This window comes from Rhizobium sp. Root1334, assembly GCF_001426665.1.
Lineage (GTDB): Bacteria > Pseudomonadota > Alphaproteobacteria > Rhizobiales > Rhizobiaceae > Pararhizobium.
In genome coordinates, this window is sequence record NZ_LMEY01000001.1 from 1 (window position 1) to 57,671 (window position 57,671).

Below are 57,671 nucleotides of genomic sequence, written 5' to 3' on the forward strand. Positions count from 1 at the left end.
AGAGGCTGCCTCAAAAAGAGGTGGGTGATTTCAGTAGGTTATGATTCCTTCGGATTTGCAAAGATTCGATGGAGTTCACGATGGCCTGGACCAAAATCACCCGTCGGCAATATGCCCGGCGAACGGCACGCTACGCAAGCGATATGACGGAGCGAGAATGGGAGTTGGTCAGACCTTTTCTGCCGATACCCCGCCGCCTGGGTCGTCCCCGGACTACAGATTTGCGCGAGGTCGTAAACGCTCTGCTCTACATCGCCACGACCGGTTGCCAGTGGCGAATGCTGCCGAAGGATTTCCCACCCTGTTCAACCGTCCAGCRCTATTTCTACGAATGGAGGGCGCTGGGGCTTTGGACACGCATCAACCATTACCTGGTAATGGAAGCACGCGAACTTGAAGGCAAAGAGGCGAGCCCTACTGCAGGTGTCATCGATAGCCAGAGCGTCAAAACCACGGAAAGCGGCGGTATCCGGGGCTATGACGCGGGCAAGAAGACCAAAGGCCGCAAGCGCCATATCATCGTCGACACACTCGGGTTGATGGTCGGTCTCATGGTGCACAGCGCCGACATACAGGATCGCGATGGCGCTCCTGATCTCCTGAAATCCATCCGCCACAGGTGGCCATGGTTGCTGCACGTCTTTGCCGATGGTGGCTATGCGGGCGAAAAGCTGAGGCGGCGGCTGGATAAGATCGGACGCTGGACGGTCGAGATCATCAAGCGCAGCGACAAGGCGAAAGGCTTCGAAATTCTGCCACGTCGATGGGTGGTCGAGCGGACCTTCGCGTGGCTGGGTAGATGCCGGAGATTGGCAAAAGACGTTGAAAGGTCCATCGCCTCAGCCGAGGCATGGATCATGATTGCACACATTCGCCTTATGACCCGCCGCATTGCAAGGTATTGCGATTACTGCCTCAGCCGAGGCATGGATCATGATTGCACACATTCGCCTTATGACCCGCCGCATTGCAAGGTATTGCGATTACTGAGACCTTTTCGAATCCGACTCTTATAGATTGCAGAAGATCGTACTCTTGGCTGCCGCCCGCCCCCAGAAGTTCAGTGTTTTCGGTGGTCATGTTTCACATTCCCTTCTTTGTGTTGGCAGCGCTTACCTTTTGTTCCCGCCTGCTAGAGTGTGCTTAGCGAGCTTCAGAAATCCTCCAATACGAATTGTGAGCCTCTTTCGATTTTTCTCGGTATGGCTGAAATGGCGTCTGCGACATTGTAATGGCCCGCTTCGCAGGCATGCCCGGCTTTTGCCGGTCAGCTTCCCGCCTCCAGATAGGAACTTATGCGTTGATGGATTGCTGGGCTACCCCGCGTGGCGCAGGAAGTGTCTGGACGTGAGCGCGAATTACACGATAAGATTGCAGCTTCGCATTCCGGTAGCTGTTCAATTAGGCAATTTAATCCCTATTGACGACTGCATCGTTCAAGGTTTGGGTGCGCACGTCCAGGGGCTGAAGTGGCAAAATTTAAGAAGAAGACTTACCAGGGCCAGGAATACGATATGGCCCACTTGGATGACTTTACCATTCAAATCACTGAGGGTCCGAACACCTACAAAGCCCTCGTTACATTCAGTTGCCATTGCTTCACAGAAGAATTTAAGCAGCACCACACACCCGGTCATATATACTATTACGACAAGGAAACTCGGGCATTCTGCCCAATCCGACACGCGCTATCGGCGGCTTTGCCCGGCTACATGTCCAGCCTTGCTGGGAAATCAGTCTATCTGACCAATAAAAGCAATTTCTTCATCTTGCGCGTAAATGGGGGCAATTACCTCGTTGTCTTCAACATCAATCGTAGGACCAAAAAGAATTATGACGTTGAGATCGAAGTGGTGACCGCGCACCCACGCCCTGAGTTCGCCCAATACGCTGAGCCTGTGACCTTCACAAAGCTAGTTGAAGCCAAGGCGACTGGCGCAGCGGTGCAAAGCGGTCCTAAGGTCAGGATAGACAGGAGCTAAAAACGAAAATAGGCCCCGCAGGACCTATTTCTGAGACTTTCGCCTCGAATGGAGAACCAACTTGCGCCCTCACAGAGGGACCAAACTTGCGTTTGGTCTGGCGTCCCTATTGCGCCTTACGACGCTCACCACTTTCGGGACTGTGCAGACGGTAATATACGGTACGCATACTACAGTCAACCACTTGTTGATTGTATCTGCACCGGGTTAACGTCTCGCGAAGCCTACGGTTCCCAGATGCAGGGCGCTTATACAGGCAGCCTATATCAGTAGATTGCCACACAGAGTCACTGAGAGTCATCTCGGCTGGCATGATGCATTGCTCATATCGCACCACAGAACGCGCTGTATAGCAACGCTGAGTCAAGGCACCCCTATTGAGGCCGTTAGCTCGATCAAACGGGCAAACCGACACCCTGAAAATCCCAGAATGAAATCTATTCAAAAACTTATATGAAAACCTTTCATTATGCAGACGTGTGCCTTTTGGACAACCGCCGGTATGCAAGAAGCGTGCCAGTCTAAACCTTTGACCGCCCGCCCCCCTTTAGATGAGGCTAATGTAACCTTTTCTTGCGTGATGGCGCAACATTCGTTCGCATTCTTTCGCGCACAAAAAAAGGCCGCACCTTTCGATGCAGCCCTTAGCATTTCAGAAGCATCAGCCTCGCGGGATCGGAAAGGACTGCATCCTCACTTTCTCCTGTGCCGCTAATTGTGCATAGAGCTTAGCCCTCTCAGCAGCCACTGCCTGCCTCTGTCTGCTTTGCTCTAAGTGCTCAGCCATCTTGAGGTCAGCCGCCTTCTTACGTGCCGCTGCTGCATTGTCGGCGCGTAGCTGTGCGATGCGTGCACGCCTCCGTGAATCTGTTGCTTTCGTTTCGATCTCAGCCAGCCTCGCCCTGCGTCTGGCCCATTCATCGCCTGTTGACTTTGAGCTGCTAACATCTTTTGCGACCGGGGCAGCGGTAAGATCGGCGTCAACGAGTTTCGTGACTGTGACAATAATAAAGAACGCCTCCGACTCAATATTACCAAGGTCTTTCGGGATGGGGCAGGCCACCAATATTTCGGAATTGGTTGGCGTAATGCCAGCGTTCCTTTTGCTTTTGTAGAAGTCTATGACCGCCGCTGTATAATCGTCTGCGAATGCTTCAATCTTCTCTTTGTTCATCATATCTATGTCTCCTTTTACTGTTCAAATCCCGTTGCCAGTGCTGCATTCATTATTCGCGTCAAGGCAGGCCCTTTAGCTGAGCCGTGCAGGATTTATTGATGTTGCTGAATTCTATGGGACGATGATGCCATGGCCGTTCCGGCCAGCTTTCCGCCCTACCCATCTTTAGGATGTCACACCCGGCCCAGAGCATGGCCCAAACTGGTTACGCTGCCTTGCGCTCAACTTGCCGAATACAAAAGGCTTTCCACTTGCCATCATCGAGCCGGTAGAGCGTGTCCCTCTTGCCCTCAGAATAGGTCATGATGCCGCGAACCTGCGGATCGATAGCCTTGAACAGGGCAATAGCTCCAGTCATGCTGGTGCAGCCCATAACGTACAGGTGACCGATCTTTTCCTTGCGGTTGTACTCGTGCATATCGAGCCAGCAACCGCAGCTTGCATTCCAAGGCAGCGTTTTCTTGGGGTATCTCCAATGCGTGATGGCTGCGGTTCCGCAAAGGGAACGATCCGCAGGCCCGCGCAGTGCATAAAATTTCTTATCTATCTGAGTGTTCATTTATGTTCTCCTTCTGTTTCATTTTTACATTTCCAAGGCCCTCCCTGAGTATGGCCCATCGCCTTGCCCATCGCAGGGCGGAAAGCACGTTTAGATTGCGGATGGCGGGCAGCAGCACACGCTAGTGTGCCGCATCATTGTTCATGCGCTTGGTGCGGCTAAAGGCGCATCAGTTCCAGCCCACGAGCCGTGCGTGCCTCTTCAATCGCTGTATCGAAAACCTCCGTCCAATAGGCATGCTGTACCGGTTTGCCGTAGAGGGCTGACCAGACGTAAGCAGTGTGTGGGAGAGGTTTGAGATTATCCAGTACGACATGAGCAAATTTGACAGCCCGTTCGAACTCACCAAGATTATAGATATCAGTTGTAGGCCACTCCCGAATGGTGTCCGCATGTTCCTTCATTGTTTTGTTGGTGTCCGTCATGTTCATTCTCCTTTTCGTTTCCATGCCAAGCAGCTGCGGATGCCATCGAGCATCTGCAAGCTTGCGCAAGCATGCATGGGGATTGTAAGGGGTAGTCTGCCAGCCTAGTTGCAGGGTAGTTGCAGCCTAGTTGCAGGGTAGTTTGACAGGCTTCATGCAACTATGTTGGAACCTAGCTTGCAGATGCTTGCACGTATTATTCAGTCACTTTCGACGCATCCACTATGCCCTTAATCGGACGCCCGGTTGTGCCGTGGTTGATTTCCTTGATTTGACCAGAACGGAGCAAGCTGCTCATCGCCCTCTCAAACTGCCTAACGTTGACGCCATCCGCTTCAGGCATCGCCGCAAACACCTTCGGCGCGTAATAGGCTGGCGAGGTCTTTGCTAATGTGACGCGATCCAAACTCAGATCGACGGCATGCAAGCATTCCATAAAGACCCGCTCCGCTTTCGCTTCAGCCATCAGCTTCGATTGAGAGCCCGCACTCGTCACGAAAGCGCCGCGCTCCCATCGGATTTTTGTCTCTCCGCCAATCTTGCCATAGTTGCTTTTCATGGTTTTGAGCAGCCGTGCATCAGTATCGTCATCATCCTTTCCGTCAGGCCGCGTCAGATAGAGCCGGGATCGGGCCGAATTGCTCCAGCCAGTCGAGCCCGACGTGCCGGTGCCGGACATCATGCCTGATACCGATGGGTGAGCCAGCAGGATCACTGCGCACTGCAATTCGATAGCCAGACGCCGCAACATGCCGACGAACTGCCGGACCTGGGAACGATCAATCTCGGAGCCCCCGAACAAATCCGCCGCCGTGTCGAGGATGATGCAACGAGGCCGCAAAACCCGCGTGAATGCCTCGACCTTTCGAAAAACCTCCGTCGCCACAATGCGTTTTGAAGCGTCGGGCAAAGCCATTACGGCATCCTCTCCAGCCAGCGGCCAGAGGTGGAACTGATTGACCTCGTTCAAATAGACGCCCAACGTCCGGCAGATATCGACTTGACGACGCTTGAACTCGTCCTCTTCATCTTCCGCGCCGAGGAGGAATACGGGGCCCTTTGCCGGTGACATGCCAAGCGTTTCAATTCCGGCCGCGCCAGCCATGCCCCACTGTAGGGCCAGAAGCGATTTACCAACGCCGCCGTCACCGTACAGGAGCGTGACCTGACCAACGGGCACCAAGCCCTCTATCCACCACTCGCGTTCTGGAACGTACTCATTCTCATAGTCCGCAGGGCAGACAATGCCGTATTCAGCCGCCAAGTCTGCAATCGTCATGCCGTCAGTCTGGATTGCCGCAGCTTCCCGCCTTTGTTCGTCGGGCTGCTCGTCATCAATATAGGACGGGCCATTCTCATAAAACTGGCGTTCAGCCTCAGCCTCTAGCCGGTCATACTCCTCTTGTGTGTATGCGAGGTCTGACATGATCACGCTGCTTCAAGAGCAGAAATCCAAGTCTCAAGTTTAGACCGGCGCACTGCAAGCTTTCCGCCAAGCTTAAATACCGGGCCAAGGTGTCCAGCAGTGAAGGCCGAATATACCTGCGTTGCAGACATGCCGATTTCATTGCCAATATTAGCCGCACCTGTGATTAGGCCGATGGTGTTACCAGTTACGGTTTTGTTCGTATTCTCCTTCATTTGTATTATCCTTTTTAAAAGTTTTAGAAATATTCGACGTTCCCAATGTAATACCCGCCAAATAGCGAACCAATCACTCCCATCAAATTTTCTCGAGTTTTTTCGCAAGTGCGCTGGAAGGCAGACGCACGAAAGCGCTCCTTGGGGGGCCAAATGTAGACGGAATGCACCGCCTTTCCTTTGCTGTTGGGATTGTGCCGCTTCAAGCCGCGAGCGCCGGGCGGGCGGCCACGCGCTTGGACGCGATCCATGCATCCAAGTCTGCCGTTGCGTAAATTACGCTTGAGCCGAGCTTTGCGTAAATCGGCCCGCCACCATAGCATCGGAGTTTGTCTAGAAGGGATTTGGAAATGCCGAGGTAAGCGGCAGCTTGTGGTGCTCTAAGATTTTTCATTTTTCGTTCTCCATGTTTGTGTTTGCATGGAGGTATATGCTTGTTCAGGTATCCCAAGAACATAGAGTCATTGTTGGGACAGTTTGTCGGCGGCGGCCTTCATCGCTCTGGCGGCCTTCCGTTTGTATCGTCTCAGCCGCATGAAGTCAGGTGATTGAGACTCGCGAGATAGGGCGTTTTGAGCCGTCTTGACGGCTATAGCGCCGCCAGAATCTTTGTGAATTGTCCGCGCTGCCTCTGCTTGGGATTTCCCTTGGCGCATCTCAGCCTTCATCCGAGATTGCAAAATATGGTTACCCATGCCGACTGGCCGACCGCCGAGTCCACTTGGCCCAGTTCGATCAACAGGCGTCTCAATCTTGAATGCCGGTACGTATTCCAGTGCCAGTTCTAGGGCCAATTGCCGCCAGCCCTCGGCCGTGGGCTCCAGCCCATTGTGATCTTGCAAAAGTGCGTTTAGACGCTCTGCCATCTCGGCGGCTAGTTCGTCCTCCGCTGTATGTTCGGTGACAGCAATTGGGCCGCGATGGAGGGGCTCCATCCATGCGTCACCATCATATTCTTCTTCGACCGCCATCATTTGCCTCCAATCGCTGCGGAAATCTGCCCAGCGATGGCATCCGCAGCCCGGCGCGACGAATCAACATCGACGTGTGCATAGCGTTGTGTGGTCTTTGCATCGCTGTGACCAAGTAGCTTGCCGATGACGGGCAGCCCCAGCCCCGACCATGCGCCGACGCTGGCAAAACTGTGCCTCAGGTCATGAATCCGCAAGCCGGGCAGCGCGGCCCGCTTTGTAATCTGCGCCCAAGGGCGTTTTAAGTCCGCGCGTGGCTTCTCGCCATCAAGCCCGGCGCTTTCGCCCGCAATGACGTAAATCCCGACGCGCGGTAGGTCCTTTAGTATCTCGACGGCTGGCGCGGCGAGGACAACCGTCTTTTTGCCGGTTTTAGAGTCTGGGAGGAACAGAAAGCCGCGATCAAGGTCGGTTTCCGTCCAGCGCAGGTTCAAGACTTCCCGCAGGCGCATGCCCGTCAACATCAGCAGCCGGATAGAGCCAGTCACGCTTGGATGCATTTTGACGCGCTGTCCTTTAGGCGAGTGCTTGGAATCCCCCGCATTCACTTCAAAGCCCACGGTCTCCGCCTCAATCATGGCTTCACCAAGCCGCTGCATCTCGTCTGTGGAAAGAAAGCGCTCGCGGCCTTCCTCCTTATTCAGATCGACGCCACGGGCCGGGTTCATGCCCTCTGGCACATAGCCATTCTTTGCGCCCCAACCGTAAGCAGCCGAAAGCAACTTCATGGCCCGATTAGCTGAAATCTTGGCTACCCTGCTCATCTTCGAGTGAGCACGCTGTACATCGACTCTGGTCAACGTCACAGCCTTGTTGGTGCCGATGCTAGGATCAATGTGCTTCTTGGCTATCGTGCGATAGAATTCGGCCGACGAAGCCTTTTTGTTCACAGCGACGAATTCCTCAATGTAGTTTGACACTAGCGTCTTCACTGTGACGCTCGCGCGCTCGTCGCTGCGATCCTTGGCTAGATCCTTACCAAGGCCAGCATGGGCAATTGCTTTGCGGGCAGCCTCGCGTGCTTCGTTCGGCTTGAGGATGCCGACACGGCCCAGCTTCATGCGTTTTTTAGAGCCACCAGCTACAGGCCGGAATTCTGCAAACCACGTCCCTGTGCCTGTGGTCGTGCGGTAAAGGCCAAAGCCGGTTAAATCCTCATCGAAGTAAAATTTTGTCTTGTTGGGAGGGTCCAAAGCCATGATTTCTTCAACCTTGTCTTTGGTCAGGATCATAGGTTTTTTGGTCAGGATCATAGGCGCGCCTCCAAATTTATAGCCACATTGTAGCCAGCGATTAAATTAGAGACGGGAATAAGTCAAGTGGACATGGGTTGCACACCCTTGCATTATCAGCCTTTGAGCTACGTTTATGCAACGCTAGGAATGGCTATAAAAGCGGTACATTAAGACTGGTGGTCAAGGGGTCGTGGGTTCGAATCCCGCCGCTCCGACCATTTTCTCCTTGAAGCCCCTGTCGACACCGCCTTTCCATTTCTTCAGCTACCGGAAGAACGGAATGATAGGTGGCGGGGCATCCCTTCGGGAACCAAAGCGCCCACACCGATCCCGGACACCCGATATCCCGTCCGGCGCTCTTCCGGGCAATCCGCGCACACTGTGACGCCGCCGGCCGGCGTACCCGCTATACGATGAAGAAATCGGCGTTGGTCATCACCAGGTCATGGCCGACGGTGGCAAACTGAACGGCTGCCGCCACGCCTGTTCCATCCTTGTCATAGCTGAGTGCACCAGTCGCCGCGTTGTAGATGATACGATCTGACGCATCGGCGGCCGCGGTTCCGATATGAAAGGCAGTGGCGGCAAGCGTGCCCGTCACGCTAAGGGCGGTGAATATGGCATTCTCCAGCTGCACGGTGTCGTTTACAACGACGAAATCGCGGATCGTGTCGATGTTGGTCGAGCCAAGCGCGCTATTGAAGAAAAATGTATCGTTGCCCGCGCCGCCAATCAGGACATCCTTTCCAAGACCACCATTGATCAGATCGTTGCCCGCACCACCGGACAGCGTGTTGGCATGATTGCCGCCATAAATCGCGTCATTGAACTTGGTTCCGATAACGTTGGGTATGTTTTTCACCGTGTCGGTGTTTCCGAACCCGTCCTTTGCCGTATCGGCCGACAACCCGCCTTGCGCCCCGGTGCCGAGCAGGTTGACGATGACGCCCCGCGTCCCGCCGCTTGCGGCGTCCCGGCTGTAATCGACCGTATCCGAGCCGGAATTGCCATTCAGGGAATCGTTACCCCGGCCGCCGATCAGCGTATCAGCACCGCCCCCTCCCCACAGAGTATCATTACCGGCGCCTCCATTCAAAACATTGGCAAGGCGATCACCGGTCAATTTGTCGGCGCCCGATCCGCCGGTAACATTCTCGATATTACGGATCTTGTCTTCCGCTACGCCGCCAACGGTGACCTTTACGTTGGTGGCGCCTTTGAGGGTGACGGTAACGGCGGCAGTCTTGTCGGTATAGAGCGCCGTATCGGCGCCTGTCCCGCCATCAAGCACGTCCTTGCCGCCGCCGCCCTTGAGGATATCGTTACCGGCATAGCCGGAAAGAACGTCGGCCAATCGCGTGCCGTTCAATGTGTCCGCGCCGCTCAATGCCAGGCTCAAAAGCCCTTGCGTGTTGTTTTGCGATGCAAAGTCGCGAACCGTCGTCGCGGCGATGCTCAAGCCGGTAATCAGCAGTGCGGTGCTATTGTTGATGACATACTGTACCGATGTCACGGTGCCGCCTGTTGGCGCATTCGTGGTATCGAACGTGAACCCGCTGCCCTTAAACAGCGTGTAGTTAGTCGCATTATCAAAATACTTCGCCGACACCGGCGATACCGTCGAAAAATCGTAGTCAAAGAGTTTATCGACCTGAAGCGTATTGAACTTTATCGCAAATGCGGTTCCACCGCTTACAACAGCCATTTCGCCCTCCAGCGCCAAATGAATATTAGATTTACATCATATACATTTGGCGCTGACCAGTCGACCAAATTAAAGCGGTCGCGCTCCAAGTGTTGCGGTCTGGCCGCTCATCATCGAGCCAGCGCCGCACACAGCATCAGCCAGGTGTTAATGCACCGAAATATCGGTCTCCGGCTCTTCGAGAAAAGACTCGATGCCATCGCGCTCGACGGTCGCCAAAAACTCCTCGAAGGCTTCCTTGTCCGTGGCAAAAGGCTCTTCCCAGACGGTCAGGCCTTCGTCCTGATCGATCACTTCCATCGTCCAGCCGTCCGCGCTGCCCTCCTTGCGGAAGATATCGACAAGCACGGTGATGTCGTCTTCGGTAAACTCGCCGGAAAAATCGGAATGTTCGAGCTTCTGTTTCTTCGCCATGGTCATCATGCCTGTTTCGTGTTGGTGATAGTGGCCGTAAGGCGGCCCCTGGAACGTTCGCGCGTCGCGCCGCCCTCGAGCCGCTTGGCCGCTTGCTTGATTTCGAGCGGTGAAAAAAGAGTGCGGTATTCCGGCCGTGTCATCGCGGCCTCTATCGAGAATTCGGCTTTCCTGGCCTCGATCAGCCGTTCCAAGCCGGTCGTTCCGGGCTTGAACACCAGCTCCCTGGCAGCCTCGACGCCACCTTTCAGGATGACAAGACGGCGAAACAGCACTGGCCGGAAGCCAATCCGCGCACAATGATCGTAGAGCGCCAGCATCTCGCCGTGAAATTTTGCCTGAAGGGTCTCGCTCATCTCGCTCTTTTCTCAATCATATCCCGGACATATGGAGATGCAGGCAACGGACGCCAAGAGGCTTTTTACCGAACCAGTACGACAGACAAAAGACCCGGCAATCGCCAAGGTTTACGCTCCGGTCACTCCTGAACCGCAATCTCTGCTTCGGCAGCAGCGGCCAGAAACGCTTTTCGGGCGTCTTCGGCCGGGCGCTTGCCCTCGATCACCTCGGCGCAGATACCAAGCGCCCGGTCGAGCGCCGGCGCATCTTCCAGCGGCCAGTCCTCGATCATCGCCCACGATGCTTCGGTGGTATTGGATATCGTCACGTATTTGCCTGGTCCCTCCAAGGCGAGCGTCACGCTTTTCGTCCAGGGCTTTTCCATTGTCTCGCCTTGCTCAGAATGTCTGTCGCGGTCCTACCATGAACGGCATGGCGCCACGAGAGTAAAGGCCGGCAAACACAAGACCGACCGCAGTCTCAACGCACCTGATCGAGCAGGCGCTTGCATTCCAAAAGGTCGTAGAGCGCTTCCTGCAGCAGCGCCCTGTCTTCCTTGCCGACGGATGTCTTGCCCACCGAGATTTCAGGAGCCTCGTCATTACCGCCGACGAACGAGAAGAACCGGCGGCTGGCGGGCGCCTTGGCACGGCCGACGATCTGGTCTTCATCTGGATTGCCGAGCTTGGGCTGCGCAGGCTCCTCGATATTGGCGGCTGCGAGCGCCTCGACGGTCGCCAGATCGCCGCTGGCAATCGCCGCGACGAACTTGTTGCCGTTCATCTTCAAGAGCTTCTGCACACCCTTGATCGTATAGCCGTGATCGTAGAGCAGATGACGAATGCCTTTGAGCAGATCGACATCTTCAGGCCGGTAGTAGCGCCGGCCACCGCCGCGCTTCATCGGCTTGATCTGCAGGAACCGTGTTTCCCAAAACCTCAGCACATGCTGCGGCAAATCGAGATCGTCGGCCACTTCACTGATGGTGCGAAACGCATCCGGGCTCTTGTCCATGTCTTCCCCCACTCCGCGTCGAAGATACGCGGTATGCACCACGCGACTCTGGCTGCGAGCCTATATCGCAGCAATTGCTGATGATTACACGAATCATGCGCAATTCAACGGCTTATGGACGTGTTTTCAACCACTTTAATGGTGGACGGTAAGATTTAGGAGGCCGGCGATTGCGGTTTCAACTTGGCCTTGCGCTGGAGATGCGCCTTGAGGACGCGCTGTTTCAGCACGTTGGAAGCCTTGAAGGTCATGACACGGCGCGGAGAAATCGGCACTTCTTCGCCGGTTTTCGGATTGCGGCCGATGCGTTCGTTCTTGTCACGCACCTGAAACGTCGCGAAGGAGGAAAGCTTGACGCTTTCGCCCCGCACGATGGCGTTACAGATTTCGTCGATCACCGTCTCGACCAGTTCAGCCGATTCCGTTCGGGAGAGACCGACCTTGCGAAAAACCGATTCGGCCAGGTCTGCTCGTGTCACCGTTTTTCCGCTCATCTTCCCCCACCGATTTTCTTAGATTATCGATTAGCCCGGAAAGAGTATTGCCCTTGTCCATTCCGGTCAAGCGTCTGCACCATATCACATTTTTTTACCAGCGCAGCAGCACGGACCCCCAGGTGAAACCGCCGCCCATCGCCTCGAGCAGGACGAGATCACCCTTTTTGATGCGTCCATCCGATGCCGCGACACTCAGCGCCAGTGGAATGGAGGCTGCCGAGGTGTTGCCATGGAGATCGACCGTGACCACCACTTTCTCAAGCGGAATGCCAAGTTTCTTGGCCGAACCATCAATGATCCGGCGGTTGGCCTGGTGCGGCACCAGCCAGTCGAGATCGTCGGCCGTCGTACCGGTCGCCTCGAAAGCAGCCTCGATCACGTCGGTAATCATGCCCACGGCATGCTTGAAGACCTCGCGGCCCTCCATGCGCAGATGGCCGACCGTGCCGGTGGTCGAGGGACCACCGTCGACATAGAGTTTTTCCTTGTGGGCACCATCCGAGCGCAGCTGCGCCGTCAGGACGCCACGATCAGCCGTCGTGCCCGCGCCTTCCTGCGCTTCCAGAACAAGCGCGCCAGCACCGTCGCCAAACAGCACGCAGGTGGTACGGTCGTTCCAGTCGAGAATGCGCGAGAATGTCTCGGCACCGATGACCAGCACCCGCTTGGCGAGCCCGCCACGGATATAGGCGTCCGCCGTGGTCACGGCAAAAATGAAGCCGGAACAGACGGCCTGCAGGTCGAAGGCTGCGCCATGGTGCATGCCAAGCCGGTTCTGGATATTGACGGCGGTCGCCGGAAAGGTGTTGTCGGGCGTCGACGTCGCAACAATGATGAGATCGATATCGGCCGGCGTCAGGCCGGCATTGGCGAGAGCCGCGCGTGCAGCCCCCTCGCCCAGCGATGCGGTGGTTTCCCCCTCGCCTGCGATGTAACGTTGGCGAATGCCGGTGCGCTGCACGATCCATTCGTCGGACGTGTCGACCTTGTCTTCGATTTCGCGATTGGTCATCACCCGCTGCGGGAGCGATGCCCCGAAACCGCGAACCACAGAACGGATCATACTTTTCAAACCTCGTCTGCCGTGCCGGTCGCTGCACCTTCGGAAGGGCGCGAGGCATGGTATTTTTGCAAATCGTTTTCGATCTTGGCCTTTAGCCCGTTGCGGACCATGTCGTAGCCGACATCGATGGCTGCGGCGAAACCTTCAGCGTCGGTTCCTCCATGACTCTTGATCACGACACCATTAAGGCCGAGGAAGACGCCGCCGTTCACCTTTCGCGGATCCATCTTCTCGCGCAGCCGGTCAAACGCACCCTTGGCGAGGATGTAGCCGATCTTGGCCAGAAGCGTGCGTGACATCGCGGCGCGCAGATATTCGGCGATCTGACGGGCCGTGCCTTCGGCAGCCTTCAGCGCGATATTGCCGGAAAAACCTTCGGTCACCACCACATCGACCGTACCACGGCCGATATCGTCACCCTCGACGAAGCCGAAATAATCGATGCTGTCGATACCGGCTTCGCGCAGCAATCGGCCGGCTTCCTTGACCTGCTCCTGCCCCTTGATCTCTTCGACGCCGACATTGAGCAGGCCAAGCGTCGGACGTTCGACCTCAAACAGCGCGCGCGCCATGGCGCCGCCCATCAGGGCAAAATCCATCAGCTGCTGCGCATCGGCGCCGATCGTCGCACCGACGTCCAGCACGATGCTCTCGCCCTTCAGGGTCGGCCAGATGGCTGCGATGGCCGGGCGCTGGATGCCTTGCATCATCCGCAAGCAGAATACCGACATCGCCATCAGCGCGCCGGTATTGCCGGCGGAGACAACCACATCGGCCTCGCCCTTGTTGACGGCGTCGATCGCCTGCCACATGCTTGCCTTGCCACGCCCGCGCCTGAGCGCCTGGCTTGGCTTCTCATCCATGGCGATTGCCAGTTCGGAGGCATGAAACGTGCAGTTCGCCTTGAGCTTGGGATACTTTTCCAAGAGAGGAGCACATTGCTCTTCAAGACCATACAGCGCGAAACGGATATCGGGATGCCGTTCAAGCGCCTTGGCAGCGCCCGGAATGACGACCTGCGGACCGAAGTCGCCGCCCATCACATCAAGAGAAATTCTGACCACGCGTGCCCTATCCTTTTTTCCTGCCACACTGCATGTTTCGTTCCGGCGCAATCAGTGGGCGATGGAGACACACGTGTTTTCATAACGTTTGAGACGTAACGGCCCCACTCACGGAGCAAAACGGCCCAACGGGCTGGATTTCGGCCAAAATACCGTTTTTCACTGATGTGACAACCGATTTGTGCCACACCTCGCCGTTCACTCAGTCCTTTTTCCAATCCTTGAGGGCCGCAAAGGGATTTGGACGGACATCATCTTTTTCGCTGCTTTCGATCCGCTCGCCGAAGCTCGCGCCCTGCTTGCGCGGATAGGGGTCGATAGCAAGTGCAGCGTGTTCCGTAACGGCCAGACCGACATCGATGGTGTCACCGGTAAACATGTCGGGAAGATCGGGGCCTTCCGGATCGAGAATCATCTCGCCGCTGTCATTGGCGGCGATCCGCGCCAGCCGCGACCCTTCAGGCACGAAAATCGCTTCTATGGGTTCATCGATCAATGCTTCTACCGGCTCCAGCGTCACGACGCAGGCCTGAACGATCCTCGCCTCCACACGGCCCTTGACCTTGACGCCATCCTTTTTCCAGCGCGCGATCTGCAGCTCAGCTGTGAGCGACTGTACTTCCAGAACATCCCACAGTTCGCGCAGTGCCTCGCACTCGGCTTCGCTCGCTGCGAGACGAACCGTCACTGCATTGGCGGAAATATTGCCGACCTTGACCGGATAGGAAAATGCGGGTTTTTCGTCGTGGTTCATCGTCTGGTCCTTTCGGGCGGCGGTACCGCCCAAGATAGTGCTGCCGGCCATTATACGGCGCTACCCCCGCATCGTCTTGGACGGATATCAGGTGGCCGCTTGCGGCAGGTCGATCCGGCCGGTTTCTACGACATCCTCGGCCTCCAGCGCAAGCTGGGCCTCTGCAGCCAACAGATAGTCGGCCAATCCGAGCATCGACAGCGCTTGATCGTCCGTCTGCGGATGGAAATTGCGCTTCAATGCCGCAGCGAGTTCGTCACGGTCCCGGCGCTCAAGCGCTGCCGCGTAACTTTCTAGCCGGCCATAGAACATCGAGGCGAACTTCTTCATCCGCTTGGGCACGCCGACATCGCCAACGCCGAGTTCACGGATCGAATGATCGACGTCCTCGAAGAACGCATCGATGATTTCCTGGGCGATCTCCTGGCCGGCACGCTTAGAACTGCGGGTGCGGCGGAAATAGAGGATCAGCGATGCCGACAGCATCTCGAAACGGCCCATAACCGTGTCCGGCACGTCGAGGTCGGTATACAGATATGGACGCCGGGCGGCGGCGGTCAGAAGCGCATATTGGCGCTTAACAATGGCCGCATTGCCATTTTTTTTCCCGAACAGTCCAAATATCATCATAAAGCCCAAGTTTGCCTGCTTCAAAATGCGCTGGCCTGCGCATCCTGCTGTTGCATGATTGCGGAAGCTGGTTTACCGAAGCAGGCACGAAATGCAATGGCGCATCTGCCAGCGTTACCTTGGGGGAGATGTCGTTGACGAAACGGTATCTCAGATCAGACATGAAATTTCTGAATAACGTCGCTTTTACATTGGCAATTTGCGTAACCACCCTTTCCGGCTGCAAGACGGCCGATATGCTGAACACCAGCGAAACCATCAACCAGGGCTATGTCGTTGATCAGGAGACACTGGCGCTGGCGCCGGTCGGCTCCAGCCGCGAGCAGGTGCTTTTGTCGTTGGGAACGCCATCGACGACGGCCACCTTCGACAATGAAGTGTTCTACTACATTTCCCAGAAGCGTCAGCGCCCTGTCGCCTTCATGAAGGCAAAGGTGGTGGAGCAGAGCGTGCTCGCCGTCTATTTCGACAAGGACGGCGTCGTTTCGCAGCTGGCGCATTACACGCTGCAGGACGGCAAGGTCTTCGACATGATTTCCCGCACCACGCCGACCGGCGGCAAGGAGATGACCTTCCTCGGTCAGCTGCTCTCCGGTAATGGCATCGGCAAGAGCATGGCGAAATCGGTGCTGGGTAACAGCAACAACCGCTGATCTCCATGATCACGCCCTGATAAAAAAACCGCCGGCGCTGCACGCACCGGTGGTTTTTTCTTGTCTGCCAATCGCCTGTCCGCAACGCCCTGGCGGCGCTGCGGACCTGCTCTGGCACACTACCCCGCGAGAATTGCCAGAAGCAGCAACGCGACGATGTTGGTGATCTTGATCGCCGGGTTGACGGCCGGACCTGCGGTGTCCTTATAGGGATCGCCAACCGTATCGCCGGTCACGGATGCCTTGTGGGCTTCCGAACCCTTCAAGTGGCGTGTGCCGTCCTTGTCGACGAAACCGTCTTCAAAGCTCTTCTTGGCATTGTCCCACGCGCCGCCGCCCGAGGTCATCGAGATGGCGACGAAGATGCCGTTGACGATGACACCGAGAAGCGATGCGCCGAGCGCTGCAAAGGCGGAGGCCTTGGAGCCGGAGATCAACAGCACACCGAAGTAGACGACGACCGGCGCCAGCACCGGCAGCAGCGACGGCACGATCATTTCGCGGATCGCCGCCTTGGTCAGCATGTCGACAGCGCGGCCATAGTCCGGCCGGTCCTTGCCTTCCATGATGCCCGGTTTTTCACGGAACTGGCGGCGGACTTCCTCCACCACGGCGCCCGCCGCACGCCCGACTGCCGTCATGGCGATACCGCCGAACAGGTAGGGGATGAGACCACCGAAGATCAGGCCGGCGACAACGTAAGGATTGGACAGATCAAACGAGATCGTTCCGATATCGGCGAAGTAGGGGTACTTGTCGCCGTTGGCGGCAAAGTATTTTAGGTCATTCGAATAGGCCGCAAACAATACCAGGGCGCCGAGACCGGCCGAACCGATCGCATACCCCTTGGTCACCGCCTTGGTGGTATTGCCGACCGCATCGAGCGCGTCGGTCGATTTGCGGACCTCCGGGGGAAGTCCAGCCATTTCGGCAATGCCGCCGGCATTGTCGGTAACCGGACCGAAGGCATCAAGCGCGACAATCATCCCGGCAATACCGAGCATGGCGGTCACGGCGATCCCGGTGCCGAACAAGCCCGCCAACTGGTAGGTGGCAACAATGCCGCCGACGATGACGATGGCCGGAAGTGCGGTCGATTCCAGCGACACGGCAAGACCCTGGATAACGTTGGTGCCGTGGCCACTGACGGAGGCCTGGGCAATCGAATTGACCGGCCGCTTGTTGGTGCCGGTATAGTATTCGGTGATCACCACGATCAGCGCGGTGACGACGAGGCCGAGAATACCGCAGATGAACAGGTTGGTGCCGGTAATGTCCTGACCGCCAACGGTGCCGATCGAGCCCCAGCCGATAGTCAGCGAGGTGGCTGCACCCAGACCGATGATCGACAGGAGGCCGGTGACAATCAGGCCCTTGTAGAGCGCGCCCATGATCGACCCATTAGAGCCGAGCTTGACGAAAAAGGCACCGATGATCGAGGTGATGATGCAGGCACCGCAGATGGCGAGCGGATAGGACATGACCAGCGCGAGATTGGCCCCACCGGCAAAGAAGATCGCCGCAAGAACCATGGTGGCGACGATCGAGACGGCATAGGTCTCGAACAGGTCGGCAGCCATGCCGGCGCAGTCGCCGACGTTGTCACCAACGTTGTCGGCGATGGTGGCCGGATTGCGTGGGTCGTCTTCGGGGATACCCGCTTCCACCTTGCCGACGAGATCGCCGCCGACATCGGCCCCCTTGGTAAAGATGCCGCCGCCGAGACGGGCAAAGATCGAGATCAGTGACGCGCCGAAACCGAGTGACACCAGCGCATCGATGACTTCACGCGACCCTTCGGCATGACCAAGGCCCGCCGTCAAAATGAGGTAGTAGATGGTGACGCCGAGCAATGCCAGACCTGCGACCAGCATGCCGGTGATCGCACCGGACTTGAAGGCGATATCAAGGCCTGCCGCAAGGCTGATGGAGGATGCCTGCGCGGTGCGGACGTTGGCGCGGACCGAAACGTGCATGCCGATGAAACCGGCCACCCCCGACAGGACTGCACCGATCAGGAAGCCGATGGCGGCTGTCGCAGAGAGAAGAATCCAGGCACCGGCAAAGACGACGGCACCGACAATGGCAATGGTCATATATTGACGTGTGAGATAGGCCTGCGCCCCCTCGCGTATGAAGCCTGCAATCTCTTGCATGCGGGCATTGCCCTGATCGGCAGACAGCACCGATTGCGTCGCCCAGATGGCATAGACCACCGAAAGCAACCCGCATGCGATAACGCCCAGAAGTATGGTCATTTCGCGATTTCCTCCATTTAGCCTGCAGGCTCACTCCGTTCCGCAGGCCCCCAAAAAGCGCAGCAGACCAAGCCTCCTCTTCAAGCATGGGCCGCATACGTGGCCGCAGAGTGCGGTGGCGAATCGGGATCGTCAAGCCGCCACAATCGGAAAAACCCACGTTTTTCGGTATGTTGGCGGTGGCTTACAGGTATGGAATACGGCTTTGGGAGATAAATCTCAGATTGTGCGCCGCCTTTCGGCGACAAACAGCGAAATGAGCAGCAAAAGGCAGAATGCCGTCACCGGCCAGACGGCAGCGCTCAGCATGTCCCAGCCATAGGCCGTCAGCACCTTGCCGGAACCAAAAGAGGCAAGCGCCACCGCGGTAAACAGGATGATATCGTGAAAGCCCTGCACCTTGTCGGCTTCCTGCGGCCGGTAGCTGGAGGCGACAATCGCCGTTGAACCGATGAAACCGAAGTTCCACCCGGCGCCAAGCAGGATCAGAGCACCCCAGAAATTCCACAGCGCAATTCCCGCATGCGCCACCAGCGCACACAACATCAGAATGACGAGGCCGGCGGCAACAACCCTCTCGGCGCCGTAGCGGCTGACCAGCATGCCGGTGAAGAAGCTGGGGGCAAACATCGCCAGCACGTGCCATTGGATGCCGAGCGTCGCCAGATCCTGCGAAAAACCACAGCCGACGACCATGGCGATCGGCGCGCCGGTCATCATGAAGGTCATCAGCGCATAGGTGGAGATGCCGCAGATCATGCCGGTGAGAAAACGCTGGTTGAGCACAATCTCGCGCAATGGCCGGACGGGACCGGCGGCAGTGCTGCCTGCGGCAGGACGGGGATCCGGCAGGCGCAGAAACGCAAGCACGGCAATCGCTACCAGGCAGGTGGGAACGAGCGCGATGAAGGCACCGGCAAAGAATACCGGCGCCAGCGCATCCTTGGTCAGGATGACCAGCTGCGGCCCGAGCACGGCCGAAACCATGCCACCGGCCAGAATCCAGGAAATCGCCCTTGGCTTGTAGAAGCGTGGAGATGCGTCGGCCGCGGCAAAGCGCAGTTTTTGGGTAAAGCCGCCAGCAATGCCGGAAATGCACAGACCGAGTGCAAACAGCCAGAAATCGCTTTGAAACAGCGCATAGGCGGCGACCAGCCCACCGCCTGCACCCAGAAGAGCGCCAACCATGAAGGCTGCCGTGCGGCCGAGCAATCGGGACATGATGGCGACGAAAACGGCACCGAGGGCGACGCCGACGTTGAAACCGGTCAGCGGCGCTGTTGCCAGCGACTTGTCGGCGCCGAGCAGCTGATAGCCGGCGACGCCGCCGACGGAAAAGACGATCGGGCCGATGGTGCCAAGAATGGCCTGGGCTGCCGTCAGCAGATAGACATTGCGGCGGGCGCCGCGCAGTTCATGATCCATGCCCTGCATCTCGCCTACCTGCACTGTCATTGCGTGACCTTACTTCTTGACGTCAGTTCTGATTGTGCGAGCGATCCGGTCGAGCACGGCGTTGACGAGCTTGGGCTCATCCTCTTCGAAGAACGCCTTGGCGATCTCGACATATTCGGTGACGATGACCGCGACCGGAACATCCTTGCGCTCGCGCAGTTCGAACGTGCCGGCACGCAGGATGGCGCGAACAGTCGAATCGAGACGCGACAGCGCCCAGTCGTCCTGCAGGGCCGTGCCGATCAATGGATCGAGCAGGCGCTGGTCGCGCACGACACCGGCAACGATCGAGCGAAACCAGGAGGCATCCGCCTTCAGATAGGTATCGCCGTCGATTTCCTGGCCGAGCCGGTGGGCTTCGTATTCGGCGACGATCTCGAGCACGCCAGTGCCGCCGACATCCATCTGGTACAGTGCCTGGACGGCGGCAAGACGGGCCGCTCCACGCTGGTTTGCCTGCTTGATCGGCTGGTCGGCCGGCGGGTTGGTAGGAGTGTCGCTCACTGTTCGCCGCCCAGCTTGATCTTCAGGTCGATCATGGTCAGCGCTGCACGGGCGGCAAAGCCCCCCTTGTCGCCTTCGCTCTTCTTCGCGCGGGCCCAGGCCTGCGCGTCGTTTTCAACGGTCAGGATGCCGTTGCCGATGGCAAGGCTTTCGCTGACGGCAAGATCCATCAGAGCGCGCGAGGATTCGTTCGAAACGATGTCGAAGTGGTAGGTCTCGCCACGAATGACCATGCCGAGTGCGACGAAACCATCATACTCGGTGCCGCCGTTATCGATGCCATCAAGAGCCATGGCGATCGCGGCCGGTATCTCCAGCGCGCCGGGAACGGTCACGACATCATAGGTCGCACCGGCATCCTTGAGCGCCGATGTGGCGCCGTCGAGCAAAGCATCAGCCATATCGTCATAGAAACGCGCTTCCACAATCAGGATATGTGGTTTTTCGGTATCGGACATTTGTCACCTGTCTGAAATTGGGGGCCGGACATCTCCAGCGCAGGCGGCGGTCAAACCACGCTCTAGCCCCGTTGGCAAGCATTTTTCGCTGCAGGGGTGGATTTGGCGAGGCGTTTGATGATCGTTCCATGCACAACAGCTGAAATTGCCGCCATCTTTTCAATCCGATGGCGTCTCTATACAAGTTTTGCCGAGGTGGAGAAAAACATGACAAAGATGCAGAAACCCGTGATCAACCCGGCCGAACTCGACCTCGAGCATTGGCAGGAAGGCACGTTCTTTGAATCCCGCGACGCCGCCTTCGGCGCCCAACTTGGCCTCAAGGATCTCGGAATAGGTTATAGTGAAGTTCCACCCGGGAAATCCGGTTGTCCGTTCCACAATCACCATATCGAAGAAGAGTTGTTCGTCATCTTGAGCGGCGAAGGTGAATACCGCTTCGGGCCGGATCGCTACCCTGTCAAACCCGGCGACGTGCTCGGCGCTCCCGCCGGCGGGCCGGAGACCGCCCATCACCTGATCAATACCGGCACCGCCCCCCTCACCTACTTGTCCATTTCGGCCAATGCGAAGGCAGAGATCGTCGAATATCCGGATTCCGGCAAGTTCCTGGCCAAATCGCGCGCAACACCCGGCGGCAAGGCCGTCTTCCGTTTCGTTGGACGCAAGGAAAGCGAAACCGATTATTGGGACGGCGAACCGGGAATCTGATCGAATAGCGAAATCAACATTTCAAACGGACTGAACAGCCTCATGCACAGCGTCCCCACCATCGAAACCGAACGCCTGATCCTTCGCCCCTATCGCCGCGATGACTTTCCAGCTTACGCCGCGCTCTTTGCCGATGCTGAAGTCACCCGCTTCGTCGGCGGCATCCCGTTTTCACGTGAGCAGGCCTGGACCCGCTTTCTGCGCCAGGTCGGCATGTGGCACTATTTTGGTTTCGGCTTTCTGGTCTTGCAGGACCGCGCAACCGGCCAGTTCATTGGCGAGGCCGGTTTTCACGATCTGCACCGTGGAATCAGCCCTTCGGTCGAAGGTACGATGGAAACGGGCTGGGCGCTGTCGCCGCGCTCCCATGGCCAGGGCCTCGCAACAGAAGCAGTCAGCGCGGCCCTGAAATGGGGCGATCAGCAATTTCCATCGCTAAAGAAGACCTGCATCATCGATATCGGCAACCTCCCATCGCTGAGAGTAGCCTCAAAACTGCAATTCAAGGAAACCGGACGGACAACCTATCACGGAGCAAATGTGATTTTGCTGGAGCGGTGACGTTCTGCGCAACGTTGCCGCAACGGCAAAATAGGCCACCAATGCCGCAGAATGACCTGATCCACTCCCGGACATCCGGGGTGGATCAGAATTGACATCGGTCCAGCCAGTTACTCGGCTTTCGGCGCCGGGAACTCTGCCAGCCGTGCGGCATAGCGGGCCATCGTATCGACTTCGAAATTGACGAAATCACCGGCCTTACGCTGCCCCCAGGTCGTCACATCAAGCGAATGACGGATGAGCAGCACGTCGAAATCCGTGCCGTTGACGGCATTCACCGTCAAGGATGTGCCATCAAGCCCGATAGAGCCCTTCGCCGCCACGAATTTCGCCAGATGTTCCGGCGCACGCAAGCGAAACCGGGTGGCCTCACCTTCCGCCTCGACGGAGAGAATTTCGGCTTTGCCATCGACATGGCCTGACACCATGTGACCGCCCAGTTCGTCGCCGATCTTCAGCGACCGCTCCAGATTGATCTTCTGGTTCGCGGTCCAGGACGAAATCGTCGTCAACCGCAGCGCCTCTTCCCACGCCTCGACCTCGAACCAGCGGCCATTGGCGCCCTCTTCCGGCAGCGTCGTAACTGTCAGGCAGACGCCGGAACAGGCAATCGAGGCGCCGATATCGATGCCCTTGGGATCATAGGCCGTGGCAATACGCAGCTTGATACCCTCGTCGAGGGGCGTAATGGTTTCGACGGTGCCGATATCGGTGATAATGCCGGTAAACATCAGAGGGTTCTTTCGTATTCGTAGGTGTCGAGGAGGTCGTCGCCAAAGGTATCTGTCCGCCGGTGAACGAAGCCCACCGGGATCAGCTTCCGGTCAAGTGGGGATGGTACCCCCTCCTCGCCAAGGGTCAGCGGCGCGGTAAACAGCAGAATCCGGTCAACCAGCCCGTCATTGAGGAATTGCTGTGCCGTCCTGGCGCCACCTTCAACCAGAAGCGAGGACACACCTCGCGTTGCCAGAGCGGCGAGCAGATCGGCCGGCGCCGTCGGATCGCAGACAACGACCTCCGCACCGGCGGCTTCCAGTGCCTGCTGACGTTCTGAAAAAGCGACCGATCCATCGCTTTGGCCGGTAACGATCAGGACCGGCACGCTGCGGGCCGTCTGCGCCAACTTCGAGGTGACCGGCAGGTTGAGATCGCCATCGATGACGATGCGGAGTGGCGAGCGGTGCTCCAGCCCGGCGATACGGGAGGTCAATTCCGGATCGTCGGCAATCGCCGTGCCGATACCGACAAGGATGGCGTCGGTCTCGGCGCGCAGCCGGTGGACGATCTCCCGCGCCGGGGCGCCGGTGATCGGGACCTGCCCCTGCCCCTTTATACCGATCATGCCATCGGCCGAAACGGCAAGCTTCAGAGTCACATACGGCCGGTTGCTGCGCTTGCGCATGAGGTAACCCTCAAGCTCGCGCTCGCCCTCGTCTTCCAGCACACCGGTGACAACCTCGATACCGGCATCGCGGAGCATATCGATGCCGTGGCCCGAGACGCGCTCGTCAGGATCAACCACGGCGACGACGACCCGGGCAACGCCGGCAGCAATCAGCGCATCGGCGCAGGGCGGGGTCTTGCCGTGGTGGGAACAGGGTTCGAGCGTCACGTAGGCGGTAGCGCCGCGTGCCAGCGGCCCGGCATTGGCCAACGCCTGTGTTTCCGCATGCGGCCTGCCGCTCAGCGCCGTGACGGCACTGCCGACGATCTTTGCGCCATCGCCGTCATTGCGGACAATGATGCAGCCGACAGACGGGTTGGAGCCGGTGGCACCGAGATGTTGGTGTGCGAGGCGCAGCGCCTCCGCCATGAACCGCTTGTCTTCCGCCGCGTCTGCCATATCGATGCCCATCCCCAACCCTGAAACGTCAAACGCCGCCCTTTCGGGCGGCGCCAAGTCTTGGCGTCGATCAGGCGCCGGGATCCCGGGCAATCTTGGCGCTGATCTCGGCGATCACCTTTTCGAAATCATCCGCATGGGAGAAATCGCGGTAGACAGAGGCGTAGCGCACGAAGGCCACGTCATCGAGGCCTTTCAAGGCTTCGAGTACCTGCAGGCCGATTTCCTCGGACGGAATTTCCGTTTCGCCCGAACTTTCGAGGCGCCGGACAATGCCCGACACCGCCCGCTCGATCCGGTCGCGGTCTATCGGCCGCTTGCGCAGCGCGATCTCGAACGACCTGAGCAACTTGTCGCGGTCGAACGGCGCCTTGCGGCCGGTCTTCTTCAGGATCATCAGTTCCCGAAGCTGCACCCGCTCGAAGGTCGTGAAACGGCCACCGCAATCCGGGCAGATGCGCCGGCGGCGGATGGCGGCGCCGTCCTCCGCAGGACGGCTGTCCTTCACCTGGCTGTCTTCCGATCCACAATAAGGGCAGCGCATTCGGGTTCCTTGACGAGAGCTGAAAGATTACATGTAGGGATACATCGGGAAACGGTCGGTCAGCTTGACCACCTTTTCACGCACACCGGCTTCGACCGTGGCATTGCCTTCGTCGGAATTGGCGACCTTCAGACCATCGAGCACTTCGACGATCAGGTTGCCGATTTCGCGGAAGTCGGCTTCCTTGAAACCGCGTGTCGTACCGGCCGGGGTGCCGAGGCGAATACCCGAGGTAACGAACGGCTTTTCCGGGTCGAACGGGATGCCGTTCTTGTTGCAGGTGATGTAGCCGCGGCCAAGCGCTGCTTCCGCCCGCTTGCCGGTGGCGTTCTTCTTGCGAAGGTCAACCAGCATCAGGTGGTTATCAGTGCCGCCCGAGACGATATCGAGTCCGCCGGCCACCAGCGTTTCCGACAGAGCCTTGGCGTTCTTGACGATCTGGGCCGCATAATCCTGGAATTCCGGCTGCAGCGCTTCGCCGAAGGCAACGGCCTTGGCAGCGATGATGTGCATCAGCGGACCGCCCTGCAGGCCCGGGAAGACCGCCGAGTTGAACTTCTTTGCCAGATCCTCGTCATTGGTGAGGATGACGCCGCCACGCGGGCCGCGCAGCGACTTGTGCGTGGTGGTGGTGGCAACATGGCAATGCGGGAACGGCGACGGGTGCTGGTTACCGGCAACGAGGCCGGCAATGTGCGCCATGTCGACCATCAGGTAGGCGCCGACTTCATCAGCGATCTCGCGGAAGCGCTTCCAGTCCCAAATGCGCGAATAGGCAGTGCCACCGGCGATGATCAGCTTGGGCTTATGTGTGCGGGCCTTTTCGGCAACTGCGTCCATGTCGAGCAGGTTGTCGCCTTCGCGTACGCCGTAGGAGACGACGTTGAACCACTTGCCGGACATGTTGACCGGCGAACCATGCGTCAGGTGACCGCCCGAGTTGAGATCGAGGCCCATGAAGGTGTCGCCCGGCTGCAAGAGCGCCAGGAACACGGCCTGGTTCATCTGCGAACCGGAGTTCGGCTGAACGTTGGCGAAATTGACACCGAACAGCTTCTTGGCACGCTCGATGGCGAGTTCTTCGGCGATATCGACGAACTGGCAGCCGCCGTAGTAGCGCTTGCCCGGATAGCCTTCGGCATATTTGTTCGTCATGATCGAACCCTGCGCTTCCAGAACGGCGCGCGAGACGATGTTTTCAGAGGCGATCAGCTCGATCTCGTGGCGCTGGCGGCCCAGTTCCTTACCGATCGCACCGAAAATTTCCGGATCGGTGTCGGCAAGCGTACGGGTGAAGAAAACATCGGGATTGACGGCTGAAACGCTCATTGTGAAAGCTCCTCGAGAGACTGTGGCACGGTGTTTATCGTCCTCGCATGGCAAGGGCAATATGGGCTATGCGATTTGCGCCATTTCCCCCATCTGCAGCGCCGGGAATGCGGTTGGGATCGGCAACGAAAAAGGCCGCGTCCCCTTTCAAAGGGACGCGGCCTCGGTGTTATTCAATGCAGACCGGCTTATTGCGGCAGGTTGTCGCGCTCGACGGAACCGGCGGCCTGCTCGATGCCGGTGGTGGTCTGCAGCGCCAGTTCCTGCTCGCCATCCATCTCGTAGATGTCGTCGCGGAACTGAACGATGCCGTCGGTTGCCGCCCAGGCGGTGATGTACTTGAAATAGACCGGAACCTCGACTGCGAGCTTGATCGGAGAGTTCTGACCCGAGCGGATCGTTGCCTCGATCTGCTGGCGCGACCAGCCGGGCGTGTCGCGCAGCAACCAGGTCGTCAGGTCACGCACGTTCTGGACGCGCACGCAGCCGGAGGATTCGAAGCGGGCGAGCTTGTTGAACAGGCCCTGCTGCGGCGTGTCGTGCATGTACTCGTTGTTCGGGTTGTGGAAGTTGATCTTCGTCGACGCCATGGCGTTGGTCTTGCCCGGATCCTGGCGGAACGTCAGGTTCGGCGCCTTCTCGGCATTCCAGTCGATCGTTTCCGGGGAAACCTCGTTGCCCTTGCCATCGATCAGACGGATGGAATTCTTCTTCAGATACTCCGGATCCTTGCGCATCAGGGGAACGATGTCCTTCTCGACGATCGAGCGCGGAGACGTCCAATAGGGGTTGATGATGACTTCGTAGATCTTCGAATTGATGATGTGGGTCTGGCGGCTGATGCGGCCAACAACGGCTGTATGGCGGGTCGCAACGCGGCCATTTTCGACGGCTTCGATGTAGGCTGCCGGAATATTGACCAGAACGTAACGCTCGCCGAGATCGCCGGACATCGACTGGAGGCGGACGATGTTGGTGTTCAGCTGACCGAGGCGCACGTCGGCGGCAATATTCAGCGCCTTGATGGAATACTCGCCAAGCACGCCGTCGGCCGGCAGGCCATGGCGCGCCTGGAAACGCTTGACCGCGCCATCAACATAGCTGTCGAATGAATTGGAAATGCCGGCGGATTGCGGCAGATCGCCCGAAATGATCAGGCGCTGGCGCAGAGCCTGCACGGAGGGATCGACAACGCCCATTTCCAGGCGAACCGACGAATTGACCTGCGGCCAGCCCCCGGCCGAAACGATCTGCTGGTACTGGCCAACGGCGTTCTGGGTATTGGCAAGTGTGTTCATACCGAAGATCGGCGAGTTCGACACGACCGCCGTGGCGCTGCGCGAAGCTTTGGCGTCGAACTGGTCATCCCAGGCGCCGCGGCGCGGTGCATTGATGATCTCGTCGAGCGCGTCCTGCGCAAAAGCGCCACCGGCGAATGTCGCAGCACCAAATGCTGCGGCCGAGGCCAGGAAGCCACGGCGAGAGACTGCATCAATTCCGGTTTTTTTCGTCATAGTTCCTACCATCCAATGCTGCGAAGCAAACCGCAGAGCTATCATGAATACGGTTAACAAACGTAAACTATACTTGCCGTTCCCTACGCCCAGTTCACATTTGTGAGAGTGCGAACGCAACGTGCGGCCAGTCACCGTTGGGCAACAGAAGCAACGCAAGGGCCGCATTTTCGTATCTCGTCGCTGTCACAGTAATATGGCCAATTCGTGTCGCCTTGCATGGATCCGAGCAGAGGAAAGGACACGCTTCAACAGCGCTGATTTTAGGCAACACCACCGGTGCACGGCCCGCAGCTCACGGAAATCCTTGAGCCGGACAGAGCATAACGCGGCGCAACCGGCCACACCAAAATACAATCTTAGAGTTTAAATTTATTTGCAACAAACACTTTACGTTGAAAAACAGATGTGAGTTAATGAGCCTTAAATCACCATGCCTTTGCTTCCCGGGGGATATGCAAAATGGTTCTGGCTTTTCGGCTCTACGGCAATTTTCATTGGCCGCCACACCCGAAGATCGACGCGCTTCCAGCCCGGACCCGCGACGGGGTTGTCGAAATCCACTACCTCGAAAAGGGGGCGGCCGGGACCTTCCGGCCCGCGCTGCGATGGACGCCTCGCGAACAGTTTTCTCAGTCAGGCTCTCCTCCAGAAATCACAGAAAACCTCTTTGATCTCACAGTCAAAGACGCCGTTGATCGGTTCAAAGACGATCAGGATTACGCAATCTGGATCGACGCCGGAAAACAAACCACCGATACGGACTGGCTGGCATTTCGTGGCGCATTTCTGATCGAGCAGTACCGGGCGTCCAATGCTCTAGCGGAAGCAACGCTCGATCTGCGATGGCCGCTGGTGCGGTCCTGCGCCTATGCACCAGGCCACACGGTCTTTTCCGGATTGGACGTCGGACGCCGAGGCGGTCCACGCTATTGCCTGAACCTGCACTTGCCGTTGCCCGCCCGCCGCACGACGCTCTTGTCCGGCAGTCAGGCAGATCCCAGCGCGTTTCCGTTCTGCGTAGTCTATGAGCCCGGCAAAAAAAGTTCATTCGAGAGGATTCTTAATTTTACCACCCTCGTCGGCGGCTGGATCGAAGGTGATTCCGTCGACACCTCGGCCGCGCCGGTATCGGGCACCTCTTTCGTGTTTAGCGATGGCAAGTATCCGGCAGACGCCTCTCTTGGATCGTTCGGATTTTCGGCACGCGGGCAACCCGGCCAGGGTGAATTCGCCGTCTATGATGGCAAGCAAAAATCGGCAACGATCGACGCCGCCAAATTCTGGCCGGAAAATTCGCGGCCATTCACCCAGGATATTCTAGCCCGTTTCGGTTTTTCGATCGATCCCGCTTCGACCAAATGGCCACGCCTGAAGGCCGGCGGCACAACCGCCGATCTCAGCCTTCGCTTTGGAAAGAACAAATCGGACGCGAGAAAACCCGTCTTCACCTACCGTATCGCCGTTTCAGCCAGCGATGGCGATCCAACCTCTGCCGACGATATCACGAGGAGCGGTGACGCCCTCAGCCTGCGGCTTTCGAAGGAGACGGGCGGCTGGGTCAAGACCGCCAGCGCGCTATATGCCGATTGCAGACTGTCATGGGACATAGGCGACGGCGATATCTGGAGCAAAGAGGCCCGGCGCTGGTCTCCGAAGGTTGATCTCAGCTTTCACTGGAAAAACAACATCCCGGCCGGTGAAAATTTCGGCGGCAGTCCGGCAGCGGAGGCAGATCTCGATTTTGGCCTGCTACGCCATGCGGCGCATACGTTCAGGCAAACCCGCGAGGCGCTGGCGCCGGTCGAGGCCGCCCAGCCGCGCTCCGTGCTTCCCGACCTACAAGCGGATGGCAAACAGACGGTCTGCTTCTCTCTATACGGCCCATCCCTGGAGGCGCGTTTCATCACCAATGGCACAGAAACGGAGCCCGATACCGGACTGCTTGCCTGGGGACGCGCCCTTCGAACAGGCGCACCGGAAACGCCGTTTATCCGGCCACGGCTGCGGCTGTCGTTGGCTCAGATGGCCGACCTCATCCCCGGTTCGGACGACACGGCGGGACTTGTAGACAACACGCTCAGGCTGATTGCCAGTAACCTGACATTCTTCAATGAGCAAAAACCTGCGGCAAAGATCAATCTGACCCTCTCGGGCGATGGGGGGTGGGCGGCGGCCGGAAGCGACGAAATCGCCAACGAACCCTTCTTTGCGTCTTATGTTGTGGAAACCCTACCGGCTGGCACCGCATGGTCCGGGCGCCTTTCCTCGCTGGCATTCGATCTGAGCCCGGTTAAGGGACCGCTGCCGGCCAAACCCGACGATTTGACCCTGACCTATCTGCGCGCCGGTGGTTCTGGTACGCGCCAAGGGAATAGCGATGGCGCTCCTCCTCTCGACCTGAAATCCGGCCGGATCGCCGCCTCGATCCACCTGGTTCTCCCCGTTACCAATGTCAAGCCGGTCAGCATCGACGTTTCACGGTTGGACCGGTCGGGGCGCACAGCGCCACTTCTCATCCCCCAGAAAGCTGCCCCTGGCACGCAAGGCGGCCCCTCCGGCTACCGTTATTGGCTGAGCGTCCGCGAGACCGTCGCGCCGACACTGGACCGGCGGATCGAAGCCGATATCTATGAAAGCGCGCCTGACGCGGGTGAACAGAGCTATGTGGTGCTATCGCAGGAACCGTTTTCGCTGTTCCGCTACAGCCACCGGCCGCTTAGCGACCGCGGTGATGCCGGCTCGGCATCGGTCGCCTATTATTCCGGCGATGACCGGATCTGGCAGTATCGCAAGGTTGCCGATTACTACCATTATATCCTGCCAGCGCAGGCAGTCGCCGAGAGTGCCGACAAACCGCGCCGCCTGGAAATCCACGACTTAAAGGACACCGATGCAACGGACCCCTCCGACGCCTGGCGGCCCTATGCCGTGGGAGCGGACACCGGCGAAGACAAGACCGGTATGAAACGCCGCGCGGTGGAATTCCGCCTGACCCCTTCGACCGAATTCTGGATAAGTCCGAGCGACGTCGAGCGGGGCTATTTCATGCCGGAATCCAGCAGCCATGACATTTTTCGCCAGCGCGGCGAGCATGGCCTGGGTGCCGCACTAACCTTCTTGCGCGGCGAATTTCTCTACGGCCTTTCGGTAGGCATCGACGTCTCGAGAGGAGACGCGATGTCGCGCCAGGCGCGGGTCGCCGAGATCGAAGCCCTGACCGGCAAGATGACAGGCCCGACCCGGAATGCGGATGCCGCAAATGACCTCGAGGCACGGTGGAATGCACTTTGCCGCGCCATCGACCGACGGCCGGAACGGCTGGAAATCTGGGCACGGGATCCAGATTCGACCATCGATTTTACCCCTGCCCGTTTTGCCAGCGGCGTCACCTATGCCCTGCGCGGTACAGCACTTCACCGCCCGCCTTTGGCGAAGCTGGAAAAGCCAGAGGACCACGCGCTTTGGCCGAAGGCCGGCCCATCGAGACCTCTCAACGGGTATCTGGACGAGACGAGCAGACAGGACCTCAGCAAGCCGCGTAGCCATCCGCAGGGCCTGAGTGGCGGCGCCCTATGGCCGGTCGAGTCCGTCAACCTTTTCAACCATCTGCTGGAAAGACCGGAGTCGAGCGGCGGTACGATCGAAGCCATCGCCCTCTCGCCAACCGGCGGCGACGCGGCACAGACTGCTGCCTTTCTCGGCGGTATCGTTACCATCATCAGCGAAACCCGCAACGGCCATGTGGAGCGGCAGAAGGTGGAAGTGCTCGGCCGCATCGGCGCTTTCTGGCACCGGGCAAAACATGTCGTTGTCTACGAACGCAGCGTCAACGCCTCCGCGCAGTTTGCCCCGAAATTCGTGGAGGACCAGCAGCGCACCCGTTCCCGCCGGCCGATCCTGCGCAAGGTGGCGGAATATATCGAACTGCTGGAGCCCGAGCGCAGCTATCCGGACTTCGCCGAAGCTGCCCCCCGCTGCGCCGGCTTCCTGGAGCGGCTGCGTTTCAACTCGAAAATCATCAATGTCGACAGCGCCTGGAGCAGTGAGGTCGGTGATTTTGGCTGGAAGATCCCGCTATGGAACATGCTGAGTGCCCGCGAGCGGCCGCAGGTCTACCCCATGCCGGATATCGCCTTTGTCAGCACAGCCGAAGGTGACGGCGATAATCCCGTGGTCTCGCAGGAATGCCTCGATACAGACAACCTGTACTTCTTCTCCGACTTCAAACAGGACACAAGCAACACCAATGGCTGGCGGCCGTATCTCGACATCGATTATGCCAACATGCCCATTGCCAAGGAGATCGCCGCTTGCGCCGACCCGAAGCCGGACGGTGCATCCAACGCTGGTCATCGCCGCCGCGCAGTAAGCCGTGTCCTGCCCGGCGTGCGCCGCTTCACCTGGCGGCTCGCGCCTGCCGCCCAAAAAACGACGATCAATGCCGGCCGGGCCGGAAAGCCCGTCTATGTCGGCCTCGACAGCATCAGCTTCATGCGCGCCGTACACACAGCCAAGGAGCAACAGACATTACGGCCTGAACTGATCGCGGTGATGGGAAACGCCGGCATCCTGCGCAACCCCGAAGATGTGGAGAAGCTGAAAAAGATAGAATCGCTCGCCTATTGGCAGGCCGATGGAACAGGCGCTCTCCTTCCAGCGGCAGCCGAATATTCCGGGGCGATCGGCAATCTGCTCGATCGCATCAGGGCGAAAGACAGGACCGGCGTCGAAGCCGCATTGAAGGATTTCCAGGAAAAATGGACTTCAGGCGGTCTCATCGAACAGCTCCGGCAAGCAATCCCGCAGGCTGCCGGTGACGGCGCAAGCGTGCTTGTCAAGCTAAAGCTGCTCGACAAGACCATCGACGATGGCCAAACGCACTGCGCCAGGCTGAAATCAGAGGCAGCTGGGATGATCCGGCGCAAAGAGATGCTGCTTGCCACCGCCATGTCCGACTGGGCCGCCGATATCGAACACCGTCTGCCGGCGCTTGTCATTGATGGAAAACCGATCACGACGAAGACGCTTTTGATCGAGGCGCTGACCGGCCTTATCACGGAACATCTGCGCCCAATCTTCGCCGAAGCGTCTCAGGATGTCGGCAATGCCGGACAAAGTGTTGAAAAGGCCAAATCCATCCTTGCCGGTGTCGATATGGAGATCGAAGCGATCCATGCGCGTGCTCGGCAGCGGCTCGAACAGTTTTCCGCCGGTTATGACCGTGAAAAACCCTGGTCGGCGGAACGGCGCCGCGCTTTCTCTTCCGGCTTGCAAGCCACAGTCAGCAATGTCGCTGGCGATATCACTGCTGCCGTGGACGAAGCCCGCCAACGTTTCGCCGCCGAACTGTCTGGAACGGGCCAAGCGATCGGCGGCCATCTGGCAAAATCGCTGACCCAGCTTGCCCACCTCGCGGACACCAAAATTGCAGGCGCGGGGATCGTCAAGGACAGTATCTCCCGGCTGCTTGCGCCGCTGACCTTGGCGATAGACGCCCTGTCTCCGGCCGCAGGATCAGGCCAACTCGATACAGCCATAGCCGCCATTACCACGATCAGCGACCAGATCAAGGCCGAGCCGGGCATCGACAAAAAGCTGGGCGACGATGCCATTCAGGCGCTGGATGCGTTGCAGGAAGCCGCCGATCAGGCGAAATCGATAATCCCGGAAACCCGCGTGCTTCTGGCCAATGCAAACACGTTGACGGACGAGACGCTCGCGGAATTTGCCGCGATCATAGCCAATTTAACAGCCCAAGCATCGTCTCTCGTTAAAACGCTTTCCGACAAAACCGACGGCATAGTGGCCCTTGCGACAGCTTTTCTGGAAAACGGTTTTGAAGCAATTGCAGCGGCATTGTCCAAGCTATGGTCAGATATCGCTGCGACTGCGAAGCTTCTCTCAGGATGGCTCGACGGTAAGCTTTTTGAAAATCGCCATGCCGGTCGATTTTCTGGTGGCAGCAACCGTTGACCACCTGGACACAACCATCGAAGCCCTCGCCGGCCATCTGCAAAAGACCCTTGCTGGAACCGCGTCCGTCATCGTTGACATCGAGAATGGGTTCAAGGCGGCCCAGCAAGCTTTGGCGCCGGAAAGGCTGCTCGAAACTGTCGTCTGCGACAAGGCGATCACGCCGGCGCTTCAACTCCTGCTGGCCCCGATCGACGAAAACCTTACGGCGTCAGACATTTTGCCGGCAATTCATGACCGGCTGACCGAATTGAGCCCTGCTGCGGTAACGGTCATCCGGACGATCAATGCCGACACGCTGGGAGCACTCGACGCGGTAACTGCCGCGTGTACCGCAGTGTTTGAAGGCGTCGACGATTCCAGGGATTACCTGTCCCATATTGCCAACGGCTTCAGTCCATATGTCGATGGAAAGCTCGAAGCCGTGCGAGCGCAATATACCCCGCTGGTGGAGCGCATCACCCAGTCGCTCGATGAACTGGAGACGGCGGCGCAGCCGCTGATCGATGCCGTCAACGCTTTTGACTGTTCATTGCGCAGCCTGCACAATAATCTGTCCCGCTCGGTGGAAACGGCGCGGATGTATGGCGACCGGGTGTTTGATGCCGCCAGCCGCCTGACCAGCGGCGGCGCCATGGCACTGCCGTCAAACCTGCTCAAGCTCTATTCCGCGGTCAGTTCGGCGCCCGAAATCGCTGCTTTGAAAGCCGATATCGACCGCATCCGCTCCGGCTTCGACGATATCAGCGACGTCATCGACACGACCGAGGCCAGCGCCCTGTTCAACCGGCTTGGCGACGAGTTGAAGGCGCTCGGCTTCGACATGGCCTTCGACAAGATTGCCGACAGGCTTCAGCCGAAAGGCTTGACGCTCGCCAACTTCGCCGGGCTGAACCTCGATCATCTTTTCAAGGGGCAGCCACTGGGGACCAGCCTCCAGGAGGGAGTCCGCGCCAGCCATGATTTCGACAAGGCCCAAGGCCGGGCCTGGGTGCAGATCGATATCGACGCCCGGATCCGTGGGCGCCGGACATTGTTTTCACTGGGCGTCTTTCAGGTCGACTTCATCGACATGCATCTGACCGGCCGGGTCAGGCTTGAAGCGTCCAAGGACGAGGACAGGGTGACCCAGACGGGCTTCAGCCGCATCGAGACGACGATTGATCTTATCGCCGGTGGACAGTCGATGGTGAAATTCGAACAGTTCGGGCTGAATTTTACACGGGAAAAGGGTCTGAATGTCGAATTCGACCCGAAAAACATCCGTTTGAACCCCGCGTTCAAGTTCATCCAGGATTTTCTCTCTACGTTGTTTCCGGACGAGGCGGGTGGGCTGAAGATCATCAAGCAGGACAATATTCCTGTCGGTGTTGAGCATGATTTCGTTATCCCGCCGATGACGCTGAATTTCGGCACCAGCGGCGTCTCCAACATTTGCATCGAGAACCACTTCCAGCTGCTCGCCTTTCCGGACTTCCTGCTCGCCAACCGCTTCAACCTGTCGAGCATCGAGCGGCCCTTCATCTTCTCCATCTTCGTCATCGGCGGCACCGGCTATATCCAGATCGACGCGGAATACAGGCCCTTCGACGGCCGCCTGATGGTCTGCGTCGAGGCAGGTGCCGGCGGCTCCGCAGCCCTTGCCTTCGCGGCCGGACCGTTTGTCGGCCAGGTATTCATCACGCTCTCGGGCGTCATGACTTATCGCAAGATGATCGGACAATCCGGCGGCGGGCTTGCGCTGTCCGTCGTGGTGGTGATCGCCGGTCACGTCGAGGTCTGCGGCATGGTCTCGGTCGGTATCACGCTGATGCTGCGCCTGAGTTACCGCGAGAATGGCGAGGTCAATGGCCAGGGCAGTTTGGCGGTGAGCATCCGCATCTCCCGCTTCTTCACGATCAGCGCCCACGCCAACGTCAATTACACGCTGCGCGGCGGCAAGTCGGAAACCTCGGTCAGCACCGGCGTCAGCGGCGAGGTCAACGACACCAAACTCCAAGACAAAATTGACAAGGCCAAACAGGCCGTCGAGCAACTTCAGAAGGCGAGCAACTAGTCATGGCGCTGAAGTCCTCCATCCTCCACTGCGTCCTCGACGCCGAGCCGGACACCTATCATCCGGCAGACCCAGCCCTGAAAACGCTTGCCGTCAATCTCGGCTTCGAATGCGTCACGGATGTCCTTCGCAACGCAATCATCGGAATGGATGATGGTGCGAAACAAAAACGGCAGGAACTTGAAGCGGACGAAAACCTGGCGAAGGACCAGTTCCGCCAATTCGCAACGGCGGTGCAACAGGTTCGCTTTCATCTTTATGAAGCCGACCTGGGTATTCCGGGCACTTGCACGCTCAGCTACAGGGGCGAAATCACCCGGCAGATTTCCGATGCCAGAGCACCGAATTCCGCTGACGACATCATCGCCTGGCTCAGCAAGGCCGCGCCGCCGCAAACAGATATCCACCATTACTGGACGACGCCAGATGCCGGCGTTGCGATGGACAAGCCGATCGAAGCAACCACCGCGCCTGCCACCTACCGGTTGCGCGCCGCCCATGCGTGGAACGCCCCCGTGGCGCACAGGCTCTCGCTCACCCATGTCCTGCGGCTTGAGGGAATCCCGCAGGATGGCTTCTATGTCGTTCTGCCCTCCTTCAGTGGCGCAGCTCCCTCTGCCATCCCCTCCGGGACGCCGCACGGAGAGTTGTGGGATTTTACCTATGACGCAGGTGGCGGCTTTGGCGAGACCACCTGCCGCGCGCAAGCGCTTGAGGTTCCTGCCGCCTTTACGGCTGTACCGCAGGATATCAACGGGTTCCTCAGCGCCGACGGCTATCTCAAAGTTGATCCGGAGGCTGAAAACCTCTGGCGCCTCACCCAATGGTTCGAAGTTCGCGCCGCCTCTCTGATGGCGCCAGCAACGGCGCTGGCCGGCCCAGGTACCGGATCGGCTGAAGACGCCGCCTACGAAGCCTTGTTTCAGTGGCACTACGGCAGCGAAAAGAAGCCTCCTCTTCTCGACATTCCCGCACCCGCCGCTGCTTGGCTGACCGCAGCCAGCCTGAGTGCCGCGCTCGACCCCATCATTATCGGCCTGATGAAACCCGTATCCGGTAACGCGACGATGGGCGATATCCTTGCGCCGTTGATGCTGAACCTTTTTGAGCGCTATCGGGACGACCTCGCCGGGGCTTTCGCGCTGCCGGAAGACTGCTACTCTCTTGCCAAGCTGACCGGCGTGCTACGCAACACCCTGTCGCTGAACAATCCGCTGATGCGCACGGCGGCCGACATGGCTGATGCCGGCGCGCGCCGCGCATTCTGCGAGAGCCTGAAACGGGTTCACGGCCTTCAGCCCACCGGGGCTGAAACGCCGCTGGAAATCCAGCTCCTCAATGTTCTGTTGAACGCATTCGCCAGCGGAACGGCCGTATCCCTTGATGAAAAGCTCCGGCAAAACATCAATGGCGACGGGCAGGCGATCCTGCACCGGGCGCTGGCGGACGCCGGACAGCGCTTACAGGACGAAACCGGCGCCGAGACGGCGATCATCCGAGTGTTCGAAACGACCGAAAAAACTGGAAACGGTGGCGAACCAGTGACCGGGCTGCCAGCCCTCTTTGCGGCTGCCTTTGCAGCAACCCTGAACCGCTCAGGGGATATTGCACTGGTGAATGCCGTGTCGGGCGCCTTCACCGAAGCCTGGCGGTCCTATCGTATCCAACTCGACGGCCCCTTCAACGGTGCCGAGGCAGTCAGGCGCGATTCAGCAAGCGAATTCACCAAGGCGCTGCTCCGGTTTGCCGGTGAGCACAAACAGACGGGAATGCCTGCAGTTCAGCGGTTGATTGCCGTCGCCACCGGCGCCGGCTATTTTGCCGAGCGCTTGCTCAGGCTGCCGGCGGATCCCAAAAAACCGGAGCCGTTTGCCAACGGTTTCCACCGCATTGCCGATAGCCTCGTCAAAGTGCCTTTTCCCACCACATGGCCCGATGGCATCACGCCGGTGACGCCCGCCCAGATTCTCCCGTTTTTCCAGGCAAGTTACCGGGCATCGCTTGCCCCAATGACGCAGTTGGCGGCCACTTCCAGCCGCTTCGTCCCCGACCACGCCCCTGCCCCGCTGCCGATCCAGATCGCGGCCAATATCGACGGTGAAGAAATCGATGCGTTTTGCGACCATTTCAACGGCATTGCGGTCGCCATCCGCCGGATCGATACCGAAACCAGAACCGATCCATGGGCGCATGCGAGCCTCGCCGAACTGACCTGGCCCGTGCCGCTAACCGTGGACCCCAGTCAAACGGCACCAAAACCGACAGTCCCGGCGGCGCTTCATCCCATGCTACCCGCAACAAGCGACGGGCGTGGCCCGATGTTCATCCGCTATGAAGGTCTGCCCTTTGCAGCGACCACGTTTGGCAACACGGCGGCAGAAGCGCTCGCCTTGGCGCCGGAAGCCTTTGCATCCTTTTACAGCCATGGCGCCCACGATACCGAATCATCCGGCTTTGCACATGTCCCGCGCCTTGCCTATGGCCGGAATTTCGAGAGCTTCAGCTTCGCTACGACCAATGCCGGTTCCATGCCGCTATCTCTGCAGGCCGACCTGCCCTGGATGCCGAAGCCGGTGTTCGAGCCCCCAAGCAAGGGCGGCAAGCCGGACCCGCTGCTGGTCACCACAACCTGCTATCAGCGCCGCACCGCGATCGGTCAGATGGCCGTCAACGAGGTGGTGACTGCCAACAAACCGCGCCGCATTGCCATGCCGATCGACGGCGTGGCCCCACTGGCCGAAGACTATCCGCGCACGGTGATGAGTGCATTCACAGGTAGCCCAGCCGTCTGCGATATTTTTCGTGATCGCGACGGCAGCGGCACCCTCTCCATCCCCCAGTTGATCGCCCGGTCTACAATCCATCGGATCAGCAGCACCGTCCTCAGCGGCAAGCCCGCACGGCTGGTTGCCCGGCTTTTCAACACCGTGCCAGCAGGTCCGGATGACGACGGTGTCGCCAAGGCCACACTTGCCTTCCCGAAAGGGTTTGATTTCAGCGCCCTCGAAACAATCACCATCTCGCTGGACTCAGTAAGAGCGGGCACACCCACACATCAGCGTCAGCTCACCATCGAATGCGGCAAGGCCACCGCAAATGCAGCACTGACCACGACGAGACCTATCACTGTCGGCTGGATCCGGCTGTCGTTAGAATCCAACGAGCCCGCCTCTCTGAGCTTTGCCGTGGCGGACGACATCAAGCCACACGAGGTTGGCGCACCATTTCTGCTGCTCGCTCCGAGCGAGGCCCCGTGGAAGGAATCATTGCGCGGCGATGTTGCTGTATTGGTCGACACGCCGCGCGTCGGTTATCTCGATTTCGATCGATGGTTCGCCAATGCCACCCTGCGGGACGCGGTATTGGACGAGACGGCGGCCGCGAACCTGCGGCGAGCACTTCTGACCGCCTATGTCCTGCGCGATGCCGACGAGGGCCTATCGCGAGCACTCGATCGTCTGCCCGACCCGGCCTTCGAAGCTGTGCGCCTGGAGTTGACCGTGTCAGATCAACTCGACGGCAGCATCCATACCGCACAGGCTCTGATCCTGTCCTTCGGTTTCAAGCAGACCATGGCCGGCATCACCCAAAACCTTGCCGAACACGGTACGGGACAATGGAGCCCGGAGGCTCTGCATGACAAACTGTTCAAGCCGATCGAGCGCGCCTTCCAGTTCTCGATCGACATCGCTTCCGGCGCTTTAGGATTAAAGCAGCCGGATGTGTCCGCGCAGGTCAAGACATTGCAGGCCAGCATTCCGCCCGGCACCGTTGCCCGCTTGTCGATGGATGCCTTGGTCCCTGCCCGGCATTTCGCCCCCTCAGGCAAGCACCCGGCCGTTTTTCATCCGGGATTGAAACAGCAAGCCTCGCGCCGAATTGTGCCTCATGGTTTGACAGAAGCATTTTTTGCCTATCCGTCGGCAGCCATCCGGATCGAAACCATGCTGGATGGCATGCACGCCATCGATGCAGAAAGGGGCAAGGAACGGGACAAGCCCGCCATCCAGCTTGCCGCCAGTATGATAGCCGTGCGGCCGATCGAGCGATCCCGTCGCTACGATCTGCAGACACGTCCCGCGCTGCCTGATCCCGGCCAAAAGAACCACGCCCGGCAATGGCGGCTGCTCAGCGAGATCGATGTGACGACGCAGCGCTGGCGCCCAAGCGGCAGGCCGATCTACAACCACATCGCACCACTGCATTTCCGCGACGAGGACGCGCTTTCGCACCGGCCGCAATCTGCAACGGCCGCCATGCCGCTCAAGGAAATGCCCGTTAAAGAAAACGGCAAAGACCTCGGCTATCCCCTCTCCCGTTTCGAGCAGGAAGCCTTTTTCGACCGGCCGAATATCGATTCCCAGACGGTGACACAGCGTCTTTTGCCTTTGCCGGCCGTAACGGTGCTGGAACAACATTTATGGGAAGCACCGTCAGCAACCTATTTCCGCCACCGTTTCACCCTTCGCTCCCGCTATGCTGGTGCACTGAAGGAAGTGACCCGCCGCGAAGTCAAGGCGTGGATTACGGACCGGAAACTCCGCGTCCAGCCGGCCGAGGCATGGACGCTGCGCATTGCCATGCTGGTAGACCTTTCTCGAATGCTTCTGACCCGGCCGCAGCAGCGCGCCCTCATTCCGCTGACCAGCCCGCCGCGCGATGATAGCCACGTGCCAAGCACGCCACCCGTACTCGCCATCCTGCAGGAACCGCCCTTTTCACGCGGCGGACTGGCCGACCGGATAGCCGCCGAGATCAAAACCGGCTTCGGATATGGCTTTACCAAAGCCGATGCGCCCGTCGAAATTCTTGATTCACGCAAGGAGATCGGTCCCGATCCCCGCCTGACCTACCATGCCACCGAAGAAAATACCGCCCTCGGACTGGCGCTGAACGCCGAAGGGCCGATGGGATTGACCTTCGATGCGGTCAATGCGCCGGCGCCCGCCTTTCCGAATTCGATGTTCTCGCTGTCACCGCTCGATCTCAACGGCACCGAACAGAATCTCGAAGAGCATTTCCTCGGCATCTCGATGCGGCGCTATATCGATCCGAACTGGGCGGTTGAGGACGGCACCGGCGACCTATCGGGGCTGGATGCCGGTCGATGCTGGTGGATCGACAGCGACATCGCGCTTACTCCCACAAGCCTGCTCAACTGCGTCGCCGATGGCAATGAGACGCCTGTGCTCATGTTGGAGGCGGATGGCAATGGCCTGGTCATCAAGACCAGCAAGGCAGCCGTCGATGGCGGCATCGCCGGTTCCATGGAGAAAAACGTCGCCATTGCCCGCTGGAAACGGCTGTTTGCCAGCCGCCTGGCCATCCTGCACCAGCCCGTCGCCCCCGGCCGCTATTCGGCAGCGGTGTTCGTTCTGCCTGCGCAAAACCAGGGCAATGTCACGCTTGGCCATGGCAACGCGCCGCGTCTTGTCTGCAATATCGAATGGGGACCGCCAAAGGCGGAAACCCCGGCCAACCCAACATCCGTTACTCTGAAAGCCGACGGCACCCGGGCGCGTGCCACCATGGCCAGCGCACCGACCTTTCTTGCCTGGACGCGCACCGGCCGCAACTTCGACACAGTCCACACCCCTGATTTTCACGGCGCCCCCCGGCGCGGCCGATGATACCGATACGTGAGCTTCTTGCCAGGCTCGATCCGAAAACCGCCATGCTGAGCTTTGATCGCAGCGGCTTTGCGGAACGCACATGGCTTTGCGCCTCGACCTTTGCAAACTCTTTGCCGCTGCATGTGCAACGCCACCTCGCCGTTTTGACCACCGGCTACCTGAAGGAGCCCGGCCGTCCGGTCGAGCAATATAGCCGCTCGGCGCTGCTGGCCGGCAAACTGTCGGCGGCGTTGACCGGCGCAGGTGAAGAGGAAGACTGCGTCCGTATCATCGAGTTTGAAACGCCGGCTGCGATCCTGTGCGGTTCGGAAGCGAGCGTTCCCGAAACCTACCGGCGAGCCTATTTCGATCTCATTTCCACCGGCTTTGCCACCCGCGCCGATGCGGCCTCGGCGCGGCTGTTCCTCCGGTTCGCAGGGCCTCCGGCGCATCTGCAAAAATTCAGCCGCCTGACGGTCCGTCTGCGGTTTTCGGAAAACAGTACCGATCCGCATGAGGTCGCCATCGATCTGAAAAAGCATCCCGACGGATCTTTCGTGACCGCCCTTGAACTGTTCATCGAAAGAGCGACGGCAGCGAAACCACTGGCCTACCGGGCGAACCTGTTGTTTTCCAATGGAGAAACGGTGCCGGTCACATCGCTTTTTGCGACAATCCCCAACATGCTGGGCCTGCTCGCCACCGGCAACGACAATCCGGGCTTCTTCCTCGATATCGAGGCGAACGGCGACAAAGATGCGGGCGAATTCTGGGCCGATGTGTCGCTGCTACATTCGCCCGGCCCGGCCTTCATACCGCATTTTGATTTCAACTGGCTGTTTTCGAAGGCCGGTGGCGGCGAACCGGCACTCGATGTCACGCCGGCCGGACTCAATCAGATGGTCGAGGTCCAGGCGCGTATCGTCTCGGTCTCGCCGCCGATCCCGATTTCACCGACAAAATCCCAATGATCCAGCTCATTGCAACGGGAGGACATTATGGCGTTTAAAATTCTGGTAAGAAACGAGGGGGCAACGGCGATTTATGCTGTCGATCAGCAGATCGATCCGGCCATCCGCAAACTCGTTTTCGAAGACATGCTCCAAAAGGGCGATGAGGTCTGGGTGGACGCCCACTACACGGAAGACGATGAGGACAGCAAAGGTACCTTCATCTGGCGTCGAACCGGAGCCTCAGACTATGTCAAGGAAATCTGGGCAGATGGAACGTTGATCGTCGAATAGGCGCCAAACGCGCGAACGGGTGCGCCATGCGCACCCGTCGGCAATCATCACAAGCCTTGGCGATGGTCTTCGCGCTTAGAGCTTGTAGAGCATCGTGTCGTTCCAGAAGCGGTCGAGGCGCTGCAGGAGCTTGTTCATCTGGCCGAACTCGTCAGTGCCGATGCCGCCGACCTTCTGGATAGAGCCGATATGGCGCTCGTAGAGCTTGGCGACCGTTTCGGCGATCTCCTGGCCTTCTTCGGTCAGGCTGATGCGGACCGAGCGGCGGTCGACGCGCGAGCGCTGGTGATTGATGAAGCCGAGATCAACCAGCTTTTTAACATTGTAGGATACGTTGGAGCCGAGATAGTAACCGCGCGAGCGCAGTTCACCGGCCGTCAGTTCCGAATTGCCGATGTTGAAGAGGAGAAGTGCCTGGACGGCGTTGACGTCGGAGCGGCCCGAACGGTCGAATTCGTCCTTGACGACATCGAGCAGACGGCGATGAAGACGCTCAACCAGGTGGAGGGATTCCATGTAGAGCGAACGGATCGCGTCTTCGTGGGGATCTTTGGTGGAAACGACCTGCGGTTTCATTTTGGTGTTCATGATGACTGCCTCACTGTTTTGTTTGGCGGTGTATGTTTCTCTTCCCGCCTTGAGGTAGACACTATCGAATACGTATAAAATTCTACTTAAACACCAGCCTTAACAGCGCCTTACTATCCACAGCCCTTGTCTCAGGGTAAATCAATTCTTGCAGCACGTGCCTGTCGTGCCCGCTGATAGAAGATCGCAGCCCTGAAAAGCACGAAGGTAACGGCCACCGCGGCGTGCAGAATGACGAGCAGCGGCTTCTCCCCGAAAATCTGCGGATAGACCGCAAACATGACGATTTCCGCCCCTGCCGCTGCCACCCAGATCACCGGCCCCCAGGAGACCAACAGCCACAATCCAAGCGCCGCGACAGGATAGATGACGGCCAGTGCTGTCGCCGCCACCCGCCACGGAACAGGCAACAGGTCGAACCGTCCGCCCCCCCCGAAAGAGAAGCCGATCAGCATCGCCCAATAGTTGAGGCCGAACCAGAAACACGACACGGCCACCAGCCGCAGGAACAATCCGAACAGCGTTTCGGTGAGCGAGAGTTTGGGGATTTTCACAGAATCAAGGGCCATGGCGGCGAAGATAGGGCGCGGGCTGGCGCTTTGCCAGACGGATAATCCGCCTATCCTGTGGCACGATGCGTGCCCTGCCCTGCCCTGTCCGGAACGGCTGCCTCTTGTGTCCGGATGCAACGAATGATCAGCGCGCAGCTCTGTTACCGGCGGAGGATCTTGTAAAGGGCAGCAACAATGCCGATCCCGAGAAGCGGCCAAGCCGACCAGAAAATCCCGTGCCATGTCAAAATATTGATCCCGGCAATACCCAGGCTAATGACACCAAGACCTGCAACCAGCCGGTCGAAACGATTTTGAATGGCGATCCAGACCAGCGCCGACAAGACCGCAACTCCCAAAACCGGCCAGGCCGCCCAGAAAACGCCCTGCCACGACAGGATATTGATGACGATCAGCACAGCCACGCCCAGCGCGGCCAACCCGAATATCGGGCGGGTGATCGCCGGAAAGCCGTTGCTCGGCGGCCCGGCGCCATCCGGCGTCTGCCGGATGGCTGCGGTATCGGGCCTTGCCTCAGAGTGGCGCGGCGCGTCTGAAGGCGGCAATGACCCGGCAGTGCCCTCACCGATGCGCACGGCATAGCTCGGCACCCCATCAGCGATGTTCTTCACCGCCAGCGGGCCGAGGAAATCAAAACCGACCGCCACCTTGTTGCGCACCTGGTCGTAGACCGTATTGGAAATGACGATCCCGCCCGCTGTGGCCGACGCCTGCAGGCGCGCGGCAATGTTGACACCGTCGCCATAGATATCATCGCCATCGGCGATCACATCACCGAGATTGATGCCGATGCGGAACTGCATGCGTCCGTCTGCCGGCCGCGCGGCATTCTGGCCTGCCAGCTCATTTTGAACATCCATCGCTGCGCGCACACATTCAACGACGCTCGGAAACTCGGCGATCACCCCGTCCCCCCAGGTATTGATCACCCGTCCGCCATGCGCGTCGATCAACCGGGACATCGCGTCGCGGTAATGCTTCAGCATCGCCAGCGTGCCTTCCTCGTCCGCGCCCATCAGACGCGTGTAATCCTGTACATCCGCGCAGAAGATGGTCGTCAGCTTGCGCTGCGTCTCGCTCAATGTGTCGTCCATGTTTGCCTGCCTCCTCGCCTCTCAGGCTAACCCGATTGCATTCAAAAGCATATGGGGATTGCAACCTTGGGGAAAAGCCCTCCAACCGGCACGCGCGGCAAATCTCGCCGAAGAAAGCCCGCCATGGGAAAGATATTCCCCTACAAGGGGCGTTCGGCCGCATGTATTCCCGCTAACGCTTATGGCTGAAGTTGATTTTCATTCACCCGGCGCGGCGAAAAAGATTTTGGGATTAACAAAGTTAATTGCGAACGGCGGCCTAGCAGGAAACGATTTGAATGCCGGTCACTTGGCAGTCGATCCGGATACGCACCAACTTGAACATTTGGCCTCTCCTTTCGCGGAGAGGCCGTTTTTTTTGTTGCCGCAACGGAGCATCGGCAAGCCGCGTCCTCGCACACGCGGCACCGTCTAAACAGCAGAAGGAGCCCCGCAAACGGGGACCCTTTCAGACTGCGGATGATTATTTCGTATAGACCACCTTGCCGCCGTTCGCAGCCGTCTGGATGCCGATCACATTTTCGAGTTGGACATTCTTCGCCTCCAACGCCGCCATCAAGGCCGGATCATTTTGAATTTCCGCCTGGGCGTTGCTGATCGTTTCCGGCGACGGGTTGCGATAGGTCGCGGGAATCGACGACGTGTCGGTGCTGGCGTTGGTTTCCTCACCGACATTGACAATGGTCAGCATGTCGTCCGCCATCATGGACGTGGTGGAACTCGTGGTCTGCGCATAGGCGAAACCACCGAGCGAGGCCGCAGAAAGAGTAGCGGCAAGGGCAAGTGTAATGAAAGTTTTCATCGTCTTCTCCTCTGTTTGGAAGCCCCTCACCGCTCATCGGTGATTTTCATCAGGCTTTCCGCAGGATGAGTTCAGAACTGGACAGGGCCGGGATAGTTCCTTCACGGCCCACCTTTTCCACATAGGGAAACGCAGAAGCTCCGCAGATGGGATGATGAAACGCCGCACCTCAAGCATTTTCCTTTGATGAGCGCCCATGATAAACCGCGACGAACAGGACGAAGCTGACGAAAGACGATCGCCATGACCGACAAGACCGATACCGTTGACCTCATCACCGGCCACCGCCGCATGCGCCGCAACCGCAAGGCAGACTGGAGCCGCCGGATGGTGCAGGAAAACCGGTTGACAGTGGATGATCTGATCTGGCCGATTTTCGTCGTTCCCGGCACGAACATCGTCGAGCCGATCGATGCCATGCCCGGCGTCAACCGGATGAGCATCGACAAGGCCGTGGAAGCAGCAAAGCTCGCCGCCGATCTCGGCATCCCGGCGCTGGCGACCTTTCCGAATGTCGATATTTCGCTGCGCGACGACACCGGCTCCAACAGCCTTGCCGCCAACAACCTGATCAACGAGACGACCCGCGCCATCAAGAAGGCCGTGCCGAACATCGGGGTCATCACCGACGTGGCACTCGATCCCTTCACCAGCCATGGCCATGACGGTATCCTGCGCGGCGGCGAGATCGTCAACGACGAGACGGTGGCGCAGATTGCCAGGGCCGCGGTGATGCAGGCCGATGCGGGTGCCGATATCATCGCGCCTTCCGACATGATGGACGGACGGGTTGGCGCGATCCGCCGGGCTCTCGATGCGGCCGGACACCAGAATGTCGGCATCATGGCCTATGCGACCAAGTTTGCCTCGGCCTTCTACGGCCCCTACCGTGAAGCGATCGGCACCAGCGGCCTGCTCAAGGGTGACAAAAAGACCTACTATATCGACCCGGCCAACGGCACCGAGGCTATGCGTGACGCCGCCCTCGACGTCGAGGAAGGTGCCGACATGCTGATGGTCAAGCCCGGCCTGCCCTATCTCGATATCTGCTGGCGGATGAAGGAAAGTTTTGGCCTGCCGGTGTTCGCCTATCAGGTGTCGGGCGAATATTCGCAGATCAAGGCCGCCGCCGCCAATGGCTGGATCGACGGCGAGCGGGTCATGCTCGAAACGCTGCTTGCCTTCAAGCGCGCCGGCTGCGACGGCATCCTCAGCTATTTCGCGGTTGATGTGGCACGTATTCTGGCCAAGCGCTGATACCGGCCCGGCCGAAGAAGCCAAAAACACCGCGCGCTCAGACGGGCGCGCGCGAAGCTCTGACCCGGTTGCGGCCGGCATCCTTGGCTCGGTAGAGGGCGGCATCGGCGTGGGCGAGAATGTCGCTCCATGTCAGATGCGCTCCACCGGCCACGCCGAAGCTTGCCGTCACCGTCAACACTTCACCATCCGGAGCCTCAATCGGGCACCTCTCGATCGCCATCCTGAGCTTTCGCGCTTTGCAAGCAGCTTCAGGCGGCGAGCCGCTCTCCAGCAGGATCGCAAACTCTTCCCCACCGAAGCGGGCCAGATAACCTGATTGCCCAATAGAATGGCGCATCAGGTCGGCGATGGCGCGCAAGACGATGTCGCCAAAGGGATGGCCGTAGCGGTCGTTGATCGATTTGAAATGATCGATATCCAACAGGATCAGGTATTTCGCCCCGTCCATCGCCATCGCGGCCACTTGATCCTCCAGCGCGCGCCGGTTGAGAAGACCGGTCAATCCATCGGTCGTGGCAAGGATTTCGAGCTGCCGCGTCAGCAGCGTCCGCTCATTGAGCCGCTGTGCAAGAACGCCGATGGCGCCGTAGAGCCTTTTAATTTCCTGTACGTCGCCCGGCGACGTAACCAGACCGGCCGGGCGCTCGTCGGCAAGGGCGACAACGGCCTGTGCACCTCGAAGCAAAGGCCGCAGGATATAGATCTGAACTGCTGCAACGAGACCGAGCACAAGCATCAGCAACACGGCCGTGGTCAGTCCGTTGCGGTAAAGTGTCAACAGCGCTTCCCGCTCCCCCGCCTCGAACTGGCTGACGATCTCGGTCAGATAGATGTTTCTCATGTCGCCAAGCGGCTGCATCAGTGCGACATAGCGTTGCGTCAGGCTCACGCCATCAAGAGAGAAACGACCGCTCCTGCGGCCGATCGCCATCTGCTCGTCGATCAGCGCAAGGCCGTCCCGCATGAAGGTATCTTCCGCCTCCTGACGCTTCAGCCGGATCGGGTCCGATACCGGCAACGCAGAACGCGGGCCGACCAGATCCCAGACTTCAAGCAGCCTACCGCGCGCAGCGCTGCTTGCAGCGATATCCTGTGGCGTGACACCTGTTCCCGCTGCCATCGGTGCAATCAGGTAGGAGCCCAGACGCCCAGCATATTCGCGCAGATCGCTGAGCGCGATGCCCTGCACGACGATGGCGGAGAGGTCTGGATCTCGTCTCAGGATTTCTCCACTCTGCCACTCGATGATCCTCCGGTAGGAATCCCTCGCCACGAACATGGCGCCGATTGCCGCGTGGATTTCTTCGTAACGCCGGGCATGGCGCGGTTGTTGCCCGATCGCTCCGATCAGAGCACGCGCAGCGGCAAGCCGGGCATGGACGTCATCAATCATCGCATCCGGTATGTCGCGCCGCTCCAGTTCACGCAACGCGGCGTCGGTGTCCCTGACGAAATCACTCCATCTCCGGCGAGCCTCGGTCTGGCCCGTATCCGCTACGGTCATCAGGCTGTTGGCCGGCCCTCTCTCCGCAGAAATGAAATTTGCCGCATCGAAGATCGCCGTGAACTGGCGCATGTTTTCCGCGCCGGCCTGGGCCTTGCGGAACGCATCAATTGACGCCGATATCGTCGAGGTGGCCAGCAGCAGGGTGCAGACAACCGCCAGCAGCGCCATGCACCAGAGATGGGCCCGGAGACCGCCGAAACGGCCGGTATTGGTATCTGCATGGAGACTGAGGGGCATGATGAGGAACCGGTAACTGCGGATATATCGCTGCTATTCAACAAACTGGCTGGGAACCAGTGTCTTTTAGGAAGATGAGCCTCCCAGATTTGCAGCGCGCATCATCGTTAGCACACTCATATGAACGCAGACTGAAGGCCGCCCCATTACAGATTTGCCCGCCCGGCGGATTTGCATTTTTGATACCGCTTCCCATATCAGATAAGAACTGGAGACACAGACATGAGCGTGCAGGACGAAAACCTCAGAATCCCCACCAACGACTGGCGGGCCTATCAGGGCGTGCTGAGCCGTCGCGTTATGGCGTTCATCATCGACTATGCGATCGTCGGGCTTCTCTGGATTCCCGCCGCTGTCGTCGTGTTCTTTCTCGGCATCCTGACGTTCGGCCTTGGATTCCTGCTTTATCCGGTCCTGTTTGCCGGTCTTGCCATGCTCTATTTCGGCATGACCGTGGGTGGCCCGAAACAGGCTTCGCCCGGCATGAGCATGATGGGATTGGCGATCGCCCGCACTGACGGGCGGCCGATGGATTTTCTCACCGCCATCGTCCATCTGGTGATCTTCTGGATTGCCAACGCGATTCTGACGCCGCTGGTGCTGCTGGTTGGCCTGTTCACCGATCGTGGACGCCTGTTGCATGATCTGCTTATCGGTACGGTCACTGTCCGGCGCGAGACATTTTGATTCCTGCGCAGGAAGGGCTGTTGCTAAACTAGCCCTTCCCCGCCTATCCCGGCTAGATCACGCTTTATTGCCTCGCAACGCGACAGTTCAAAAAGTCGCGATTGACCTTTTCTAATCTTGCGCCATGCTAATGTTATCCAAGCGGCCAAGAAGAGCGATCTCCGCATCATATGAATACGCAAACTACACCGTCTCCACAATTTTACCTGACCGCACCGGCAACCTGCCCGTATCTGCCGCAGGAGATGGAGCGGAAGGTGTTTACCCACATGGTGGGTGAACGGGCCCCGGAACTCAACGATCTGCTCACCCAGGGCGGGTTCCGCCGCTCACAGAATATCGCCTATCGGCCGGCCTGCGAAAGCTGCCGGGCCTGTGTTTCGGTGCGCATTGTCGCCGGTGAATTCTCCCCCACCCGCTCGATGCGGCGTATCCTGGCTTTGAACAGCGACGTGGTTTCGACGGAATATCCCGCGGAACCCTCCAGCGAACAATACAGCCTGTTTCGCCGCTATCTCGACCACCGCCACCAGAAGGGCGGCATGTCAGACATGTCGGTGCTGGATTATGCGATGATGGTCGAGGATACCCACGTCAACACCAAGATCATCGAATACCGGCTCAAGGTCGAAGGCGACACAATCGGCAAGGCGAAGGGACCGCTGATCTCGGCGGCACTGACCGACAAGATGGGCGATGGTCTGTCGATGGTTTATTCCTATTTCGATCCTGATCTCGCCGACCGGTCGCTCGGCACCTTCATGATTCTCGATCACATCCGCAAAGTGAAGGAACGGGGCTTGCCGCACGTCTATCTTGGCTATTGGGTCAAGGGATCGCGCAAAATGGACTATAAAACAAAGTTTCTGCCGCAGGAGCACCTTATGGCCCAGGGCTGGGAGCGCTATACAGGGTAAAGTGCCCCCACCTGACAGGACGAAATCTTGAGTGAACCCATCGATGCCGCCCATCACCGCCGCGGGCTTCTTATCACCGGCATTGGCGGCCTTGCCCTCTCCTTCGACATCCCTCTGATCCGCTCTGCCGATGGCGAAGTCTGGTCGCTGCTGGCGGTCCGCAGCCTCTGCACTTTCGCCGTCGCGCTGGTCGCGTGGGTGGTTCTCAACAAGTTCCTCGGCCGCAAGATCGCCCTAGTACCCGGCAAGGCAGGGCTGCTCGCCGGTCTGTTCTACGGTCTCGGCTCCTTCACCTTCCTTCTGTCCGTCTTCAATACCGCAACGGCCAATGTCGTCTTCATCGTTGCCTTCACATCGATGTTTGCCGCCATCCTCTCCTGGGTCTTCCTGAAAGAACGCCCGTCCAATGCGACGCTGGTGACGATGGCCGTCATGGTCTGTGGCGTCGGGCTGATCGTTCAGGATGGCTTGAAGAGCGGTAATTTCTTCGGCGACGCCATGGCGGTCTGTTCCGCCCTGATGCTCGCCTCCGCTATCACCGTCAGCCGCGCCAGCGGTAAGGATATGGGGCTGGTGCCGCTGGCAACCGCCATCTTCCCCGCCATCATCGGTTATCTTCTGTCGCCAGCGGAAGGCCTTGCCATTGCCCATCCGGGCTGGATCATGTTCGACGGCCTGATCATGATCCCGCTCGCCTTCTTCTGCCTCGCCACCGGCCCGCGCTATCTGTCCGCGCCGGAAGTGGGCATGTTCTACCTGCTCGAAACCATCCTCGCGCCGCTGTGGATCTGGATCGTCTTCATGGAAGTCCCGACGTCGCAGACCCTGATCGGCGGCGCAGTGCTGATTCTGGCCTTGGTCGGGCATTCGGTCTGGCAAATGCGGAAGAAATCGGCCGTGGATGCGTCGAACGAGTTTCCGTTTACCGGGTGAAAGTCAAGATTGCCCTTAACTTATGGTAGTGCAATAATTGCCGACGGACATTTGAGCCTCGGCATGAAGGTCAAAAATACGAAAGATTGGCGCCGAAGAGGGGGGTATCCTCCCTAAGAGAATGCTGGCGAAGTTTGATTGGAAAGCAGGCGATAAACTTTCTCTTCAATCACCGACGGCGTAATTATTCTTCCGGCAGCCGGGACTGACATCGGAAGTCAATTGGAAGCAAAGCCGGAGGAGACAAATACAGGATTGCTTTAAGCAAACTTGCCGCCTCCGGAAGCCATCACCCCGTAAACTTGCCGCTCCGCGGAAAGCCCTTCGGCACCACCCTGCCAGCGGTGGCACGGTCGCCCAGCCATTCGGCCAGTTCGTCCTTGGTCTTGGTAAAGCTGCGGCCGGCGCTGTCGGCCCAAGTCAAGCCGTCGGCGATGGCGAAGCTGCGAATGTCGGAAACGCCGCCATCCTTGTAGCGCTGCAGGCGCACACCCTTGCCGCGGCCCATTTCCGGGATCTGCACCAGGGGGAAGACCAGCATTTTGCGGTTTTCGCCGACGATGGCGACATGATCGCCCTTGACCGGAATGACCAGCTTGGCCTCGTCCGGCATGGCGACGTTCATGATCTGCTTGCCCTTGCGGGTGTTGGCGGCCATATCGCCTTCCAGCACCACGAAACCATTGCCGGCCGCAGACGAGATCAGCAGTTTTCGCGCCGGGTCGTGAACGAAGGCGGTCAGCACGTCCTGATCGTTTTCCATGTCGACGATGATGCGCAGCGGTTCGCCATGGCCGCGCCCGCCCGGCAACTTGTCGCCGCCCAGCGTGTAAGCCTTGCCGCCAGTGGTGACGACAAGGATGCGGTCGGTGGTCGAGGCCGGGAACGACAGCTTCAGCCCATCGCCCTCCTTGAACTGCAGCGTCGAGACATCCGAGATGTGCCCCTTCAGCGCGCGGATCCAGCCCTTTTCAGAGATGACGACGGTGATCGGTTCCTTCTCGATCATCGCCTGCTGGATGGCTTCCAGATCGGCTTCCGGGGCATTCGAGAACAGCGTGCGGCGGCGGCCGATTTCGGTGGCCTTGGCGAATTTCTTCTTCACCTCGCCAATTTCCCAGGCAACCGTCTGCCACTGCTTTTCGTCCGACGCCAGCAGCGCCTCGATTTCCGCCTTCTCCTTCGACAGGGAATCGAATTCGGTGCGGATCTCGAACTCTTCCAGCTTGCGCAGCGAACGTAGGCGCATGTTAAGGATCGATTCGGCCTGCAGATCGGTGAGCGTGAAGCGCTCCATCAGGGCGGGCTTGGGCTCATCCTCCTCGCGGATGATACGGATCACCTCGTCGAGATTGAGATAGGCAACCAGATAACCGCCAAGGATTTCCAGGCGGCGGTCGATGGCGGCCAGCCGGAAGCGCGAGCGGCGCTGCAAAACTTCACGGCGATGATCCAGCCATTCGAGCAGAACCTCGTTCAGCGCCATGACCTTCGGAACGCGGCCCATGGAGAGCACGTTCATATTGAGTGGAATACGATTTTCCAATTCCGACAGCTTGAACAGCGATTCCATCAGGATCGTCGGATCGACCGAGCGGCTCTTCGGCACCAGAACGAGGCGCACGTCCTCGGCCGATTCGTCGCGCACGTCTTCGAGCAGCGGCAGTTTTCGGGCAAGCAGCAGTTCGGCGATCTTTTCGATCAGCCGCGACTTCTGCACCTGGAAAGGAATTTCGGTGACGACGATCTGATAGCCGCCACGGCCGGTATCCTCGACCTCCCATTTGGCGCGAACGCGAAAACCGCCGCGGCCAGTCTTGTAAGCCTCGATGATGCTTTCGCGGCTGTCGATGATGATGCCGCCGGTCGGAAGATCCGGGCCTTCGATGCCGCCGCGCTCCGGGTTGTTCGGATCGAGCATCAGCTCCTCGATCGTCGCAGCCGGGTTCTTGATCAGGTGCAGCGCCGCATCGCAGAGTTCGTGGGCGTTGTGCGGCGGGATCGAGGTCGCCATGCCGACGGCGATGCCGGAAGCGCCGTTTGCCAGAAGGTTCGGGAAAGCGCCGGGCATCACGACCGGTTCCTGATCTTCCTCGTTATAGGTCGGCCGGAAATCCACCGCGTCCTGGTCGATGCCTTCGAGCAGAAGGCTCGCCACATCGGTCATGCGGGCTTCGGTGTATCGATAGGCAGCCGCGCTATCGCCATCGATGTTGCCGAAGTTGCCCTGGCCATCGACGATCGGATAACGCTGCGAGAAATCCTGTGCCAGCCGCACCAGCGCATCGTAGACCGACTGGTCGCCATGCGGGTGGAATTTACCGATGACATCGCCGACGATACGGGCGCATTTCTTGAACGAGGAGTTGGAGCGCAGCCCCATTTCGCTCATCGCATGAACGATGCGGCGGTGCACCGGTTTCAGGCCGTCGCGCACGTCCGGCAGCGCCCGGTGCATGATGGTCGACAACGCATAGGCAAGATAGCGCTCTTCCAGCGCTGCCTTGAGGTCAACCGGCTGAATATGATCGTCTCCGCCCGACGGCGGCAAAAGGCTCTGTCCCATGGTTTCTTGCTACCGCAACAAACCCTGAACGGCAAGGATTGCAGGGGATTGCGCTGTGGAGAACCCTGCACGGCAACACCATGTGTAACATCAACATACGGGACCGCGAACGCCTCCAATGACATCAGGACGGCGGCCTGCGCGACAATCGCCGACTCAGGCTTTCAAAACGTTTCTGCAATCAGGCTTAATTTTGAGTGTTTTTGCAAAATCGAGGGGCCTTCTGCGCCTCCCACCCATCCGGAAAGTGCGTCTTTCTACGGAAATCGGGGCTCCCTCGAACTATTTTCATCCCAAAAATAGACAACGGCATGAAACATGACGTAGCGAAGCAATTCGAATATATTTCGGCCTTAATCCGTATTAGAAATGCCTTCGAAATTAGACCTTTACAACAAGGAACCACTCTATGATGCCTACCCGCAACCTCCGTCTGATGCTTGCCAGCGCCGCGTTTATTGGCCTTTCCGGTCCGGCCTTCGCGCTCGACGGCGCGGACCTCGTCACCAAGCTGAACGCAGCCTATGCGCTCAACGGTGCGACTGTCGCTTATGAGAACGTTGCTGTGGACGGCACGACCGTGACGCTGACCGGCGTCAGCGTCAAATCGACGGCCGCCCCCGGCAAGGATTTCAAGATCGGCGAGGTGACACTCGAGGGTGTCGAGGAAACCGAAGGTGGCGGCTATTATGCCGAAACCGTCACGCTGCCGGATGTCGACGTCAAGGAAGACGAAACCGCGATCTCCGCCAAGGACATCACCATCGGTGGCCTCAGCATTCCCGGCAATCCCACCGGCGGCACGATCAACGATATCGTTCTCTACGAAACCGCAGGCACCGGTCCGGTGACGGTCACCGCCAAGGGCAAGCAGGTATTTTCGATGGAAGAATCGGAAGCCAACCTGACGAAGCAGGAAAGCGATGCCGGTTTCGATTTCGACGCCACGATGTCCGGCATCAAGGCTGACCTGTCCGACGTCGAGGATGCCAAGTCCAAGGACGCGATCGAAAAGCTTGGCTTGAAGACCCTTGCCGGCGAGATGACGATCAAGGGCAGCTGGGAAGTGGCTACAGGCAATGTCTCGCTTGAGGAATATGCCTTCGACTTCGCCAATGTCGGCCGCCTCGCGATCGCCTTTGATGTTTCCGGCTATACCCTGGACTTCATGAAGTCCGTTCAGGAAGCCATGAAGGCCGTGGAAACCAACCCGAACAAGGAAGAAGCGAACCAGGCTATGGGCCTGTCGATGATGGGCCTCATCCAGCAGCTGACATTCAACAGCGCGTCGATCCGCTTCGATGACGCAACGATCACCAAGCGCGTGCTCGACTACATCGGTTCGCAGCAGGGCGTGTCCGGCGATCAGCTGGCGCAGTCGCTGAAGGGCATGGTGCCATTGATGATGGCGCAGCTCAACGTTCCGGAGCTGCAGAACCAGGTCTCGAGCGCCGTCAACGCTTATCTGGATGCGCCGAAGAGCCTGACGATTGCGGCCGAACCGGCCAATCCGGTTCCATTCCCGATGATCATAGGTGCCGCCATGGGCGCTCCGAACACGGTCCCGAGCGTGCTTGGCGTCAAGGTCACCGCGAACGATTGATGATCGACGTTTAGACAACAAAGAGCCCCGGCCATCTCAAGGGATGGCCGGGGCTCTTTTGTATGAATCGCACTATTCCGGAATATGGATAAGCGAGAGCAAGGCCACGGATCTGGCCAAGCTTACGTTGCGCATGCTCTCCCCTGACTTCCGCTTCCAAAACAGCAGAGCGGCAAGTGGAAAGCGCACTCAGCCGCTTCGCATATTTGCGCGCCTCGCGGAGGCAATCACCAGACCTGCGTCTTACAGCGCGTCTTACGACGCCGCCTCTCCCTCCCCGCCCCATAAAGCGAGCCGCTTATCTGCGCACGCCCTTCACGGCGTCCAGCAAACGCCGGCGCATGCCGTCGGCCAACGCCCAGAAAATTACGGTTCTGCCCTGGCTGCTTGACATGTTATATTTTTATAACATAATTTCTTTGGCGGCAGGATCGGCTGGGAGAACATGCCTTCCGAGCGAATGATCACGCCGCAGTGCAACAAACCCAATGTCCAGGAAAGGTGGCTCTCCATGTCAGTCAAAATCCAAGGTGGCTTGAACATCGCCATGAAAGTTCCCTCGCACCAATATGATGCGGTCATCGCCTTCTATCGCGATGTCGTCGGGCTGGAACCTTTCGAGGAAAAGGCGCCGGCAGTCGGCTTTCTTCTCGGACCGAACCGGCTGTGGATCGATGAAGCGCCGAATTTCACCCAGGCGGAGGTCTGGCTTGAACTGTTTGCGCAAGATCATCGCGGTGCGCTGGCCCGGCTTGAGGACGGCGGCGCCATTCGCTGCGATCAGATCGAGGATCTCGGCGAGGAATTCCAGGGCGGCTGGATCATGAATCCCGCCAATGTCGTTCACATGGTTCGCCAACCCGACGCCTGGTAAGAAGCGCAACAAAAAACCCCGGCGTTTCCGCCGGGGTTTGATAATGACAGATGCTTTCGCTCAGTCCTTCTTGAGCGGCGGGATGACGCGCAGCGACAGTTCCGCAAGCTGCTTCGGCATGGCCGGGGCCGGTGCGTTCATCAGCAGGTCCTGCGCTTGCTGGTTCATCGGGAACAGCGTGATCTCGCGCAGGTTCTTGGCGCCGAGCAGCAGCATGACCACACGGTCGATACCGAAGGCGCAGCCGCCATGCGGAGGCGCACCATACTGGAACGCACGGTACATACCGCCGAAACGCTCTTCAACGTCCGTCTGGCTCAAGCCCACCAGCTCGAATGCCTTGACCATCAATTCCGGCGACTGGTTACGGATCGAGCCCGAGGCGATTTCGAAGCCGTTGCAGACTGCGTCATACTGATAGGCCTTGATCGTCAGCGGGTCCTGCGTCTGCAGGGCCTCCAGACCGCCCTGCGGCATCGAGAACGGGTTGTGGGCGAAGTCGACCTTCTTGTCTTCCTCGCTCCATTCGTAGAACGGGAAGTCGATGATCCAGCACAGTTCGAACCGGTCGCGGTCGACGAGATTCAGGTCCTCGCCGGCCTTGGTGCGGGCTTCGCCTGCGAACTTGTAGAATTTTGCCGGATCGCCGGCGACGAAGAAGCAGGCATCGCCCGCTTCGAGGCCGAGCTGCGTGCGCAGCGCCTCGGTGCGTTCCTCGCCGATGTTCTTGGCAAGCGGACCGGAGCCGGCAGTCGTGCCGTCTTCTTCCTTGCGCCAGAAGATATAGCCGAGGCCCGGCTGGCCGGTCGACTGCGCCCAGGCATTCATGCGGTCGCAGAACGCGCGCGAACCACCGGTCTTGGCCGGGATTGCCCAGACCTCGACCTTCGGATCGCGTTCGATCATGCCGGCGAATACCTTGAAGCCGGAACCGGCGAAATGCTCCGTGACGGCCTGCATCTCGATTGGGTTACGCAGGTCCGGCTTGTCGGAGCCGTATTTGCGGATCGCCTGATCATACGGAATACGCGGCCATTCCTTGGTAACCGGCTTGCCTTCGGCAAACTGCTCGAACACGCCGGTCATGATCGGCGCCATCGTGTCCCAGACATCTTCCTGGGTAACGAAGCTCATTTCCAAGTCGAGCTGGTAGAATTCGCCCGGCAGGCGATCGGCGCGCGGGTCTTCATCGCGGAAGCACGGTGCGATCTGGAAGTAGCGGTCGAAACCGGCCACCATCAGGAGCTGCTTGTACTGCTGCGGCGCCTGCGGCAGCGCGAAGAACGTACCGGGATGAATACGGCTCGGCACCAGGAAGTCGCGGGCGCCTTCCGGCGACGAGGCCGTCAGGATCGGTGTCGAATATTCGGCAAAACCGGCCGAGTTCATGCGCAGGCGCATGTCGGAAATGATCTGCGAACGCTTGACGATGTTCTTGTGCAGCGTTTCGCGACGCAAGTCGAGGAAGCGGTACTTGAGACGGATGTCTTCCGGATAGTCCGGCTCGCCGAACACCGGCAGCGGCAATTCCTTGGCAGCGGAGAGCACTTCGATCTCATGTGCGTAGAGTTCGATCTCGCCGGTCGCCATCTGCTTGTTGACGGTCTCGTCCGAGCGCGCCTTGACGGTGCCGTCGATGCGGATAACCCACTCACCGCGCACCGTCTCGGCCGCCTTGAAGGCCGGTGAGTCGGGATCGACGACGATCTGCGTCATGCCGTAATGATCGCGAAGATCGATAAACAGCAGGCCGCCATGGTCGCGGACACGGTGGACCCAGCCGGAGATGCGGACGGTCTGGCCGACATCGGATTTGCGGAGAGCGGCACAAGTGTGGCTGCGG

Annotated in this window: 49 protein-coding genes and 1 pseudogene (1 of these 50 running past the window's edge); 17 read left to right on the forward strand and 33 right to left on the reverse strand. The window is 59.1% G+C overall.

Going from position 1 to position 57,671, the window contains the following annotated elements:
• Positions 1-80 precede the first annotated feature (80 nt).
• Positions 81-905 (forward strand): annotated as a pseudogene (locus tag ASD36_RS00005) (IS5 family transposase); the annotation flags it as partial.
• A gap of 564 nt (positions 906-1,469) precedes the next feature.
• The gene (locus ASD36_RS00010; RefSeq protein ID WP_156393788.1) at positions 1,470-1,982 is read left to right on the forward strand and encodes a hypothetical protein; all 513 of its coding nucleotides are present in this window, start codon (positions 1,470-1,472) and stop codon (positions 1,980-1,982) included.
• Between the two features lie 661 nt (positions 1,983-2,643).
• On the opposite strand, the gene ASD36_RS00015 is transcribed toward ASD36_RS00010, so the two are convergent.
• From ASD36_RS00015 to ASD36_RS00100, 17 genes are all read right to left on the reverse strand, one after another.
• Positions 2,644-3,159, reverse strand: coding sequence for a hypothetical protein (locus ASD36_RS00015; RefSeq protein WP_060508641.1), 516 nt, complete (start codon positions 3,157-3,159; stop codon positions 2,644-2,646).
• Between the two features lie 205 nt (positions 3,160-3,364).
• Entirely contained in the window at positions 3,365-3,718 is a 354-nt protein-coding gene (locus ASD36_RS00020; protein ID WP_060508643.1) for a hypothetical protein, read from the reverse strand.
• A gap of 158 nt (positions 3,719-3,876) precedes the next feature.
• Positions 3,877-4,143, reverse strand: coding sequence for a hypothetical protein (locus ASD36_RS00025; protein WP_060508645.1), 267 nt, complete (start codon positions 4,141-4,143; stop codon positions 3,877-3,879).
• 196 nt (positions 4,144-4,339) lie between these two features.
• Complete coding sequence (locus tag ASD36_RS00030) at positions 4,340-5,569, reverse strand: AAA family ATPase (protein WP_060508647.1); 1,230 nt, start codon at positions 5,567-5,569, stop codon at positions 4,340-4,342.
• A gap of 2 nt (positions 5,570-5,571) precedes the next feature.
• Positions 5,572-5,784, reverse strand: a complete 213-nt coding sequence (locus ASD36_RS00035; protein WP_060508649.1) for a hypothetical protein — start codon at positions 5,782-5,784, stop codon at positions 5,572-5,574.
• A gap of 461 nt (positions 5,785-6,245) precedes the next feature.
• Positions 6,246-6,755, reverse strand: coding sequence for a hypothetical protein (locus ASD36_RS00045; protein ID WP_060508653.1), 510 nt, complete (start codon positions 6,753-6,755; stop codon positions 6,246-6,248).
• Complete coding sequence (locus ASD36_RS00050; RefSeq protein ID WP_060508655.1) at positions 6,755-8,008, reverse strand: site-specific integrase; 1,254 nt, start codon at positions 8,006-8,008, stop codon at positions 6,755-6,757. The genes ASD36_RS00045 and ASD36_RS00050 overlap by 1 nt, the downstream gene beginning before the upstream one ends.
• 388 nt (positions 8,009-8,396) lie before the next feature.
• A complete protein-coding gene (locus ASD36_RS31645; protein ID WP_060502172.1) occupies positions 8,397-9,695 on the reverse strand; it encodes a calcium-binding protein in 1,299 nt (432 codons plus the stop codon).
• A gap of 147 nt (positions 9,696-9,842) precedes the next feature.
• Positions 9,843-10,109 (reverse strand): hypothetical protein, encoded by a 267-nt coding sequence (locus tag ASD36_RS00060; RefSeq protein WP_060502231.1) that lies wholly within the window; start codon positions 10,107-10,109, stop codon positions 9,843-9,845.
• A 5-nt stretch (positions 10,110-10,114) separates the two neighbouring features.
• Positions 10,115-10,465 carry a hypothetical protein gene (locus ASD36_RS00065; RefSeq protein WP_060508657.1) on the reverse strand — a complete coding sequence of 117 codons (351 nt, stop codon included), beginning with the start codon at positions 10,463-10,465 and terminating at the stop codon, positions 10,115-10,117.
• A 122-nt stretch (positions 10,466-10,587) separates the two neighbouring features.
• Positions 10,588-10,833 (reverse strand): DUF982 domain-containing protein, encoded by a 246-nt coding sequence (locus ASD36_RS00070; protein ID WP_060502174.1) that lies wholly within the window; start codon positions 10,831-10,833, stop codon positions 10,588-10,590.
• Positions 10,834-10,928: 95 nt separating this feature from the next.
• The gene (locus ASD36_RS00075; protein ID WP_060502175.1) at positions 10,929-11,462 is read right to left on the reverse strand and encodes a MerR family transcriptional regulator; all 534 of its coding nucleotides are present in this window, start codon (positions 11,460-11,462) and stop codon (positions 10,929-10,931) included.
• Between the two features lie 155 nt (positions 11,463-11,617).
• Positions 11,618-11,956 (reverse strand): integration host factor subunit alpha, encoded by a 339-nt coding sequence (locus ASD36_RS00080; protein WP_037107559.1) that lies wholly within the window; start codon positions 11,954-11,956, stop codon positions 11,618-11,620.
• 94 nt (positions 11,957-12,050) lie between these two features.
• Entirely contained in the window at positions 12,051-13,022 is a 972-nt protein-coding gene (locus ASD36_RS00085; protein WP_060502176.1) for a beta-ketoacyl-ACP synthase III, read from the reverse strand.
• Positions 13,023-13,027: 5 nt separating this feature from the next.
• Entirely contained in the window at positions 13,028-14,086 is a 1,059-nt protein-coding gene (gene plsX, locus ASD36_RS00090) for a phosphate acyltransferase PlsX (protein WP_082511968.1), read from the reverse strand.
• Between the two features lie 202 nt (positions 14,087-14,288).
• A complete protein-coding gene (locus tag ASD36_RS00095; protein WP_060502232.1) occupies positions 14,289-14,840 on the reverse strand; it encodes a DUF177 domain-containing protein in 552 nt (183 codons plus the stop codon).
• Positions 14,841-14,927: 87 nt separating this feature from the next.
• A complete protein-coding gene (locus ASD36_RS00100) occupies positions 14,928-15,467 on the reverse strand; it encodes a ubiquinol-cytochrome C chaperone family protein (protein ID WP_060502233.1) in 540 nt (179 codons plus the stop codon).
• A 131-nt stretch (positions 15,468-15,598) separates the two neighbouring features.
• Here ASD36_RS00100 and ASD36_RS00105 point away from each other — a divergent pair, with 131 nt between their 5' ends.
• Positions 15,599-16,123 (forward strand): outer membrane protein assembly factor BamE, encoded by a 525-nt coding sequence (locus ASD36_RS00105; RefSeq protein ID WP_060502234.1) that lies wholly within the window; start codon positions 15,599-15,601, stop codon positions 16,121-16,123.
• Between the two features lie 119 nt (positions 16,124-16,242).
• Here ASD36_RS00105 and ASD36_RS00110 read toward each other — a convergent pair whose 3' ends face one another.
• The 4 genes from ASD36_RS00110 to ribH form a co-directional block, all read right to left on the reverse strand.
• Positions 16,243-18,381 carry a sodium-translocating pyrophosphatase gene (locus ASD36_RS00110; protein WP_060508659.1) on the reverse strand — a complete coding sequence of 713 codons (2,139 nt, stop codon included), beginning with the start codon at positions 18,379-18,381 and terminating at the stop codon, positions 16,243-16,245.
• A 219-nt stretch (positions 18,382-18,600) separates the two neighbouring features.
• The gene (locus tag ASD36_RS00115) at positions 18,601-19,806 is read right to left on the reverse strand and encodes an MFS transporter (RefSeq protein ID WP_060502235.1); all 1,206 of its coding nucleotides are present in this window, start codon (positions 19,804-19,806) and stop codon (positions 18,601-18,603) included.
• Positions 19,807-19,845: 39 nt separating this feature from the next.
• A complete protein-coding gene (nusB, locus tag ASD36_RS00120) occupies positions 19,846-20,340 on the reverse strand; it encodes a transcription antitermination factor NusB (RefSeq protein ID WP_037107532.1) in 495 nt (164 codons plus the stop codon).
• Complete coding sequence (gene ribH, locus ASD36_RS00125) at positions 20,337-20,798, reverse strand: 6,7-dimethyl-8-ribityllumazine synthase (protein ID WP_037107528.1); 462 nt, start codon at positions 20,796-20,798, stop codon at positions 20,337-20,339. The genes nusB and ribH overlap by 4 nt, the downstream gene beginning before the upstream one ends.
• 207 nt (positions 20,799-21,005) lie before the next feature.
• Between ribH and ASD36_RS00130 the strand changes: the two genes are divergently transcribed.
• Both ASD36_RS00130 and ASD36_RS00135 read left to right on the forward strand, forming a co-directional pair.
• Positions 21,006-21,509 carry a cupin domain-containing protein gene (locus ASD36_RS00130; protein ID WP_060508770.1) on the forward strand — a complete coding sequence of 168 codons (504 nt, stop codon included), beginning with the start codon at positions 21,006-21,008 and terminating at the stop codon, positions 21,507-21,509.
• Between the two features lie 42 nt (positions 21,510-21,551).
• Complete coding sequence (locus ASD36_RS00135) at positions 21,552-22,070, forward strand: GNAT family N-acetyltransferase (RefSeq protein ID WP_060502180.1); 519 nt, start codon at positions 21,552-21,554, stop codon at positions 22,068-22,070.
• A gap of 110 nt (positions 22,071-22,180) precedes the next feature.
• On the opposite strand, the gene ASD36_RS00140 is transcribed toward ASD36_RS00135, so the two are convergent.
• From ASD36_RS00140 to ASD36_RS00160, 5 genes are all read right to left on the reverse strand, one after another.
• Positions 22,181-22,801 carry a riboflavin synthase gene (locus tag ASD36_RS00140; protein ID WP_060508661.1) on the reverse strand — a complete coding sequence of 207 codons (621 nt, stop codon included), beginning with the start codon at positions 22,799-22,801 and terminating at the stop codon, positions 22,181-22,183.
• Complete coding sequence (gene ribD, locus ASD36_RS00145) at positions 22,801-23,913, reverse strand: bifunctional diaminohydroxyphosphoribosylaminopyrimidine deaminase/5-amino-6-(5-phosphoribosylamino)uracil reductase RibD (RefSeq protein ID WP_060508772.1); 1,113 nt, start codon at positions 23,911-23,913, stop codon at positions 22,801-22,803. Before ribD ends, ASD36_RS00140 begins: the two co-directional genes overlap by 1 nt.
• A 70-nt stretch (positions 23,914-23,983) precedes the next feature.
• Positions 23,984-24,457 carry a transcriptional regulator NrdR gene (gene nrdR, locus ASD36_RS00150; protein WP_037107514.1) on the reverse strand — a complete coding sequence of 158 codons (474 nt, stop codon included), beginning with the start codon at positions 24,455-24,457 and terminating at the stop codon, positions 23,984-23,986.
• Positions 24,458-24,484: 27 nt separating this feature from the next.
• On the reverse strand, positions 24,485-25,786 hold the full coding sequence (gene glyA / locus ASD36_RS00155; protein WP_060502182.1) for a serine hydroxymethyltransferase: 1,302 nt from the start codon (positions 25,784-25,786) through the stop codon (positions 24,485-24,487).
• A 188-nt stretch (positions 25,787-25,974) separates the two neighbouring features.
• Entirely contained in the window at positions 25,975-27,300 is a 1,326-nt protein-coding gene (locus tag ASD36_RS00160; RefSeq protein WP_060502183.1) for a L,D-transpeptidase family protein, read from the reverse strand.
• Between the two features lie 462 nt (positions 27,301-27,762).
• Between ASD36_RS00160 and ASD36_RS00165 the strand changes: the two genes are divergently transcribed.
• Genes ASD36_RS00165 through ASD36_RS00185 form a run of 5 tightly spaced genes read left to right on the forward strand, consistent with a single transcriptional unit; the run spans position 27,763 to position 42,188 of the window.
• Positions 27,763-33,276 carry a hypothetical protein gene (locus ASD36_RS00165; RefSeq protein ID WP_060502184.1) on the forward strand — a complete coding sequence of 1,838 codons (5,514 nt, stop codon included), beginning with the start codon at positions 27,763-27,765 and terminating at the stop codon, positions 33,274-33,276.
• Positions 33,242-35,332, forward strand: coding sequence for a hypothetical protein (locus ASD36_RS00170; RefSeq protein ID WP_060502185.1), 2,091 nt, complete (start codon positions 33,242-33,244; stop codon positions 35,330-35,332). Before ASD36_RS00165 ends, ASD36_RS00170 begins: the two co-directional genes overlap by 35 nt.
• Positions 35,333-35,334: 2 nt before the next feature.
• Positions 35,335-40,962: a hypothetical protein gene (locus ASD36_RS00175; protein WP_060502186.1), complete on the forward strand. Its 5,628-nt coding sequence runs from the start codon at positions 35,335-35,337 to the stop codon at positions 40,960-40,962.
• Positions 40,959-41,915, forward strand: coding sequence for a hypothetical protein (locus tag ASD36_RS00180; protein ID WP_060502187.1), 957 nt, complete (start codon positions 40,959-40,961; stop codon positions 41,913-41,915). Before ASD36_RS00175 ends, ASD36_RS00180 begins: the two co-directional genes overlap by 4 nt.
• Before the next feature lie 27 nt (positions 41,916-41,942).
• Complete coding sequence (locus ASD36_RS00185; RefSeq protein WP_060502188.1) at positions 41,943-42,188, forward strand: hypothetical protein; 246 nt, start codon at positions 41,943-41,945, stop codon at positions 42,186-42,188.
• A gap of 75 nt (positions 42,189-42,263) precedes the next feature.
• Here ASD36_RS00185 and ASD36_RS00190 read toward each other — a convergent pair whose 3' ends face one another.
• The 3 genes from ASD36_RS00190 to ASD36_RS00200 all read right to left on the reverse strand — a co-directional run bounded on the left by ASD36_RS00190 (position 42,264) and on the right by ASD36_RS00200 (position 44,430).
• Entirely contained in the window at positions 42,264-42,776 is a 513-nt protein-coding gene (locus ASD36_RS00190) for a MarR family winged helix-turn-helix transcriptional regulator (protein WP_037107503.1), read from the reverse strand.
• A 131-nt stretch (positions 42,777-42,907) separates the two neighbouring features.
• Positions 42,908-43,345 carry a DUF6163 family protein gene (locus tag ASD36_RS00195; RefSeq protein ID WP_060502189.1) on the reverse strand — a complete coding sequence of 146 codons (438 nt, stop codon included), beginning with the start codon at positions 43,343-43,345 and terminating at the stop codon, positions 42,908-42,910.
• A 143-nt stretch (positions 43,346-43,488) separates the two neighbouring features.
• On the reverse strand, positions 43,489-44,430 hold the full coding sequence (locus ASD36_RS00200) for an adenylate/guanylate cyclase domain-containing protein (protein ID WP_060502238.1): 942 nt from the start codon (positions 44,428-44,430) through the stop codon (positions 43,489-43,491).
• A gap of 193 nt (positions 44,431-44,623) precedes the next feature.
• Here ASD36_RS00200 and ASD36_RS30415 point away from each other — a divergent pair, with 193 nt between their 5' ends.
• Positions 44,624-44,857 carry a hypothetical protein gene (locus ASD36_RS30415; RefSeq protein WP_156393789.1) on the forward strand — a complete coding sequence of 78 codons (234 nt, stop codon included), beginning with the start codon at positions 44,624-44,626 and terminating at the stop codon, positions 44,855-44,857.
• A gap of 48 nt (positions 44,858-44,905) precedes the next feature.
• On the opposite strand, the gene ASD36_RS00205 is transcribed toward ASD36_RS30415, so the two are convergent.
• On the reverse strand, positions 44,906-45,244 hold the full coding sequence (locus ASD36_RS00205; protein WP_060502190.1) for a hypothetical protein: 339 nt from the start codon (positions 45,242-45,244) through the stop codon (positions 44,906-44,908).
• 243 nt (positions 45,245-45,487) lie between these two features.
• Between ASD36_RS00205 and hemB the strand changes: the two genes are divergently transcribed.
• A complete protein-coding gene (gene hemB / locus ASD36_RS00210) occupies positions 45,488-46,501 on the forward strand; it encodes a porphobilinogen synthase (RefSeq protein ID WP_060502191.1) in 1,014 nt (337 codons plus the stop codon).
• A 37-nt stretch (positions 46,502-46,538) separates the two neighbouring features.
• Here hemB and ASD36_RS00215 read toward each other — a convergent pair whose 3' ends face one another.
• Positions 46,539-48,248 (reverse strand): GGDEF domain-containing protein, encoded by a 1,710-nt coding sequence (locus ASD36_RS00215; RefSeq protein WP_060502192.1) that lies wholly within the window; start codon positions 48,246-48,248, stop codon positions 46,539-46,541.
• Positions 48,249-48,470: 222 nt separating this feature from the next.
• Here ASD36_RS00215 and ASD36_RS00220 point away from each other — a divergent pair, with 222 nt between their 5' ends.
• The 3 genes from ASD36_RS00220 to ASD36_RS00230 all read left to right on the forward strand — a co-directional run bounded on the left by ASD36_RS00220 (position 48,471) and on the right by ASD36_RS00230 (position 50,785).
• Positions 48,471-48,935 (forward strand): RDD family protein, encoded by a 465-nt coding sequence (locus ASD36_RS00220; protein ID WP_060502193.1) that lies wholly within the window; start codon positions 48,471-48,473, stop codon positions 48,933-48,935.
• 170 nt (positions 48,936-49,105) lie between these two features.
• Positions 49,106-49,852: an arginyltransferase gene (locus ASD36_RS00225; RefSeq protein ID WP_060502194.1), complete on the forward strand. Its 747-nt coding sequence runs from the start codon at positions 49,106-49,108 to the stop codon at positions 49,850-49,852.
• Between the two features lie 27 nt (positions 49,853-49,879).
• Positions 49,880-50,785: a DMT family transporter gene (locus ASD36_RS00230; RefSeq protein WP_060502195.1), complete on the forward strand. Its 906-nt coding sequence runs from the start codon at positions 49,880-49,882 to the stop codon at positions 50,783-50,785.
• 289 nt (positions 50,786-51,074) lie between these two features.
• On the opposite strand, the gene parC is transcribed toward ASD36_RS00230, so the two are convergent.
• Complete coding sequence (gene parC / locus ASD36_RS00235) at positions 51,075-53,351, reverse strand: DNA topoisomerase IV subunit A (protein WP_060502196.1); 2,277 nt, start codon at positions 53,349-53,351, stop codon at positions 51,075-51,077.
• A 409-nt stretch (positions 53,352-53,760) separates the two neighbouring features.
• Between parC and ASD36_RS00240 the strand changes: the two genes are divergently transcribed.
• A complete protein-coding gene (locus ASD36_RS00240) occupies positions 53,761-54,954 on the forward strand; it encodes a hypothetical protein (protein WP_060502197.1) in 1,194 nt (397 codons plus the stop codon).
• A 511-nt stretch (positions 54,955-55,465) separates the two neighbouring features.
• Positions 55,466-55,828 (forward strand): hypothetical protein, encoded by a 363-nt coding sequence (locus tag ASD36_RS00245; protein WP_060502239.1) that lies wholly within the window; start codon positions 55,466-55,468, stop codon positions 55,826-55,828.
• A gap of 60 nt (positions 55,829-55,888) precedes the next feature.
• On the opposite strand, the gene aspS is transcribed toward ASD36_RS00245, so the two are convergent.
• Positions 55,889-57,671 carry the 3' portion of an aspartate--tRNA ligase gene (aspS, locus tag ASD36_RS00250; protein WP_060502198.1) on the reverse strand. Its footprint extends 11 nt past the window's final position, so 1,783 of the gene's 1,794 nt are visible here — the last part of the coding sequence; its start codon lies beyond the right edge, outside the window — the gene reads right to left on this strand; the stop codon is at positions 55,889-55,891.

Bases quoted from the DNA above. Each gene is read 5' to 3' on its own strand.
- ASD36_RS00100 (WP_060502233.1), bottom strand. From the start codon at position 15,467: ATGATATTTGGACTGTTCGGGAAAAAAAATGGCAATGCGGCCATTGTT.
- ASD36_RS00130 (WP_060508770.1), top strand. From the start codon at position 21,006: ATGACAAAGATGCAGAAACCCGTGATCAACCCGGCCGAACTCGACCTC.
- ASD36_RS00050 (WP_060508655.1), bottom strand. From the start codon at position 8,008: ATGATCCTGACCAAAAAACCTATGATCCTGACCAAAGACAAGGTTGAA.
- ASD36_RS00165 (WP_060502184.1), top strand. From the start codon at position 27,763: ATGGTTCTGGCTTTTCGGCTCTACGGCAATTTTCATTGGCCGCCACAC.
- ASD36_RS00240 (WP_060502197.1), top strand. From the start codon at position 53,761: ATGATGCCTACCCGCAACCTCCGTCTGATGCTTGCCAGCGCCGCGTTT.
- ASD36_RS00045 (WP_060508653.1), bottom strand. From the start codon at position 6,755: ATGGCGGTCGAAGAAGAATATGATGGTGACGCATGGATGGAGCCCCTC.
- ASD36_RS00195 (WP_060502189.1), bottom strand. From the start codon at position 43,345: ATGGCCCTTGATTCTGTGAAAATCCCCAAACTCTCGCTCACCGAAACG.
- ASD36_RS00215 (WP_060502192.1), bottom strand. From the start codon at position 48,248: ATGCCCCTCAGTCTCCATGCAGATACCAATACCGGCCGTTTCGGCGGT.
- ASD36_RS00115 (WP_060502235.1), bottom strand. From the start codon at position 19,806: ATGGATCATGAACTGCGCGGCGCCCGCCGCAATGTCTATCTGCTGACG.
- ASD36_RS00205 (WP_060502190.1), bottom strand. From the start codon at position 45,244: ATGAAAACTTTCATTACACTTGCCCTTGCCGCTACTCTTTCTGCGGCC.
- hemB (WP_060502191.1), top strand. From the start codon at position 45,488: ATGACCGACAAGACCGATACCGTTGACCTCATCACCGGCCACCGCCGC.
- ASD36_RS00025 (WP_060508645.1), bottom strand. From the start codon at position 4,143: ATGACGGACACCAACAAAACAATGAAGGAACATGCGGACACCATTCGG.
- ASD36_RS00180 (WP_060502187.1), top strand. From the start codon at position 40,959: ATGATACCGATACGTGAGCTTCTTGCCAGGCTCGATCCGAAAACCGCC.
- ASD36_RS00110 (WP_060508659.1), bottom strand. From the start codon at position 18,381: ATGACCATACTTCTGGGCGTTATCGCATGCGGGTTGCTTTCGGTGGTC.
- ASD36_RS00225 (WP_060502194.1), top strand. From the start codon at position 49,106: ATGAATACGCAAACTACACCGTCTCCACAATTTTACCTGACCGCACCG.
- ribH (WP_037107528.1), bottom strand. From the start codon at position 20,798: ATGTCCGATACCGAAAAACCACATATCCTGATTGTGGAAGCGCGTTTC.
- ASD36_RS31645 (WP_060502172.1), bottom strand. From the start codon at position 9,695: ATGGCTGTTGTAAGCGGTGGAACCGCATTTGCGATAAAGTTCAATACG.
- ASD36_RS00070 (WP_060502174.1), bottom strand. From the start codon at position 10,833: ATGGAAAAGCCCTGGACGAAAAGCGTGACGCTCGCCTTGGAGGGACCA.
- ASD36_RS00020 (WP_060508643.1), bottom strand. From the start codon at position 3,718: ATGAACACTCAGATAGATAAGAAATTTTATGCACTGCGCGGGCCTGCG.
- ASD36_RS00245 (WP_060502239.1), top strand. From the start codon at position 55,466: ATGTCAGTCAAAATCCAAGGTGGCTTGAACATCGCCATGAAAGTTCCC.
- ASD36_RS00030 (WP_060508647.1), bottom strand. From the start codon at position 5,569: ATGTCAGACCTCGCATACACACAAGAGGAGTATGACCGGCTAGAGGCT.
- ASD36_RS00080 (WP_037107559.1), bottom strand. From the start codon at position 11,956: ATGAGCGGAAAAACGGTGACACGAGCAGACCTGGCCGAATCGGTTTTT.
- ASD36_RS00085 (WP_060502176.1), bottom strand. From the start codon at position 13,022: ATGATCCGTTCTGTGGTTCGCGGTTTCGGGGCATCGCTCCCGCAGCGG.
- ASD36_RS00160 (WP_060502183.1), bottom strand. From the start codon at position 27,300: ATGACGAAAAAAACCGGAATTGATGCAGTCTCTCGCCGTGGCTTCCTG.
- ASD36_RS00035 (WP_060508649.1), bottom strand. From the start codon at position 5,784: ATGAAGGAGAATACGAACAAAACCGTAACTGGTAACACCATCGGCCTA.
- ASD36_RS00190 (WP_037107503.1), bottom strand. From the start codon at position 42,776: ATGAACACCAAAATGAAACCGCAGGTCGTTTCCACCAAAGATCCCCAC.
- ASD36_RS00075 (WP_060502175.1), bottom strand. From the start codon at position 11,462: ATGGACAAGAGCCCGGATGCGTTTCGCACCATCAGTGAAGTGGCCGAC.
- ASD36_RS00105 (WP_060502234.1), top strand. From the start codon at position 15,599: ATGTCGTTGACGAAACGGTATCTCAGATCAGACATGAAATTTCTGAAT.
- ASD36_RS30415 (WP_156393789.1), top strand. From the start codon at position 44,624: ATGGCTGAAGTTGATTTTCATTCACCCGGCGCGGCGAAAAAGATTTTG.
- ASD36_RS00015 (WP_060508641.1), bottom strand. From the start codon at position 3,159: ATGATGAACAAAGAGAAGATTGAAGCATTCGCAGACGATTATACAGCG.
- glyA (WP_060502182.1), bottom strand. From the start codon at position 25,786: ATGAGCGTTTCAGCCGTCAATCCCGATGTTTTCTTCACCCGTACGCTT.
- ASD36_RS00170 (WP_060502185.1), top strand. From the start codon at position 33,242: ATGCCGGTCGATTTTCTGGTGGCAGCAACCGTTGACCACCTGGACACA.
- ASD36_RS00220 (WP_060502193.1), top strand. From the start codon at position 48,471: ATGAGCGTGCAGGACGAAAACCTCAGAATCCCCACCAACGACTGGCGG.
- ASD36_RS00065 (WP_060508657.1), bottom strand. From the start codon at position 10,465: ATGAGCGAGACCCTTCAGGCAAAATTTCACGGCGAGATGCTGGCGCTC.
- ASD36_RS00060 (WP_060502231.1), bottom strand. From the start codon at position 10,109: ATGGCGAAGAAACAGAAGCTCGAACATTCCGATTTTTCCGGCGAGTTT.
- ASD36_RS00185 (WP_060502188.1), top strand. From the start codon at position 41,943: ATGGCGTTTAAAATTCTGGTAAGAAACGAGGGGGCAACGGCGATTTAT.
- ASD36_RS00095 (WP_060502232.1), bottom strand. From the start codon at position 14,840: ATGAACCACGACGAAAAACCCGCATTTTCCTATCCGGTCAAGGTCGGC.
- ASD36_RS00135 (WP_060502180.1), top strand. From the start codon at position 21,552: ATGCACAGCGTCCCCACCATCGAAACCGAACGCCTGATCCTTCGCCCC.
- ASD36_RS00140 (WP_060508661.1), bottom strand. From the start codon at position 22,801: ATGTTTACCGGCATTATCACCGATATCGGCACCGTCGAAACCATTACG.
- parC (WP_060502196.1), bottom strand. From the start codon at position 53,351: ATGGGACAGAGCCTTTTGCCGCCGTCGGGCGGAGACGATCATATTCAG.
- ribD (WP_060508772.1), bottom strand. From the start codon at position 23,913: ATGGCAGACGCGGCGGAAGACAAGCGGTTCATGGCGGAGGCGCTGCGC.
- ASD36_RS00175 (WP_060502186.1), top strand. From the start codon at position 35,335: ATGGCGCTGAAGTCCTCCATCCTCCACTGCGTCCTCGACGCCGAGCCG.
- nrdR (WP_037107514.1), bottom strand. From the start codon at position 24,457: ATGCGCTGCCCTTATTGTGGATCGGAAGACAGCCAGGTGAAGGACAGC.